We start from the raw sequence: 55,021 nt of genomic DNA on the forward strand, positions 1-55,021 counted from the left end.
CCATGACGACACGACCGACGGGAGGTTCCAATGAGCGAAGCCGTGGACGCAAGACAGGCGCCGCTCGATGTCATCACCATCGGCCGCGCGTCGGTCGACCTCTATGGCCAGCAGATCGGATCGCGGCTGGAGGACATCACCTCCTTCGCCAAGTCGGTCGGCGGCTGCCCGGCCAATATTTCCGTCGGCACGGCGCGGCTCGGGCTGCGCTCGGCTCTGCTGACGCGCGTCGGCGACGAGCAGATGGGCCGCTTCATCCGCGAACAGCTGAAACGCGAAGGCGTCAACACCGACGGGTTGAAGACCGACAAGGAGCGGTTGACCGCGCTGGTTCTGCTTTCGGTCGAGAGCGAAGGCGTTTCGCCGATGATTTTCTACCGATCCGACTGTGCCGACATGGCGCTGGCCGAGGAGGATATCGATGAGGCGTTTATTGCCTCGGCCCGTTCGATCGTCGTCACCGGCACGCATTTTTCCCGCGCCAGCAGCGATGCCGCCCAGCGCAAGGCGATCCGCATCATGAAGGCCAGGGGTGGCAAGGTCGTGTTCGATATCGACTATCGCCCGAATTTGTGGGGCCTTGCCGGCCACGCCGAAGGGTTTGAGCGCTATGTCAAATCCGACCGCGTCTCGGCCCGGTTGAAGACGGTGCTGCCCGATTGCGACCTCATCGTCGGCACCGAGGAAGAGATCATGATCGCGTCCGGCGCCGACGACTGCCTGAGCGCGCTGAAGACGATACGCTCACTGTCCTCGGCCACCATCGTCCTGAAGCGCGGCGCCATGGGCTGCATCGTCTATGACGGACCGATCAGCGACGATCTCGAGGACGGCGTCGTCGGCAAGGGTTTCCCGATCGAGATCTACAATGTGCTTGGCGCCGGTGACGCCTTCATGTCCGGTCTGTTGCGCGGCTGGCTCGGCGGTGAAAGCCTTGCCACGGCGGCGACCTGGGCCAATGCCTGCGGCGCCTTCGCCGTGTCGCGGCTGCTCTGCGCGCCGGAATACCCGACCTTCGAGGAGCTGCAGTTCTTCCTCGAGAACGGCAGCAAGCATCGCGCGCTGCGCAAGGACGAGGCGATCAACCACATCCATTGGGCGACGACACGCCGGCGCGACATCCCCTCGCTGATGGCGCTCGCCTGCGATCACCGTGTGCAGCTCGAGGATGTGGCGGCCAAGACAGGTGCTGATCCGGCGCGCATCCGCGATTTCAAGGTGCTGGCGGTCAAGGCGGCGGCCAAGGTCGCCGCCGGCCGCGACGGCTATGGCATGCTGATCGACGAGAAACATGGCCGCGAGGCGATGTTCGAATTCGCCCGCCATCCCTTCGCCTGGCTCGGACGACCGGTGGAACTGCCTGGCTCGCGGCCGCTGCGCTTCGAATTCTCGCAGGACATCGGCTCGCAGCTTACCGAATGGCCTGTCGACCACTGCATCAAGTGTCTGTGCTTCTATCATCCCGACGATCCGGCGGAACTGAAGGAAGAACAACAGCAGAAGCTGCGCGCGCTGTTCGAGGCCGCGCGCAAAGTTGGCCGCGAACTTCTCATCGAGATCATCGCCGGCAAGCACGGCAAGCTCGACGACACGACGATCCCGCGCGCGCTGGAGGAACTCTATGCGCTCGACATCAAGCCGGACTGGTGGAAACTCGAACCGCAGGCGTCGAGCGGCGCCTGGGCGAAGATCGAGGCGGTGATCCTGAAGCACGACCCCTGGTGCCGCGGCATCGTCCTGCTTGGCCTGGAGGCGCCGCAGGACGAGCTGGAGGCCGCTTTCGCCGCCACGGCCAACGCGCCTATCGTCAAGGGCTTTGCCGTCGGGCGCACCATCTTCGTCCACGCAGCCGAACAATGGCTGGCCGGCAGGATGTCGGATGACGAGGCAGTCGCCGACATGGCGTCGCGTTTCGAACAGTTGACCGAAGCGTGGCTTGCCGCGCGCGGCCGCAAGGCGGCATAACAACACGCAACGGTGTAGCGACTGCGAGGAAAACACCATGAGCAAGACAATCCGCCTGACGATGGCGCAGGCGCTGACCCGCTTCCTGTCCCGCCAGATGACCGAGATCGACGGGAGAAAAACGCCGATCTTCGGCGGCGTCTGGGCTATCTTCGGCCATGGCAATGTCGCCGGCATCGGCGAGGCGCTCTACCAGGTGCGCGACGAATTGCCGACCTTCCGCGCCCACAATGAGCAGGCGATGGCGCATGCGGCGATCGCCTATGGCAAGGCCAATTTCCGCCGCCGCTTCATGGCCGCGACCTCTTCGATCGGCCCCGGCGCGATGAACATGGTGACGGCGGCGGCCCTTGCCCACGTAAACAGGTTGCCCGTCCTGTTTTTGCCGGGCGACGTCTTTGCCAACCGCATTCCCGATCCCGTGCTGCAGCAGGCCGAGGATTTTTCCGACGGCACGGCGACGGTCAACGACTGCTTCCGCCCCGTGTCGCGCTATTTCGATCGCATCACCCGGCCGGAGCAGATCATTCCGGCGCTGAGCCGCGCCATGCAGGTGCTGACCGATCCGGCCGAATGTGGCCCGGTGACTTTGTCGCTCTGCCAGGACGTGCAGGCCGAGGCCCATGACTATCCCGAGAGCTTCTTTGCCGAGCGGATCTGGCGCCAGCGCCGGCCGCGCCCGGACCGTGGTGAACTGGCGGCGGCCGTGGCGGCGCTCAAGGGAGCCAGGAAGCCGCTGATCATCGCCGGCGGCGGCGTGCTCTACTCTCAGGCTTCGGACGAACTGGCCAAATTCGCCCAAGCCGCCGGCATCCCCGTCTGCGAAACGCAAGGCGGCAAGTCCTCGCTGCCGGACGATCACCAGCTCAACATGGCGGCGGTCGGTGTTACCGGCACTTCGGCCGCCAACCGGCTGGCGGAAGAGGCCGATGTCGTGCTCGCCATCGGCACGCGGCTGCAGGATTTCACCACCGGCTCGTGGGCGCTGTTCAAGAATTCCGGCAAGACCATCATCGGGCTCAACGTGCAGCCCTTCGATGCCGGCAAGCACCGGGCGCTGCCGCTGGTCGCGGATGCCTGGGAAGGGCTGGCCGAGTTGGGAACCGCGCTGCAAGGCTGGAAGGCGCCTGCCGCCTGGACCGACAATGCGGCCGCCGGCAAGAAGGCCTGGCAGGCCGATGCGGCCAAGGTGACGGCCTCGACCAACGCTGCTTTCCCCTCGGATGCGCAGGTGATCGGCGCCGTGCAGCGCGCCATGGGCTCAGGCGTGACGCTGCTGCATGCGGCAGGGGGCCTTCCGGGCGAACTGCACAAGCTCTGGCAGGCCGGCGCGCCCGGCTCCTATCACGCAGAATATGGCTTCTCGACCATGGGTTACGAGATCGCCGGCGGGCTCGGCACCAAGATGGCCAAGCCCGACGAGGAGGTCGTGGTCATGATCGGCGACGGCTCCTACCTGATGCTCAACTCCGAAATCGCCACCTCGGTGATGCTCGGCCTGAAGCTGACCGTCGTGCTGCTCGACAACAGGGGTTTTGGCTGCATCAACCGGCTGCAGATGGCGACCGGCGGCGCCAACTTCAACAATCTCTTGCTGGACTCGCGCCACGAAATCCTGCCCGACATCGACTTTGCCGCGCATGCGGCAAGCATGGGCGCGATAGCCGAGAAAGTGCCATCGATCGCCGAGCTGGAAAATGCGCTGCAAAAAGCCAAGAAGAACGATCGCACCACCGTGCTGGTCATCGACACCGATCCGCTGGTTTCGACCGATGCCGGCGGCCATTGGTGGGATGTGGCGGTGCCCGAGGTCTCGGCGCGGCCTCAAGTGAACGCCGCGCGCAAGGCCTATGACGAGAAGCGGCGGATGCAGAACGTCGGCGATTGATATCGACCGCCCAAGCTCCTCCCTTCTCCCCGTCACTATACGGGGAGAAGGTGCCGGCAGGCGGATGAGGGGCGGCGCCAACAGACAAGAAATGAAACTGTTTTTGGGACCGGAGTGACGACTTGAAAGCCAAATTGGGCATGTCCCCCATCGCATGGTGGAACGACGATCTTGCCGAACTGAGCGATGACGTGTCGCTGGAGGAATGTCTGCGCCAGTCGCGCTCGGCCGGCTTCACAGGCATGGAGATGGGCCGGCGCTTTCCCAACGACCCCGCCATCATGCTGCCGATCCTGAAGGCCGCCGACGTGACGCTGTGCGGCGGCTGGTTTTCGGGCACGCTGGTCGATGAGGAGATGGCTGCCAACAAGGATCGCGTCCAGCCGATGATCGACCTGTTCAAGGCGGTCGACGCGCCCTGCATCGTCTATGGCGAGGTCGGCCGCTCGATCCAGGGCGACCGTACCAAGCCGCTCGCCACCAAGCCGAAGCTCACTGGCGACGAGATGAAGGCCTACGCGCGGCGCTTGACCGAATTCGGCGAATGGTGCGCCGGGCAAGGCATGCCGCTGTCCTATCACCATCACATGGCGGCTGTGGTCGAGACCGAGCCGGAGCTCGATGCCTTCATTCGCCATTCGGGCGAAGGCATCCCACTGCTGCTCGATGCCGGACACCTCGCCTTTGCCGGCGGCGACGTGCTGCGCGCCATCGACAACCACCACAAGCGCATCAGCCACGTCCATGTGAAGGATGTGCGCATGGGCGTGATCGAGAAGCTCGACCGCACCAGGCAATCTTTCCTCGATGCGGTGGCGCTCGGCGCCTTCACCGTGCCGGGCGACGGATCGCTCGATTTCGGCGCCATCGTGCAGCGCTTCGCCGACCATGGCTATGAAGGCTGGTTCGTGGTCGAGGCTGAACAGGACCCGAAGAAGAACCCGCCGTTGAAGATGGCGCAGGTTGGCCACAGGGAGCTGATGCGGGTGATGACATCAGCCGGCTACACGGTGGAGACGCAAGGTTTTCCGAATGCCTGAAGACTGGATTCGCCGTGAGGCGCGGTCTATCTGAGGACGGATTGCTGAATTCGGATGGCGCGATGAAAGATTATGAACACCCGTTCTTCCGCCCGCTGTGGCGGCGCATCGCCGTCGTGGCCGTCTGCCTGATCTGGTCGGTGATCGAGTTCGCGTCCGGCACGCCGTTCTGGGGCGTCATCGCGCTCGGTTTTGCCGGCTACGCCATCTGGCAGTTTTTCTATCTCTACAAGCCGGTGGACGAGAGCAAGGCCGCAAGCGAGACCGAACCGAAGGAGTAACCCGATGTCGAAACTGCTCGTCAAAGCCGACAAGGGCCATGGCCGCGTCGCCCATGTGACGCCGAAAAGCGCCGGCTGGACCTATGTCGGTTTCGACCTGCATCGGCTGAAGCCGGGCGAAAACGCGTCGGGAAAGACGGAAGACCGCGAAGTCTGCCTGGTGTTCGTGACCGGCAAGGGTACCGTGAAAGCCGGCGGCAAGGATCTCGGCCTGCTCGGCGAGCGCATGTCGCCCTTCGATGGCAAGCCGTGGTCGGTCTATGTGCCGCAGGGATCGGACTGGTCGGTGACGGCCGATACCGAGCTGGAACTTGGCGTCTGCTCGGCGCCCGGTCTTGGCGGCGGCCTGCCGGTCCGGGTGATCGGACCGGGCGATCTCGGCCAGGAGGTGCGCGGCAAGGGCACCAACACGCGCTACGTCACCAACATCCTGCCGGAAGGCCAGCCGGCCGACTCGTTGCTGGTCGTCGAGGTCATCACGCCCGGCGGTCACACGTCGAGCTACCCGCCGCACAAGCACGACCAGGACAACCTGCCTGCCGAGTCCTATCTCGAGGAAACCTACTACCATCGCCTCAACCCGCCGCAGGGCTTTGCCTTCCAGCGCGTCTACACCGATGCCGACAAAAGCGGACATCGCGCGCTGGACGAAGCCATGGCGATCGAGGATGGCGATGTGGTGCTGGTGCCCAAGGGCTATCACCCCTGTGCCGCCTGCCACGGCTATGACCTCTATTACCTCAACGTGATGGCCGGACCGAAGCGGACGTGGAAATTCCACAATGCTCCCGAGCACGAATGGTTGATGAAGGCCTGACCGTGTCGCCGTCCGGTCGAACTTATTGGTCCAGCTTGGAAAAATCGTCGGCTAAGGACCCGAAGTGTCGATTTGCCTTCTAAAACCCGTCAAAGCTTCGTCAATCCGTCATGGAAATCACCTATGGCAACAGTTCTGACGAGGACTTCCCATGCGTTATGCCATTTATTTCACCCCCCGGCAGGACGAGCCGCTGGCGCGCATCGCCGCGAATTGGCTGGGCCGCGATCCGTTCGGCGCCGCGACAAGGCCGGTTGAGGCCGTTGCCGATCTGTCGGCGGCGGAAGTGGCCTTCCACACCGCTTCGGCGCGCCGCTATGGCTTTCACGCGACGCTGAAGGCGCCCTTCCACCTGGCTGCGACGGAGACCGAAGCCTCGCTCCGCGCGGCGCTGGATCATTTTGCCGAGGTTACGCCTGTCGTCACGATCCCGCGCCTGGTCGTCAGCCAGATCGACAGCTTCTTCGCGCTGGTGCCGGATGGTCCGCTGCCGCCGCTCAACCGCTTCGCCGACGATGTGGTACGCGATTTCGATCGGTTTCGCGCGCCGCTGTCCGAGGCCGAGATCGAGCGGCGCAGCCCGGATTCGCTGAAGCCGGTCGAGTTTCGCAATCTCTGCCAATGGGGCTATCCCTATGTCTTCGAGACCTTCCGCTTCCACATGACCCTGTCCGGGCGGGCCGGCCCACGGGAAAGCCCTCGCCTGCGCGCCGCCATCGACAGCCTTTTCGCCGATGTGTTGCGCCAGCCCGTGCTCGTGGACGCGCTGACATTGTTTATCGAACCCGAGCCCGGTGCGCCGTTCATGGTGCTTTCCCAGCACGCGCTCGGACGCCGCCCGGCCCGAAAAATCGCCTGAACGAAACCCGACTGCAAGACCAAGGACTACCCGCAATGACCGCCGAAACTGTTCTTTCCAACGCCCGCATCGTTCTTGCCGACGAGATCGTCGAAGGCTCACTGGTGCTGCGCGATGGCTTGATCGCGGGCATCGATGCCGGTTCGGCCCGGACCGGCGAGGACATGGGCGGCGACTTCATCATTCCAGGGCTGGTCGAACTCCACACCGACCATCTCGAGGGCCATTATGCGCCGCGGCCGAAAGTGCGCTGGAACCCGATCGCCGCGGTGCTCGCCCATGACGCGCAGGTGGCGACCGCCGGCATCACGACCGTGCTCGATGCCTTGCGCGTCGGCATGGACGAGGACGCCGACCTGACATTGGACGACATACGCAAGCTGGCCGATGCGATCGAGGACAGCGTCGCGCAGGATCGTTTGCGGGCCGATCACTTCCTGCACCTTCGCTGCGAGGTTTCAGCGCCGGATTGCCTCAACGCATTCGCCAATTTCGACGGTGACGAACGAGTCAAGCTGGCGTCGCTGATGGACCACGCACCGGGCCAGCGCCAGTTCGTCAATCTTGAAACCTATGCCTACTACTACCAGCGCAAGCTGAAACTCTCGGATCGCGATTTCCAGAAATTCTGCGAGAAGCGGATGGACGAATCGTCACGCAACTCCGGGCCGAACCGCGTCTTCATCGCCGCCGCCTGCCGGGAGCGCGGCATCGTGCTCGCCAGCCACGACGATGCGACGTCGGCTCATGTCGAGGAGGCCATCGAGCAGGGTGTGCGGGTCGCCGAGTTCCCGACCACCGAGGAAGCGGCGCGTGCCTCGAAGGCCGCCGGGCTTGGGGTGCTGATGGGGGCGCCCAATGTCATGCGCGGCGCCTCGCATTCGGGCAATGTCTCGGCACGCACCTTGGCCAGTGACGGCCTGCTCGACATCCTGTCGTCCGACTACATTCCCTTCAGCCTGATCCAGTCGGCCTTCTTCCTCGGCGACATGGTCGAAGGTATTTCGCTGCCGCGGGCCGTCGCCATGGTTTCGAAGAACCCGGCGCGGGCCGTCGGCCTCGACGACCGCGGCGTCATCGAGCAGGGCCGTCGCGCCGATCTGGTGCGCGTGCGCGTCGACGATCATGTTCCGGTCGTACGCACCGTCTGGCGGCAGGGATGCCGGGTGGCATGATGGTGTCGGCCTCGATCGAGCGCGAACTGTCCGCCGAAACCTTCCCGATCCGCCACGGCGTCTTCGTCGCTGTCGTGGGCCCCAGCGGCGCCGGCAAGGACACGGTCATAGGCTATGCCAAGGCGCTCTTTGCCGACGAGACGCAGCTGGAGTTCGTGCGCCGCGTCATCACCAGGCCGAGCGATACGGCGAGCGAGGACCACGATACGCTGGCCGACGCCGCCTTCGCGGAGGCCGAGGCTGACGGCGCCTTCGCCATCTCCTGGGAAGCGCATGGCCTGCGCTATGGCCTGCCTGCCGATGTCGACTGGTCTGTCACCAATGGACATGTCGCCGTGGCCAACGTGTCGCGCGCGATCATCCCCGCCTTGCGCGAGCGCTATGCCAATCTGGCCGTCGTCGAGATCACCGCTTCGCCCGAGGTGCTGGCGGAGCGGCTGGCGATGCGCGGCCGCGAGTCGCGCGGCGAGGTGCTGGCGCGGCTGGCGCGCAGCGCCAATATGAGCTTGTCCGGCCCTGGCGTCACGTCAATCGACAACAGCGGTCCGCGCGAAGTGGCCGGCGAACGTTTCGCGGAAGTGCTGCGCAAGGCCATGGCCTTTTCCGACATGTCGGGCCTGATCTGATCTGCCTTGTTTCACCCGCCTGCTTGCGCTGCCGCTGGAAACGCTCCGGGCTGCTGGCCGCGTGGGGTGATTCTGGATTACGATCCGCGAACTCGAAATGAGGTCGAGCCAGACAGGAAACTTCATGCAGACACTGACACCCGTCCTCTCGATAATCACGGCGGCATTTCTCGCCTCCCTGGTCGAGGTCGTCGAAGCTTTCACCATCGTACTTGCGGTGGGGGTGACACGCAGCTGGCGCCCGGCATTGACCGGCGCCGCGCTGGCGCTGGCTGTGCTGGCGGCCCTGGTGCTGGCCTTCGGTCCGCTGCTGGCGCTGGTCCCGATCACCACGCTGCAGTTCGTCGTCGGGGTGCTGCTCATCCTGTTCGGCATGCGCTGGCTGCGAAAAGCCATCCTGCGCAGCGTCGGCGTCATTGCCCTGCATGACGAGGAGGCGGCCTTCGCCAAGGAAACCGTGGCCCTGCACCAGCAGGCCGCCGATCGGCGCGCCGATTACCTCGCCGGGCTGGCCTCGTTCAAGGCGGTGCTGCTCGAGGGTGTCGAGGTGGTGTTCATCGTCATCGCCGTCGGCGCCGCGCATGGGCAGACATTTTACGCCAGCATGGGTGCGCTGGCGGCTTTCATCCTGGTGATGCTTGTCGGCTTGGCCGTCCACCGGCCGCTGGCGCGCGTGCCCGAGAATGCGCTCAAATTCGTGGTCGGGCTGATGCTGACCAGTTTTGGCATCTTCTGGACCGGCGAAGGCATCGGCGCCGATTGGCCTGGCGCCGATCTTGCCCTGCTCGCCATCTTCGCCATCGTCGCGCTGGCGTCCTTCGCCATGGTGCGCTGGCTGCGCGGTATCCGTCCAACAGCAGCCGGAGGACTCGCCTGATGAACGTCCTTCGTCTCGTTGCCAGGGAAGTCATCGGCATGTTCGTCGATGACGGCAATCTGGCCCTGCTGGCGCTGGTCCTGGTGGCCGCCGTTACCGCGGCGGTGAAGTTGCTCGCGCTGCCGCCGCTGCTTGGCGGCGCGCTGCTGCTGGTTGGCTGCCTTGCCATCCTGTTGCAAAGCGTTCGCCGCGCCGCACGACAGAGCGGCAGGTAATTTCAGCCAGGCATGGCGGATGACCAGAGGGTGCCGCGAAAGGCACGCCACCCCGTCACCCCTGCACCGGTAAGGCCGGAAGGGACCTATTCCGCGGCGGCGCCGACAGCGCCCTTGCGGGCGGCATCGACCATCCGCCGTCGCGCTCGGAACACGCCCCATTGCTGGTCGACCAGCACGCCGATGAGGATGACGCCACCCATCACGGCGAAGTTGAGGGAGGAGGGAATGCCGAGCAGGTTGACGAGGTTCTGCAGTTCCTGCAGCAGCACCGTGCCGAGGATGACGCCGATCAGCGAGCCCTCGCCGCCGCGCAGCGAGAAGCCGCCCAGCACCGCGGCCGCAATGGCGTAGAGCTCGTAGAACTGACCGTGGCTGGCCGGCGAGATCGAGCGCGTGTACATGGCGAAATAGATCGCCGACAGCGCGGTGAGCACGCCGCAGATGACGTAGGCCGCCATGACGACGCGGCCGGTGCGAATGCCGGAATATTTCGCGGCCTCCTCGTTCTTGCCGATGGCGTAGAGATAGCGCCCGAACACCGAGCGGTGCAGCACCACCCACATGACGACGGCGATGACGATCAGCGCGAAAAAGGAGTTCGGCACGCCCCAGGAGCGGCCGGCGGTCAGGAATTCGAGATCGGGAAAATTCTGCCCGAAGGCAAAACCGGCGGTGCCGTCGGCGGTGTAGAAGCGCGCGACGCCGCGATAGATCAAAAGCCCGCACAAGGTCACGACGAAGGGCTGCAGCTTGAGCCGCGTGATCAGCCAGCCATGCGCCAGGCCGATAATGGCGCCGAGCACCAGGATGAGCACGAAGGCAATCGGCCATCCCATGCCGCGCACGGCGATGAAGTCGATGAACAGCGTGCCCAGCAACGCGACAACGGAGCCGACGGACAGTTCGATGCCGCCGGTGATGATGACGAAGGCCTGGCCGATGGAGAGGATGCCGAACAGGCCGATCAGGTTCGAGGTGTTGGCGAGGTTGATCGGCAAGAGGAAGCGCGGATTGATGATGGCGACGATTGCCCCGACCACCAGGATCAGAATCAGCAGGCCGAGATCTTTCTTTGTCATCGTCGTCTCCGCTTACGGCCTGTTCACCGGTTTGCCCACCGCGAGCAAAAGCACGTTTTCCTGGCTGAACTGATCCTTGTCGAGAATGCCCGAGATCTGGCCCTCATGCATGACGGCGATGCGATCGGAGACGCCGATCACCTCTTCCATGTCGGAAGAGATCATCAGCACGGCGACGCCGGCGTCGGCCAGCGCCCGCATGAGGCCGTAAATCTCGGCCTTGGCGCCGATGTCGATGCCGCGCGTCGGCTCGTCGAGGATCATCACCTTCGGGTTCATGGCCAGCCATTTGCCGAGCACGACCTTCTGCTGGTTGCCGCCCGACAGCGTGCCGGTGCGCGTCTGCACCGAGGGCGCCTTGATGCCGAGGTTTTTCTTCTGCTTCTCGGCGGTGGCGGTCTCGGCACTTGCCGAGACCAGCGAGCGCCTGGCATGCGCCGGCAAATTGGGGAGTGAAATATTCTGCGCGATCGACAGGTCGAGCAGGATGCCGGTCAGCTTGCGGTCTTCCGGCACGAGGAAGATGCCTTGCGCGACGGCGTCCGCCGCGCTGGCCAGCGTTAAGGGCTTGCCGTTGAGCTCCAGCGTGCCGCCAAGGCTGGCTTCGATGCCGAAGAACACCCGCGCCAGTTCGGTTCGGCCGGAGCCGACAAGGCCGGCAAGGCCGAGGATTTCGCCGCGCCTGACCTCGAGATCGACCGGCCGGCTGGGGTAGGTGGGGGTGCGGACGGCCTTGGCTGCAAGCGCCACGGCGCCGGGCGCACGCGCCGCCTCGGAGGCTTTCTCGCGCTCCTTCAGCATGCGGCCGATCATCAGCTTGACCATCTGGTCGTGATTGATGTCGCGCTTGCCGAGCGTCCCGGCCAGCATGCCGTCGCGCAGCACCACGACGCGGTCGGCGACGCGCTCGATCTCGTGCAGGCGGTGCGAGATGAAGATAACGCTGATGCCATCGGCCTTCAGCGCCTTGATGACGTCGAGCAGCTTGTCGGTCTCGGCCAGCGGCAGGCTCGATGTCGGCTCGTCGAGGATCACAAGCCTCGCCTTGATCGACAGCGCCTTGGCGATCTCGACCATCTGCTGCTGCGCCAGCGACAGATCCGCGACCTGCGTGTCGGCGGAGAAATTGGCGCCGACGCGCTTCAGCAGCGGCGCCACCATTTCGCGCAGCTTCGCGCGGTCGACCAGTCTCAGCGGGCCGGCGCGCAACGGCTCGCGGCCGAAGAAGATGTTGGCGGCAACGTCGAGGTTTTCGAAGAGGTTGAGTTCCTGGTGGACGAAGGCGATGCCCGACCCCAGGCTCCCCTCCACGCTCAGGCCTTTGTGGGCGGCGCCGTCGACCGTGATGGCGCCGCTGTCAGGCGTGGTGACGCCGCCGAGGATCTTCATCAGCGTCGATTTGCCGGCGCCATTCTCGCCGACCAGGCCGATGACCTCGCCCGGCCTGACCTCCATCGAGAACCCGTCGAGCGCCACGACCCCCGGATAGGTCTTGCGCACGTTCTCAAGGCTGAGGAACGGAGTGGTCGCAGCTATGGATGTGTCGGAATAATTCATCATGCCTGACAGCAGCCGGTGGGCCGAAATGCCCGTTCTGCAGACTGACGACCCCGGCAGGGTTCGTCAATGCGAACAGCCGGCTCAAGCGAAGTTGAGCCGGCTGGACTGCTTCTGGTCTTAGTTTCCAGCCATCGCCTTGAGATTGGCGGCGTAAGCGTCGACGTCATCCTTGCCGATGATCTTGGTCGGGATGATGATCAAATTGCCGGCCGGAATGCCCGATTTGTCACCCTTGAGATACGCGGCCATCAGCTTCATGCCCTGATAGGCCCATTCGAAGGGCTGCTGCACCACGGTGGCGGCGATCGTGCCTTCCTTGACGCCGCCCAGCGTGATCGGATCGTCATCGAAGCCGACGACGGTGATCGAGCCAAGCTTGCCGGCATCGCGCAGCGCTTCATAGATGCGGGGCGTGTTGTAGGAGTAGAAGCCGACCATGCAGGTGACGTCGGGGCTGGCGACCAGCGCGTCCTCGACATTCTTCTTGGCGCGCGCCTGGTCGATGTCGTCGCCGCGCACGTCGACCAGTTCGATCTTGGTGCCGGCGAGGCCGTCCTTCATGCCCTGGATGCGCTCCTTGGCATTGTCGGCGCCAAGCAGGCCGACGAAGCCCAGGCACTTGCCGCCGTTCGGCATCGCCTTCTTGGCGATTTCGGCCGCCTGCTTGCCGGCGTCGACATTGGAAGAGCCGATATAGGCGACACGCTTGGTCTGCGGGGCATCGCTATCGGTGGTGAACAGCGCCGTTTGCGAAGCGATCTTGTTCAGGCCATCGGTCGAGGTCTTGGGATCGACGGCCGAGACCATGATGCCCTTGACGCCGGCGGTCACCAGATCGTCCATCAGCCGCTGCTGGATGGCGACAGAGGATTGTTCGGGATACTTGAGTTCGAGCGTGTAGTCGGGCAGTTCGCCCTGCGCCTTCTTGACGCCGGCTTCGGCCGCTTTCCAGAAATCGGAAGCGCCGTTGACGACGAAGGCCAGCGTCGGCTTGTCGTCGGCGCGCGCGATTGCCGTCGCCGTCAGGCCGACAGCCAGGGCCGCGGCGGCCACGGATGCATTGCGTATCAAGGATTTCATGTTCAACCTCCCGTTTTGGTCAGTCGTAGGACTGACCGGACTTGCACAGTAAATTGTCTTGCACACTAAATTGTCTTGCTCACCTGAATTGCCGTCCGCGGCGTGGACGCCCTCCTCCTCAAAGGGGTTCCCCGGCATTGAAAAGAATGACGTCGTTTCCAGCCACGGCCACGGACTTTAGACACTCATTCCCCGTTCGTAAATAGTCCGATTTGTCTGACATATCACATATCTGAGACATGGTTCGCGGAAGTTATATCCGCTCTCCGTCGGGCCGTTCACGGACACCTCCGTCACCAACCGGACCAATGTGGCCGGAGGCGAGGATTGACGGTATAGCGCATCCTTGTATTAGTAAATACTATTAGCAAACGACCGGTCCGGTGGCGCTTGGGTGTCATGGCCGAATCGATTTGCCGACGCTGCGATGGGCGATCGTACGCACCCAAAGCCTTTACGACCTCTGGTTTTGCGAGGGCTCGAGCCTTTGGGACGGGGATGAGCCTCAAGGATGGTAATAATTATCAGTAAGATCGATGCCGGTATGAATCGGAAGCGTCGCCTCATCTTGTCGGCCCGGCGAGCTGAAGCTAGACAGGCTGGGGATTTGGGGGGGATATGAGCGAGACGACGGACCGGGCCATCAGGAAGCGCCGCAAGGCGGCGGCAAAGCCCAAGGGCCGCGTCACCATGACCGATATTGCGAGGGCCGCCGGCTGCTCGCAGGCGACGGTTTCCTTCGTGCTCAACAATTCGCCTGGCATTCGCCTGTCGCGGCAGACGCGGGAGCGGGTGATCGAGGCGGCGCGCGCGCTCGGCTACAGCGCCCCCGCCTTCTCCGCGCTGAAGCCCGTTGCGGCTTTCGAGGGGGCTTTTGATGGCTCGGCCTTCGAGGAAATCGACGGCGTGATCGGCTTCGCCGTCGACCAGCTCGCCACCAGCCCGGAAGCCGTGGTCGCCATCGAAGGCGCGCGCCAGGCCTCGTGGAACGCCGGCAACGTGCTTCTGGTGGCACAGACCATGGGCGACGCCGTGATGGAGCCGCGCGCCATCTCGGCGCTGACCAGGCGCGGCATTTCGGCACTGATCTACATGACCATCTTCACCCGCGAAATCACGGCGCCCGATTTCCTCTACGGCCTCGAGATCCCAGTTATCCTGCTCAACTGCTATACCGCGGACTATGCCTTCCCCGCCGTGGTGCCCTCCGAGATCGCCGGAGGCCAGAGCTCGACCCGACACCTGATCAGCCATGGCCACCGTCGCATCGCCACCATCACGGGCGAACCCTGGATGCAGGCAGCACAGGACCGGCTGAAAGGCTACCGCCGCGCGCTCGCCACCGCCGACATCCCCTTCGACCCGGAACTGGTGGTCGAGGGCGACTGGTCGGCCAGCGCCGGCTACGCCGCGACCGTGAAGCTACTGACGCTAAAGGACCGCCCGACCGCGATCTTCTGCCAGAACGACCGCACCGCGATCGGCTGCTACGAAGCCCTTAAGGAAGCCGGACTGCACATTCCCGCCGACATCTCGGTCGTCGGCTATGACGACGAGGAAATCGCCCGGCATTTGTTCCCGCCGCTGACGACGTCGATCCTTCCGCACATGGCCATGGGCCAATGGGCGATCGAGCAGCTGGAAGCGCCTGCGATAGTGGGGCGGGGGCGATATCCAATCACCAAGCTGGAATGCCCGCTGGTGGAGCGCGAGAGCGTGGCGACATTCAAGGGCGTCGCATAAAACACCGGCCCTTCCCCTGTCCTGGGATGCTGGCATCAACCGTACCCCCCTATCTTGGCTTCATCCTGATAGAGGTCTAGCCTGTACCCACAGCCAGGGAGGCGCATATGACGTCGAGTTTCACCGTTCATGACGCATCCGGCTATGAGCAGCTCATGGGCCGCTGGAGCCGAAAGCTCGCGCCCAGCTTCATCGGCTTCGCCGGGCTCGCCCCCGGCGAAAAGATCCTCGATGTCGGCTGCGGCACCGGCAGTCTGACGTTCGAACTGGCGAAATCCGCCGAACTCGCGGCGATCGCGGCGATCGACTTTTCGCCTGTCTTCGTCGAGGCGGCAAAGCGGCGCAACACCGATCCGCGCATCGAGATCCAGCAGGCGGACGCCACCGCCTTGCCATTCGCCGACAATGCGTTCGACCGCGCGCTGGCGCTGCTGGTGCTTCACTTTGTGCCGGAAGCCGGCAAGGCGGTTGCCGAAATGCGCCGGGTGACGCGGCCGGGCGGGGTGGTCGCGGCCGTGGTGTGGGACCATCTCGGCGGCATGGCGGGCATGCGCATGATGATCGACACGGTCGCCGCGCTCAGCGAGAGCGGTCGCCAACTGCGCGGCCGCTATTGCTTCCAGCCGATGATGCAGCCCGGCGAAATGAAGCGGACCTTCATCGAGCAGGGCCTGGCCGATGTTACCGAAACCGAGCTGATGATCCGTATGGATTACCAGGACTTCGCCGATTATTGGGCGCCGATTTCAGCCGGCGAGGGCCCGCTCGGCAAATACATGACCACGCTCGAGGCAGCCGAGCGCGAACGCACCGAGGCTGCCGTCCGCGATGCCTATCAGGCCGGGCGACCGGACGGCCCGAGGTCGTTCGCCAATGTCGCCTGGGCGTGCAGAGGCGTGGCGCCATGACCGCCCAGAGGGCGAAGCGCCTTTGAACCGCGATCAGGCCTGCCGAGCAACCAGATCGGCATAGCGCTGCAGGTAAAGCGGCCAGCCCTGATCGCCGGCGACGCTGTCGCGCACACCTTCCCAGCCCTGGCCATGGCGCTCCAGGTTGCGGTGCTCGATCTCGACGCGGGTACGCTCAGCCGTTTCGGCGGTGAACCGCACTTCCCACTCGCTGGTCTTGGCCGGGTCGGTCTCGATGCGCCATTGCGGGCTGATGTCCCAGCTCAAGAGCACGCGGTTCGGCGGCTCATAGGCCAGCACGCGCGCCCAGCGGCACTCGCTGCCATCGACGCCGCGGTCATAGACGTGACCGCCGACGCGAGGCTCGAACACCGTCTCGGCGATCTGGGCTGCGAGCAGGTTGTGCTCTGGCGGTTTGAAACTGCCGAAATCCTCGGTGAAGACCTTGAAGGCGCGCTCGATCGGCGCCTCGACGACGACGGATTGTTTCACGGAGGCGATGGGAATCTGGGTGTTCATGGTCACTCCTCTGGTGGGGTCTCGACGGCTAGCTTGTAGGTCGCGAGCGTCTTGCTCCAGAACCGGTCGAGCCAGGCGCGCATCTGGCCAAGCCCGTGCGGATCGATATGGTAGACGTTGCTGGCGCCCTTCGGCTCCGCGCGCACCAGCCGCGAATCGCGAAGCACCTTCAGATGCTGCGACACCGCGGACTGCGATACGCTGACCTGCCGCGTGACCTCCGCCACCGAGCGCGGCCGCTCCGCTATCAGCTCAAAAATCTGCCTTCGCGTCGGATCGCCCAGGGCGGCAAGCTGTGCGCTATCAACAGTCATGACTTATGATTAGTGTAGGCTGATGATTTAGTCAAGCGACTGTGGCTGGCGGCCCGGTGCGGCGGCGAGAAATTTCACCCGAGATAGGGATCGCAGTTCATTCCGGTGGAAGGAGTTGCGCCGAAGGTCGAAATCCACACGGGCATAAAACCGGCCGCGCCCTCTATCCCTTGCGCTCTTCAAGGCTGTTGCCGCCATCGACCACCAGCAAGGCGCCGTTTATATAGCTGGCGCTCTCGGAGGCCAGGAACACGACCGCCGCCGCCACCTCACCGGGCCGGCCGGCGCGGCCCGGCGGCGCATGCAGGGCCGCTATCCGTTCCGCCTCGCTCGACGCGCCGGTCTCGATCCAGCCGGGCGCCACTGCATTGGCGGTGACCCCGTGGCGCGCCACTTCCAGCGCCAATGTCCGGGTCAGGCCGACCATGCCGGCCTTCGCCGCGGAATAGGCGGCGGTGCCCTGGTAGGAGACCAGCGGCCCGGTCACCGACGCGACGTTGACGATGCGCCCATACCCCGTTTCGACCATCGCCGGCAGAAACACCCTGGTGACGAGAAACGCCGTCTTCAGGCTGGTCTCGATGCCCCGGTCCCACTCGGCCTCGCTCATCGTTAGGAACGCCTTGTCGACGGACGGCGAGGCCAGCGAGCCCATGCCGGCATTGTTGACCAGGATATCGATAGCGCCGACCTCGGCCCGCAGCCGCCCCACCTCCGCGGCGATGGTGAGATCGGCGACCGCGGCCGTGGCATCGACGCCATCGCCGCGAAGCTCGCCAGCGCGCTCCAGCACCCGCGCGCTGGCGCCGGTCAGGAAAACCGCATGCCCGGCTTAGCCAAACTGCCGCGCAATGGCAAAGCCGATGCCGGCAGCCGCGCCGGCGCCGGTGATCAGGACACGCCTGGTGATGGTTGTGGCCAAGTCTGGCTCCTAGGGATGGGCGCTGACGCGGTGGGCGGCTCTAAAGGCGTCAATAGGCCCAAACATCCTCGGCTGTTCAGCTTTGATTTTGGCCCTCTCTATCGACCTGGTTCGGCTTTCGCAACGCCTTCAGCAGAGGTCCGCGACGACGGCATCGCCGCGGCCGCGGTGAGAGCCTGCTTGGCAGGCAGCTCCAATTCCGACACAGCTCCGCCCCCATGGCGCGTTCTCGCGTTTAGCATTAGCTATTCCTGCTCAGATGCATTCAGGGACAAGGAACACATTCCTTGCCAGTCAAGTGAATTAGCTGAAACTAATCTCCGTCCCTTGCGTTCTTGCCGTCTCGTCTAGTGGGCAGGGTGGTGCTTGGCAGGATTCAGAAAATTCCAGTGTCGGCGGTGTCTCGGCGCCGGGAAGGTATTCGACTGCGGAAAATGGTTGGCCTCGAACGGCACTTGTTGCCCGCATGGGGCTCACCGACCGGGCTGCAAAGGTTCTACTATCAGATGCCCGGTATGTCGCGGCAGCGGTCTGCAGGGCCCGGAACTTACACCTCCAACAGATCGGTAGGGACTGCGGCGAGAGAAGGGCGGCAGCCATGTTTCATGGTTCACCATTAACATAGGTGATTTCACCCAAGCAGCCTTCGGTCTTTCCTTGAAAGAGGGCAGAGCGGGCGTGCATCGGGGAGCGCAAAAATGATAGCATTCGTTGGCCGAGCCGGAGGAAGTTTTGAAGCCGCGATGATCGTAGTCATGGTCTTGGCTGCAATAGGAATAATCCTAGTCATAACCACTGAGATTTTCTGAGGCGGTCAAGGTTCGCGGGCTCGTCTCTCCTCCTCTCGGCGATCGAGCAGCCTCGAGTGGCGCGGCTTGTCTTCGCCTTCAGGACCTTCACACGCGCGACGGCTAGAGCCATTCGGCCTTATCATTCTTGAGGCCCTTCGGGGCTCGACCCAAAAGCCCGCCACCTTCGCGGCAGCGGGGCCAGTCCAAACAGAGATGAAAACAGTGCACGGCCGAAACGCCGCGCTTGAACTCTACGGGCCGGAGCTACTCTCAAGACCGAGGCGCTCGCCCACCAACCCCTGGGGCGGATATCCCGCCCCATCGGCTGCCGGAACCAAAACCGAGATGGGAGATTTCCGGAGACAAAACCCGGAGCAACCATCATGCTGATCGGAGACTTCGACACCGAAACTGTGAAGCACAGTGCGTTGTACAGAGACGCCAAGCTCGCAATGCTCACCCACCAGGTGCTGTATCGCATGGAGCTTACAGGAACCGCGGCTGGCGGAGTCGAGCACGCGCTGGCAGAGTTTGCTCAAGCCAACCAGGCCGCCTTCGATGCTTCAAGCAGCTCGCTCGCAGCTTTCCTTCATTTGGAACCCAATCAGACCTTGGGAATGTGAACAGCACCTGGCTTGTCGGCGGGCGGTATAGCAGCTTCCGGCTTTCCAGATGCTCCTCAAGCAACCGCTTGCGGAAAGTTGCCTTGGGGCAAGCGAGCCTCGTCTGCCATCACCACTGATAACCAGAAGGCGGTTCCAATACAGAGCAGAAGTACACGCAGCGAAGGGAAGTCGGCTGCGTTTGCCCCAACTTGGCTTCGTCAGGCTGTTCCCCCCCGGGGAAAGATGAGAGCCCGCCACCTTCGGCAGCGGGCTCCTGCGATAGCGGTGCTGTCAGCCGGACGTGGTTGGCCGAATGAGAGCGAAAGGTCCCGGACCTGCCGTGACCTTGGACAGCCGCTGGCGTTTGATGAGAACGGGTTGTTCGTATGTCTTCTTCATCCCTGCTCCTTTGGTGCGGACCTGACTTGCCAATCGCTGTGGGCCCGCCTCACTGGCGGCGAAGCGGGCCCGGCCAAGTCTTGCGAGACCTGACCAGCAGCGAGGGAGGCTGCCGGCATTCGAACCAGCCGAGGAACAGCAGGTTCCCGAATGTCGCATAAAAAGGCCGCCCGCCGGAGCCAGCGCACAGGTCGTGGAAAGGAGGCAATCGGAGTAAGTGGCCGACATGCAGGCTCGAACCACTCCAAAACCCCTTCGGGCCAAAAGTGTTAGCCATGTCTCCGGTATGAACCGTAACCCATGTGTCCGGGTCGGACCTACGGAATTTGGCGCACCCGACAGGATTCGAACCTGTGACCTCTGCCTTCGGAGGGCAGCGCTCTATCCAACTGAGCTACGGGTGCTTTCAGGACGAAGAGCCCGGAAAACGAACCAGCCGGCGAACCAGCAAGTCACGGCTTCTTAGCGGAAGCGGGCGCGGGCTTCAACGGGCAATTGGCAGCGTTGCGAAACTTGGCTTGGGGAGCAGAGCGTTCGCCCGCTGCGCGGGCACCACCCCTCACTGCTCTACCGGGCTCTTCACCGGCCGCCGCCCCCGCACCGCCCGCTTTGCCTTCTTCGCGCTCGCCAGTTCGTGCATTGCATCCAGCTGCATCTGCTGCATCTCGGCCAGTCGCGTCCATTGCCGCGAGATGAGGTAATCGAGCTTTTCGTGCAGGTGGCGGACTTCCAACTCGGCCTTGAGGTTCACCCGGTAGTCGTTGAAGGAGCGCAGCCGGTCCTTGGCCTCCGTCCGTCTCTGGCTCATCATGATGATCGGCGCCTGAACCGCGGCGATGCAGGAGAGCAGCAGGTTGAGCAGGATGAAGGGGTAGGGATCGAAGGCGCCCGCCATGCCCGCGATCAGGTTGATGCCGATCCACACCAGGAGCACACTGGCGAACGAGATCAGGAACCACCAGCTGCCGCCGAAGGCGGCCATGTTGTCGGAAACCCGGTCGGCGAAAGAGCGGTGCTCCTCGAATTCTTCTTCGCTGTTTTCCGAAATCGTGTCCTGCCGGGCGATCGATTCCACCACCTGGCGGTCGAGCTCGGAGAATTCGCCGTGCTCCTGCTGTAAGAGCTCCTCCATGTAGCGCATGCGGTAGCGGCCGAGCTCCTCGCGGCTGATGCGCGCGCCCTTGGGCAGGTCGGGGTGGTCCGAATGAATGCGGTCGGCGAGGCTCGGGCGCAGCGTGTCGATACGCACAAGGTCGCGCTTGCGGAATTTGCGGCCCGAGATCGCCGACGGCTTCTTCTTCGGCTTCAGCCGCGATGCGCCCGGGCCTGATGGCTCGGAATCCGGCACTTCGGGCGTGTCGAAATGCTCGTCGGAAACCTCGTGCAAATCCTCTTGCGTGGTCGGCGCCTCGAAATACTCGCCGCCGCTGTCGTTCTCATTGTCGGCCGACTTCTGCTCGGATGCCTTGGGTACGGTGCTCATGATGGGCTCCTGCGCTGTAAGTTAGGATACGCTGAGGCGACGGCGCTTATCCACTGTCGGATTCGCAAGCCTATGCCACGTCTTCCGCACGATTGCGTGACAGTCGCAAGATGGTAGCCGGCTGCGAAGTTTCGCGGGCACCAAGGCACGACTTGGGACGGCGGCCGGCCCTTCGCAGGCTCCCTGCCCCTTGGGCGTTCAGACCCTTCAAAAGGTCCACTGGACCTTTTGATCCGCTCAAGGGCGGACCGTGTCTGCACCGTTCGTCGTTCCAAAAGCCAGGCAATTGGCTTTTTGTCCGGTGCGCGGATCACGCCTCACCTCACTGCTGTTCGGCGAACATCAGCCTGGTCTTGGTGTCGGCCATGCTGGGCGACAGGCTGCGCTGGATCAGCGCTTCGACATGGTCGTTGCGCTGGCGCGCGCTGTCGGCGCCCATCACCACCACGATCAGCTGGCGGCCGTCGGCGTCGTAGGAGGTGACGATGTTGAAGCCGGAAGCCCTGATATAGCCTGTCTTGATGCCGTTCACGCCGCGCACGCGGCCGAGCATGTCGTTATGGCCGCGCACCAGCCGGCCGCGAAACATGAAGTCGCTTTCGGAGAAATAATGGAAGTGCTGCGGGAAGCGCCGCTGCAACGACATGCCGAGCACCGCCATGTCGTGGGCGGTCGTCATCTGGCCGTCATCGGGCAGGCCCGATGCGTTGCGGAAGGTGGTGCTGCTCATGCCGAGCTGGCGCGCCTTGGATGTCATCATGGCGGCGAACTGGTCTTCCGAGCCGCCGAGATATTCGCCCACCGCCACGGCCACGTCATTGGCCGATTTGACGACGATGGCGCGGATGGCGGAATCGACGTCGATCGTCTCCCCGCGCCGGAAACGCATCTTGGTCGGCGGCTGCGAGGCGGCGTGGTCCGAAACCGGGATCTGCGTTTCCTTGGTGACGCGGCCGGTCTCCATCGCCTCGAACAGCAGATAGAGCGTCATCATCTTGGTCAGCGAGGCCGGATAACGCTGCGCCGTCGAATTGACCTCGAACAGCTGCTTGCCACTCTTTCCATCGACGACGATGGCCGCGTATTTTTGCGGTGGCGCCGGCACGGCCAGAACGCTGTCGGGCGGGGCCGTGGTCGAGCAGCCGGCCATCAGGGCCGCCAGGGCCAGGACAGCGAGGATTTTCTGGAAGAGCGGAAAGAGACGCGGCAAGGACAAGGGCTGGACTGTTCTGGCGATGCTGTTGCTGAGATAAGGCGAAGCTAACGTAACCCGGCGGGTGCGTCCATTTGGTTAATGCCGGTTAGCCCAGGGAATGTCGAGTGCCGGCGGCCTGTTTCCCCACTCGCCAAGGCGGGGAGAGGAACCAAGCCTTGCCACCGCCCCGAAATCGCCCGTTTCCTGTCTTTCCTTGCCAAAGCTGCGCCTGCCGTGGGAAGGAGCGTGGCATCCGGCGGCTAGGGGGGCTCGCAAAATGGCTGACATTGGGGCTGGCGCCGCGCCGTCATTGATCAGGGCGTCGCTCAGCCGCACCGGCAAATGGGCCGGCAGCATCGCCTTCATCGGCGGCGCCGTTTCCGACATCCTCAACCCGCTGGCGCCGTTCGCCGCCTATATCGCGCTGGCTGCCTCGATCGCGGCCGTCATCATCGCCATTGCCATCGTGCTCAGGCTCGTGCTGGCGGCCAGGGCACTGCCGGCGCTGGTGTTCGCCACCAGTGCGGCGGCGGTTGCCGGCGGCGTCTACGCCGTGCAGAAGGAGACCAATTCGCAGAACGGCATCATCGCCAGCCTGGTGCCGGCGATCGCGCAACTGCAGCAGTCGACGGGCATCGTCGCCGAAAAGGTGGCTAGGATCGAGCAAACGGTCACGCAAACGCAGAAGACCGTCGAAGAGGTCAAGAAATCGACCGACACGGTTGCCCAGAGAACCGATCAGATCGCCTCCGCCCAGCAGCAGCAAGCTGCCCAAGGCGCCGAGACGCAAAGGACCGTCGAAGCGGTCAAGCAAACGACCGAGACACTCGTAGGCGGCCAGCAGCAGCAAGTGGTCCAGGCCGAAAAGCTTCAGGCGACGACAGAGCAGATCGCCGCCTCGATCGACACGATCGCCAAGGGGTTTGCCACCTTGGCCGCGCAAGGCGGCGCCATCGCCGAGCCGAAGCGGCCGGACGAATTCTACCACAATGCCCGCGTCTACGAGCTCTCGGGCGACATGCTCAACGCGCGGCGCTCCTATCTCGCCTTTGCCGGCTTCGATGTCGACGCCATCGATCCCTATACGCGCTTTGCCACGCTTCTGCGGGTCCAGGACGGCAAGGCCGGCGCCCGCGAGGTGTTCGGCCAACTCGCGGAGAAAGCCAAGGCGCCATCGATTAAGCTCGTCCACCTGCTGCAGTTCGACGATACCCAGCGGCTCGACAAGCTCAACGCCTTCATTGCGACCAATCCGGACTATGCACCGGCCTATTTCATGTTGGCGCAGGAGTTCTCGGAGGATCGGCTCGGCAGCCAGACGCTGGCCGACAAGCGCAGCGAAGCCCAGGCGCTGACCAAATTCGTCTCTTACGAGAAGGATGGCGGGCTGCTCGGATATTTCGTCGACCAGACCCAGCTTGCCGACTGGCTGGGCCGCGGCCGCGGCCGGCTGGCGGCCCTTGGCGACGTGCTCGACCCCGCCCGCTTCGCGCCGTCGCTGACGCCGATGCGTTCCAACCAGGGCTGGTCGATGACCATTTCGCTGCCCGAGCCGGCGACCGCGATATCTTGGCGTCTTGGCGGCGCCGGCCCCTTCACCGACACCGGCCTGCTGGCGCTCAACGACCAGCGGACTGGCAAGCCGATGCCCAATCCGAGCTTCGAATTGCCCGACAGCACGGCGCAGACCACGATCGCGATCAAATATCTCGACATCAGGGGGCGCGAGACCGGCCCGTTCGACATAAGCTTCGACCCGGATGCCGCCCTGCAACAGGGCAACAAGCAGATCCTCGACCAGTTCTGGACGTCATGGATCGCCTTCGACGCCAGCGGCAACCATGGGTTGGTCTATTTCACCCAGATGCTGTCCTACCGCTGCGCCATCAAGGAGGTGCATTACAGCCTGAACGGTGCCACGCTCGACAAGACCCTTCCAATGCCGCCCTGCAATGCCAGGGATCCCTACGCCATCCCCGATGATTTCGAGCCCTATTTCAAGGTCACCGAAAGCGTGACCTCGATGTCGGTGCAGGTGACCTATACCGACGGGACGAAATCCCCGGTGCGCGACTACAAGCGGCAATAGGGCTCGCACTTTCCGACGAAGGCGAGCGCAAAACCAATGCAAAATACGCGCCCACGCGCTTGCGCGGTGCGCCGAACCGGTTCTTCTTGGCACCCGTCAGATTCGGGTGAGAGAGCCATGGATACAGTCACGATCAACGCCAAGGGCATTTCGGTTTCGCTGGACCTCACGGTTGGCCACATCGCCGACATGGTCGTCGAGAGCGGCGCGCGCCGGTTGAAGCCGCTACACCGTGCACCCTGGGTCGACGCGGGCGAGACGCTGCCTCCAGACCTGTCGCGGGGCACCGTCCGGCTCTCCGGCGACTTTCTCTGCGCGCCGTTTTCGCGCAGCGATGTCGAGGAGGCACCGCTGCATGGCTGGCCGGCCAACAGCGCCTGGGATGTGGTCGACAGTGGCGCGACGGATAGTGGCTGGCGCGCGGTCTTCCGGCTGCGCCACAAGGTGATGGGCGCCAGCGTCGACAAGATTTTCACGCTGCGCGACGACCATCCTTTCCTCTACCAGGAACATGTGTTTTCCGGCGGGTCCGGCGCGATCTCTGTCGCCCATCACCCGATGACGGCAATGAAAGGTGGCGGCAGGCTGGCTTTCTCGCCGAAGCGGTTTGCCGCCACGCCAGCCGATCCGCTGGAGCCGGACCCCGCGCGCGGCCGCTTCATGCTGGCCTACCCCGGTCGGTCGTCGGACCTCGAGCATTTCCCTGCTGCCGGCGGCGGCACGCTCGATCTGACGGATTACCGTATGGATGACCGGCGCGAGGATTTCCTCACCTTGGTCGAGACCGACCATGGCGGTCCAGGCTGGACCGCGCTGGCTCGCGAGGCCGAGGACGATCTGGTGCTGGTGCTGAAGAACCCGGCCGAACTGCCGGTTACCATGTTGTGGTTCAGCAATGGCGGGCGCGACTACGCGCCGTGGAGCGGCCGCCATCTCGGCGTGCTCGGCATCGAGGATGGGCGCACCGCGGTCGGCCACGCCGCCTCGCTTGGCGACAACTGGCTGAAGCGCGAGGGCGTGGCGACCGCATTCGCGCTTGGCGAGGATCGCGGCGTCTCGTTCCGCCATGTCATCGGTGCGTTGCCCCTGTCGGATGGCGAGCCCCCGCGCGCGATCACCACCGCGGATGGCAGCCTCGGGTTGGCTGGCGCCGCGGCATCGGAAGTCCCGTTCGATAGTGAATTTCTTCGTATCGGCCAGCCAGCGGCACGCTGAAGACGAAGCCGTAAGGGACTAATCGCGGTCGCCAGTGCTGACTCCACGACCGGTCGCTCTAAATCGTGCAAATCGCGGTTTGAAATTCAAGCGACCGCCGACAAGATGAGTCAAAAATCTTCGGAAGGAGCCGAAAAATGTCCGAAATCGCCCACCTCGCCGCTACCATCTTCAAGCGCGCCGGCAAGGCAAATCGCTTCATCGTCGCCATTGCCGGGCCGCCGGGCGCCGGCAAATCGACACTGTCGGCAAGCCTGCATGACCTTTTGCCGGAAGGCGCGGTGGAGGTCGTGCCCATGGACGGCTTCCACTATGACGACATCGTGCTCGAGCGGCGCGGTCTGCGGGCGCGAAAGGGCGCGCCCGACACATTCGACTTTGGCGGCTTTGAGACGCTTTTGAAGCGCATCCGCGCCGGCGAGGCCGAGATCGCCATTCCGGTGTTCGACCGCGGCATGGAATTGTCGCGCGCCGCCGCGGCGATTGTCGGCGCTGAGACCAAGTTCATCCTGGTGGAAGGCAATTACCTGCTGCTCGACGAGGAGCCGTGGTCGCGGCTGGCGCCGCTGTTCGATTTCTCGATCTTCGTCGACGTGCCGCGCAAGGAGCTCGAACGCCGCCTGATGGAACGCTGGCACGAACATGGAGATTCCGAGGCGGATGCGCGCGCCTGGATCGCCTCCAACGACATGCCCAACATCGAACGCGTGCTTGCGCGGCGCCGGGCGGCCGACCTGGTCTTTGGTTAAGCCGTTATCCAGATCAACCTTGGTTGATCTGGATTTAACCGTTTAATTTTCAATATTTTTCGACGGGAACCTTAAGACTTACAACGCGTTATCCCGATCAGGCAATCATGCCAGAAGAGGGATTCCGTCCCATGGCAACAAACGCGAAGAAGCCCACCAGGGGTAAGTCGGCGCAACCGAAGGCGCCGCAGTCGACGGCTGGGGCCGGCCCGGCGATCGCCCAGCGCTCCAAGGATGCGAAGGCCTTCGGCAAGGCAGCCCCGAAAAAAGTCGTGCCGGGCTCGAAAGTGACCGCGCCGAAAGCGGCCGCCAAGCCCGCCCAAGCGAAGAAGCCGGCCATGGCCGGCGGCTCGAAAGCAAGCGGCGGCTCGAAGGTTCGCTCCGCGGCCAATGTCGCCGCCGGCGCGGTCGTGGCCACGGCGCGGGGCGTGGCATCCCTTGCCGCCTCCGTGGTCGGCAGGGGCGGACCCAAGGCGAAAGCAAAGTAGGTTGCTCCTTCCCGAGGGCTGATGGGTTCAGCCTCGCGCCGGAATGGTCAGGCCTTTCTGCACCGCCGGCCGCGCCAGGCCGCGCTCCAGCCACGCTGCCAGATTGGCGAAATCGTCGAAGCCGACCAGATCGCGCGCTTCGTAGAAGCCGATCAGGTTGCGCACCCAGCCGAGCAGCGAGATGTCGGCGATGGTGTAGTCATTGTCCATGATCCACTTGCGGCCCTTCAGCCTGACGTCGAGAACGCCGAGCAGGCGCCGTGATTCGTCGCGGTAGCGCTCCAGCGGTCGCTTGTCGGCGATCTCCCGGCCGGCGAATTTGTGGAAGAAGCCGACCTGGCCAAACATCGGCCCAACAGCCGCCATCTGGAAAAAGACCCACTGGATGGTCTCGTAGCGCCGCGCCGCGTCGACAGGCATGAGCAGGCCGGTCTTTTCCGCCAGGTAGAGCAGTATCGCGCCGGATTCGAACAGGCCGATTGGCGCGCCGCCCGGTCCGTCGGGATCAATGATCGCCGGGATCTTGCCATTGGGATTGAGCGACAGGAATTCTGGGGTCCAGCTCTCGTTCTTGCCGATGTTGATCAGATGCGGCTCATAGGGCAGGCCGATTTCCTCCAGCGCGATCGATATCTTCACGCCGTTCGGCGTCGTTGCCGAATAGAGCTGGAGCTGGTCGGGATGCTTGGCCGGCCAACGGCTTGCGATCGGAAAGGCGGACAGGTCTGCCATCGGGAACTCCTGAGCGGGGGATTCGCACCAAGCGGCGCGATATTGGCGGGTCGGCCAAGAACTAGGGCCGCGGCGAGGCCGGATCAATATGGCGGTGACGCTTTCACCATGCACGGACAGTCACCCGATTCGGACCGCGCGAACGGTGGGGATAGCGCGGCCAGGTGGTAACCGCCCGGAGGTCAGATTGCCTTGAAGGCCAGCACCGCGTTGGTGCCGCCAAAGGCAAAGCCGTTGCTGATGGCGGCGCGCACCTTGCGCTCGCGCGCGACATTCGGCGTCACGTCGAGATCGCAGTCGGGATCGGCCTCGCGGTAATTCGCCGTCGGCGGCACGACGCCTTCGCGGATCGCCATGACGCAGGCGATCATCTCCAGCCCGCCCGAGGCGCCGAGGCAATGCGCGTGCATCGACTTGGTCGAGGAGACGGATAGCGCGCGCGCATGGTCGCCGAAGACGCGCTTGATCGCGAGGGTTTCGATCTGGTCGTTGGCCTTGGTGCCGGTGCCGTGTGCGTTTAGGTAGTCGATATCCTCGGGATTGAGCCCGGCATCCGCCAGGCAGAAGCGCATCGCCGCTTCCGGCCCCTCGACGGTCGGCGCGACGATATCGGAAGCATCGGCCGAAAGGCCGGCGCCGGCGATTTCAGCCAAAATGGTGGCGCCGCGTGCCATCGCATGGTCGTAGCTTTCCAGAACCGCCATGCCGGCGCCTTCGCCCAGCACCAGCCCCTGGCGGTCGGCCGAGAACGGCCTGCATGTGTCGGGCGAAAGCACACGCAGCGCCTCCCAGCCCTTCAGCACACCCCACACCAGCGGCGCATCGGTGCCGCCGGCCACCATCACGTCGGCGCGGCCGAGCCTGATCTGGTCGACCGCCGATGCGATGGCATGATTGGCCGACGAACAGGCCGAAGTGACGCCGAACACCGGTCCGCGCAAACCCAGATGCATGCTGACCTGACCGGCGGCGGCGCCCGGCATGACTCTTGGAACGGTGAAGATGCCGGCGCGATTCTTGCCCTCGATCAGGATGGCGCGATAATTCTCCTCGACGGTCTCGAAGCCGCAGACGCCAACACCGACAATGGTTCCCATCCGATAGGTGTTGTCCGCATGCGGGACCAATCCGGACTGCCGCATGGCTTCTTTCGCCGCGAGCACCGCCAGCAGGCTGAAGCGATCCATTGACACCAGTTGCTTGCGCTCGATGCCGTGATCCGGCAGTGCTTTGATCTCGCAGCCGGTCTTGACCTTCAGGTCGTGCAGGAAGGGATTGTCGATCGGGCCGATCGCCGACCGGCCGGCCCGCATCTCGGCCCAGATTGCCTGCGCATCGGTGCCCAATCCGCACAGTCCACCGATGCCGGTAATGACGACGCGCTTCAGCATTCGGTCAGGCTTTTTTCGCGATCAGAGCGCGAACGGCCTCGACCATGTCGCCGACGTTCTTCAGATTGCTCCAGGCATCGACCGTGTTCATCTCGATCTCGATGCCATATTGCTCTTCGAGGTCGAAGATGATCTCGGTCAGCTCCAGCGAATGGATCCCGAGCGCCGTCAATTCGGTTGTGGTGGTGATTTCCTCGCCGCCCGGCTCGGCATGGGCCTTGATCTTCTCGATGATGTCCGCTGCCAGCTGGTCAGCCATTCGGTTTCTTCCCCACTGTGTCGTTTCCCGACGCCAACTGAACGGCGCCTTCTTGTCCTCGATATCAGGCCGCGATCTTCGCCTTATCCCTCCGCCAAGCGTCGCCTGACCGTACCAAGGTGGCTCCCTCTATAGAAACGGAAACGTCATCAAGCAACAAGCTATATGTCGACAAAAGCGCCGCAGTGCTTAACCTGACGGCGTGGATACGATCGAAAATAGCAAGTTTTCAGGTCAGCTGGCCCAGCGCGCGGCTGGCAAGGCGCAGCTTGGTTGCGCCAGCATCGACGGCCGCACGCGGCTGCGGCGCCTCTATCAGGACGGCTCCGCCAAGATAAGGCTGCCATACGTTTCGGCCGGCCCGCTGGAGGCCGTCCTGATCAACACCGCCGGCGGACTGACCGGCGGCGACCGCCTCGGCTGGGAGGTCGATGTCGGCCCGCATGCCAGCGCTGGGATAACGACCCAGGCCTGCGAAAAAGTCTATCGCGCCGCATCGGACCATGCCGAAGTCCGGGTCAGACTGACCGTCGGAGAGAACGGCAGCATCGCCTGGTTGCCGCAGGAAACCATCGTCTTCGATCGCGCCGCCTTTGTCCGTACGTTGGACGTCGAGCTTGCCGCATGGGCCGAGGCGCTGGTGCTGGAAGCGACCGTCTTCGGCCGCCAGGCCATGGGCGAACGTGCCGCACAGGGTACTTTTCGCGACCGCTGGCGTATCCGCAGGGAAGGAACCCTCATCCACGCCGAGGATTTCCGCATCGGACCTGATATCGCCGAGATCATGGCCCGTCCGGCGATATCAAATGGCGCGATCGCCGTGGCCACGCTGCTGCTGGTGTCGCCGCGAGCGGAAGCCTTGCTCGATCAGGCTAGGGAGATCATTGGCGATCGGGGTGGTGCCAGCGTCTGGACGGTGAAGACATCTGGCAAGCTTCTTGCGAGGCTTTACGCCGAGGACGGCTACCAGCTGCGCCAGCGGCTGGTCCCGCTCGTTGGATTGCTCAATGGAAAAGCGGGGCTGCCCAAATTATGGTCACTGTGACTGTATCCGCATCATTTCAGGATGACGCATGAACCTGACGCCAAGGGAAAAGGACAAGCTGCTGATCGCCATGGCGGCGATCGTGGCGCGCAAGCGGCTGGAGCGCGGCGTCAAGCTCAATCATCCGGAAGCGATCGCGCTGATCACCGATTTCGTCGTCGAGGGCGCCCGCGATGGCCGCCCGGTGGCCGATCTCATGGAGGCCGGCGCCCATGTCGTCAGCCGCGCCCAGGTGATGGAAGGCATCGCCGAGATGATCCACGACGTACAGGTGGAAGCGACGTTTCCCGACGGCACCAAGCTGGTGACCGTGCACGAACCGATCCGGTGAGGAGAGACAGACATGCTTGAACTGCGCCCGAACTGTGAGTGCTGCGACAAGGATCTGCCGCCGGAAGCGACGGATGCGCGGATATGCACCTTCGAGTGCACCTTCTGCGCCGGCTGCGTCGAAAACGTGCTTGGTGGCGTCTGCCCGAACTGCGGCGGCAATTTTACGGCGCGGCCGATCCGCCCCGCCGCGATGCTGAAGAAATATCCGGCTTCGACCAAACGCGTGCTCAAGGCCGAGGGCTGCGGCCCCCGCAAGGCCGCGTGACACCGCAAAACGAAAGGCAAGTAAAATGATCCCTGTCAAACGCCTGTGCCTCTCGGCCATCCTGCTCGTGGCGGCGGCGATCCCTGCCTACGCCCATGTCGGCATCGGCACCACCTCCTCCGCAATGGCCGGCTTCACGCATCCGTTGTCGGGCCTAGACCATATGACGGTGATGCTCGCCGTCGGCCTGTGGGCGGCCCTCAAGGGCGGCAAGGCGATCTGGGTCTGGCCGGCGGCGTTCGTCGGCGTCATGTTGGGCGGCGCGGCTCTTGGCATGGCCCATGTGCCGCTGCCCTTCGTCGAGCCGGGTATACTGGCCTCCGTCGTGGCGCTCGGCCTGCTGGTGGCGCTGGCGGTCGATCTGCCCGTTTCGGCCGGTGTCGCCATCATCGGCCTGTTCGCGCTGTTTCACGGCCATGCCCATGGCACGGAAGTGCCCGAAAATGCCGGCGGCCTCGAATATATGGTCGGTTTTGCCGTAGCCACCGTGCTGCTCCATGCCATCGGCATCGCCGTCGGGCTTGGCCTCGGCATGAGGTCACGCGGCGTGGCCCGCATCACGGGCGCCGCCTGCGCGGCGATCGGCGTCGGCCTCGCCTTCGGCATCGTGTGAGATCCCATGATCCCAGGCGAAATCATCCCCGTTCAAGGCGACATAGAGCTCAACAAGGGTCTGCCGACCGTCATCCTGAAAGTGGCCAACGGTGGCGACCGGCCGGTCCAGGTCGGCAGCCACTACCATTTCTACGAAACCAATGAGGCGCTGAAATTCGATCGTGAACGGGCGCGCGGCATGCGCCTCGACATAGCCGCCGGCACCGCCACGCGTTTCGAGCCGGGGCAGGAACGGGATGTCACGCTGGTGCCGCTTGGCGGCAAGCGTGAAATCCATGGCTTCCAGCAGAAGGTGATGGGCAAGCTGTGAGGGCTTTTTATGCGTGGCGCGCAGGGCCAGTGGGCGGCTTCAGGGCATGCATGAACGCAAGCTCCGCGCGCGGCTCAGCCCGATGGCTTGGCGGCCGCATAGATGACGATCTTTCCGGGATCATCGAACTCCACGGCGAGAACGTCCTGCGCAAGCACGCGCCGAGAATCGAGAGCATTGAAAAGCAGGGCGTTCGCCTCGATCTCCTTGCGCAACTCGCTGAGATCGTCCAGATGCTGCCGAACCTTGTTCTCGATGGCTGGCGGCGGGCCGCCTTCGCTGCGCGCCGCGTCGGTGAGGAACACGATATCGACCTTGTCGAGTTTGGACGTCTTGCGGACCGTGCTGATGTTTTCGCGTGTGCGGTCGATCGCCGAACTGACTTTTCCGATTTCAGCTGTCGCCTTGGCCTCTTCCTGGTTGACTTGCGATCCGACGATGCGGTCGACGGTCTCAGGACTCTTCAGGCCCTGCGCGTTGAGCGCCGCCTGTGGTACACTCGCCGCCAGAAACGCTGCCGCGGCAATGACATGCAACCATCGCGCATCGCATCTGGCATCGGGCAGGGCGTCGAGGGTCATCGTTCGCTTTCGCAGTTTGCTTCAAGACCTTTGAAACCAAACGTCCCCAGCCCTGTCACGGTTCCCTGTCGGGTTCGGTGGGCGGACCGGATACCGGTCCGCCGCGCCGGTTGGTCAGCCGGCTTTCTTGGTGATCAGGGTCAGCGCGCCGTTCGGCTCCATGCTGGCCGCGACCACCTGGGCCGACGTCATTCCCTTGGCCTGGAGGGCGGATTTCACCTTGGGGGTGGCATCGATCGAACTGCGCAATTTCTGCAGGCCGGCATCGCCACGCTGCGCGATGACCTGGTTGACCTGCGTCTGGGTGTCCTTCGGCAACTCGCTGATGTCGATCACGTTGACGCTCTGGATCGCCGGCGCGGCCTGCTGACCCCCGGGCGCGGCTGGAGCCGGCGTAGAGGGAGCGGGCTGTTGCGCGGGCTGTTGCTGGGCGCTGGCGGCACCCGCCAGCATCAGGCTGGCGGCGGCTGCAAGAATTGTCGTTTTGCGCATGGATTTTCCTTCCATCGATTTGGCAAACGGTCGTTTTGGGGTGACCCTTCAACCTCAACCGCCAAATGGGTTCAGAAGGTGTCGCCTAGCGGGTCATTGCGTGACCATTGGAGGGCGGCAATGTGCAGCCCGGCTTCAATCACACCGCATTTCGGGAGCAACCGCTGATGGCCAGACTAACGCGTGCCGCCTACGCCCAGATGTATGGCCCGACGGTCGGCGACAGGGTGCGGCTCGCGGACACCGAACTCTTCATCGAGGTCGAGAAGGATTTCACCATCCATGGCGAGGAGGTGAAATTCGGCGGCGGCAAGGTCATTCGCGACGGCATGGGTCAGAGCCAGGTTTCCCGTGCCCAAGGTGCGGTCGACACCGTCATCACCAATGCGCTGGTGATCGATGCCAGCGCCGGCATCTTCAAGGCCGATATAGGCTTGAGGGATGGCCGCATCGCGGCCATCGGCAAGGCCGGCAATCCGGATACGCAGGATGGCGTCACCATCATCATCGGCCCCGGCACGGAAATCATCGCGGGCGAGGGCAAGATCCTGACCCCGGGCGGCTTCGACGCGCATATCCACTTCATCTGCCCGCAGCAGATCGAGGAAGCGCTGATGTCGGGCATCACCACCATGCTCGGCGGCGGGACCGGCCCAGCGCACGGCACGCTGGCCACGACCTGCACACCGGGGCCGTGGCACATGGCACGCATGATCCAGTCCTTCGACGCCTTCCCGATGAACATTGGCCTGTCGGGCAAGGGCAATGCCTCGCTGCCAGCCGCTCTCGAGGAGATGGTGCTGGGCGGCGCCTGCTCGCTCAAGCTGCACGAGGACTGGGGCACGACGCCGGCAGCGATCGACTGCTGCCTGTCGGTCGCAGACGATTACGATGTGCAGGTGATGATCCACACCGACACGCTCAACGAGAGCGGCTTTGTCGAGAACACGGTGGCGGCCATCAAGGGCCGCACCATCCATGCCTTCCACACCGAGGGCGCCGGTGGCGGCCATGCGCCTGATATCATCAAGGTCTGCGGCCTGCCCAACGTCATCCCGTCCTCGACAAACCCGACGAGGCCCTACACGGTCAACACATTGGCCGAGCATCTCGATATGCTTATGGTCTGCCACCATCTGTCGCCGTCGATCCCCGAGGACATCGCCTTCGCCGAAAGCCGCATCCGCAAGGAGACCATCGCGGCCGAGGACATCCTGCACGACATCGGCGCCTTCTCGATCATCTCGTCGGACAGCCAGGCCATGGGTCGCGTCGGCGAGGTGGCGATCCGCACCTGGCAGACGGCCGACAAGATGAAGCGCCAGCGCGGGTCATTGCCGCAGGAGACGGGCGACAACGACAATTTCCGCGTCCGCCGCTACATCGCCAAATACACCATCAATCCGGCCATCGCGCATGGCCTGTCGAAGGACATCGGCTCGATCGCGATCGGCAAACGCGCCGATCTGGTGCTGTGGAACCCGGCCTTCTTCGGCGTCAAGCCGGACATGGTGCTGATCGGCGGCATGATCGCGGCCGCCCCGATGGGCGACCCCAATGCCTCGATCCCGACGCCGCAGCCGATGCACTACCGGCCGATGTTCGGCGCCTATGGCAAAGCCCGCACCAATTCGTCGGTGACCTTCGTTTCGAAGGCCGCACTCGAGTCCGGTTTGCACGGCCGGCTCGGTGTCGACAAGCAGTTCGTCGCCGTCGAAAACACGCGCGGCGGCATCGGCAAGCACTCGATGGTGCTCAACGACGCCACGCCGCAAATCGAGGTCGATCCGGAAACCTACGAAGTTCGCGCCGATGGCGAACTCTTGACCTGCGAGCCGGCGACCGTGCTGCCGATGGCGCAAAGGTACTTTCTGTTTTGATCGGAGCGATATGCAGCCCTGAGTGATTCGTTGCGATTTTCGCAAACTGGGGCATGATGTTCCCATGAATAAGATTGATCGCCTTCGAGCATCAACACCGTACGAAACGGACTTCGTGCAATGGTGCGCTGAGCAAAGCCCACTGCTGCGCGAGGGGCGCTTTGCCGAGCTTGGATCGAGAGAATCTGGCTGAGGAGATCGAGAGCTTGGGGAGGGGCGACAGACGGGAAATCCGCAGCAGGACGGAGGTATTGATTGCGCACCTCCTGAAATGGGAATTCCAACCAGCCCACAGATGCCACGGTTGGCAAGCATCGATAACGGAACAGCGTATCTGGATTGGTAATATCATCAAGGACAGCCCAAGCCTTCGCCGCTATGCTTCGCAGGTTTTGGACGAGGCATACCGCGACGCTTTACCTGTGGCGGTAAGAGAGACGGGCTTAAGAAAACCCCATCTTCCGAGCGAACCGCCATATACAGCCAAACAGGCGCTTGATGGCGATTTTAGCCGGTCGCCCCGCTTTCAATGGACAGCTTTCTGCGAGTTTAAGCTCGCCGCATTTCTTGTTAAGGCCGATGGCAAGCGAAATAGCCTCCCCCCACGACATCTTCCCACATATCCGCATCGTCATGGGCATGGTGATCGGGCTCGGCGTCGCGCGCCTGCTGTCGGGGGTAGCGCGCATCGTCCAGCATCCCGCCCAATACCGGCTCTATACGGTGCATCTGGCCTGGGTCGCTTCGGTGCTGCTGATGCTGGTCCATATCTGGTGGTGGGAGTTCGGCCTCTATGCCATCGAAACCTGGACCTTCGGCAAGTACCTGTTCATCATTTTCTACGCGATCACCCTGTTCCTGCTCTGCGCGTTGCTGTTTCCGGATTCGATGCTCGACTACACCAGCTACGAGGATTTCTTCTATTCGCGCCGCGCCTGGTTCTTCGGACTGCTGGCGGCAACCTATCTGCTCGACGTGATCGACACGCTATTGAAAGGTCCGGAGCATTTCGCCCGCTTCGGCAACGAATATCCACTGTGCATCGTCGCGATCCTGGTGCGTGACCGCCGTTTCCACATCGCCTTCGTCGCGGCCGCTCTGATCTACCAGATATCGTTCATCCCGCGGCTGTTCGACACGATCGTATGACATCAGCCGATGGTCTAGAGTTCCCGGGGAAAGGCAGGGTTCAACGATGTACAAGGCCATTGGATCGCGCGGATCCCGGGTCAGCCGCGTCCTCTGGATGCTCGAGGAACTCGGGCAGCCCTACGCATTCGTCGAGGTCAAGCTGCGCTCTCCGGAAGCCTATGCGCTCAATCCGTCGGGCAAGGTGCCTGTCCTCACCGACGACGAGCTGACGGTGACGGATTCGGCGGCGATCTGTGTCTATCTCGCCGACAAGCACGCAGACAAAGGGATGGGCGCCAATCCCGGTCTCGCTGGCCGCGCCGAAATGGATTCCTGGATGCATTTTGCCCAGAGCGAGTTCGAGGCGCCGCTGTGGAACAAATTGCGACACCGTTTCCTCCTGCCCAGGGACGTGCGGGTCGATGTCGGTCCTGCCGCGGCCTTTGACTTCGCCACGGAGGTCAAGGCGCTGGAGCGCCGGCTCGGCGACAAGCCCTTCGCCCTCGGTGACCGCTTTTCCGCCGTCGACGTGCTGCTCGGTGACATGGGCGGCTGGGCCCGCGCCGGAAAATTCCCGATCGAGTCCGAGCGCGTCAACGCTTATCTCGACCGCGTGCTGGCGCGGCCCGCCCGTGCGCGGGCGCAGGCCGATGCATCGGCCCCAAAATCGGAATCGATTTTGGGAAAGCACGATGCATAGATTCAAAAGTATTAGAGCGTCCTTTGCGCGTCCAAGAGGACGCGCGGCGCTCTAACGGAGGCTCGACGAAATGAAGCTCAACCTCAACACCGACTTCACTAAATTCCCGCGCGCCGTCTCGGTGCTGACCGCTGGCAGTGCGGGGGCCACGGTACCATCCGGCCGTGCGGTTCTGGCCCATGACGAGCGGCATCTGCGCCGCCGGGCCATCGAACTTGCCGACGGCGGCAAGGTGCTGGTCGACCTGCCCGAACCTGTTGCCCTCAACGATGGCGACCGCCTGGTGCTGGAGGATGGCGGCCATATCGAGATCATCGCGGCGCCCGAAGAGATCTATGACATCCGCGCCCGCGACGCCGTGCATCTCGCCGAACTCGCCTGGCATATCGGCAACCGCCATCTCGCCGCCGGCATCGAGGCGGACCGCATCGTCATCCTGCGCGACCATGTCATCAAGGCCATGCTAGAGGGGCTTGGCGCCACGGTGGACGAGGTTTCCGAACCGTTCAAGCCGGTGCGCGGCGCCTATTCCGGCCATGGTGGTGGACATGGACATGATCACGGCCACGATCACAGCCATGCCGAGGCGCATGCCCATAGCCACGGTGAGGCACACTCCCATTCACACAGCGAATCGCATTCCCATTCGCATAGTCATGCCGGCCACCATGATCATGACTGACCAGCCGTCCGGCATCGCCGTGCTGCGGCTGATGGCGTGGCTGTCGCCGGCCTTTCCGGTCGGCGGCTTTGCCTACAGCCATGGCCTCGAGCGCGCGGTGCACGATGGAATGGTGACCGATGCCGCCGGCCTTGCCGGCTGGCTGGAGACGCTGGTCGAGATGGGCTCGGGCTGGAACGATGCCGTGCTGTTCGCCGAAAGCTGGCGCCGCGCTAGCGAAGGGGGCGATCTGGCTGAGGTTGTGGCACTGGCCGAGGCGCTGGCCGGCTCGCGCGAGCGCCACGCCGAGACCATGCTGCAAGGCGCGGCCTTCCTCAAAGCAGCCGCCGCCTGGCCCAATGCCGTGCTGGAGCGCTTGCCGGCGCAATGCGCCTACTGCATCGCAGTCGGGGCTGTCGCCGGCGGCAATGGCATTGCGCTGCACGACGCGCTGTCCGCCTTCCTGCAAGCCTTCTTCTCCAACCTCGTCCAGGCCGCGATCCGGCTCGGCATGATCGGTCAGAACGAGGCGACGACGCTGCTCGCGGGTTTCGAGCCGCTGGCGCTCTCGACCGCTGCCCGCGTGTCCCGCTCGACATTGGACGACCTTGGCGGCTGCGCCTTCGTCTCCGACGTCATGGCGATGAAGCACGAAACCCAGTATTCGCGACTGTTCCGCTCATGATCCTCCTCGCCTTCGTCCTCTCCTTCGTCCTGCTGCTGATCACGGCACTGCATGTCTATTGGGGCATCGGCGGCGTCTGGCCAGGCAGGGACACGGCGTCCTGCGCCCACGCTGTCCTCGGGTTTCGCGGCGTCGACGAAATGCCGACGCCGTTCGCCAGTTTCGCCGTTGCCGCGTGCCTCGGCCTGGCAACGCTGTGGCCGCTGGCGCTCATCGGTTTCTTTGCCTCGCCGTTTCCCAAGCAGGGCCTCGCAGCCACCGCGATGCTGATCGGGCTGGTGTTCCTGGGGCGCGGCACTGCCGGTTTCACGCCCTGGTGGCGCCGGCTGGCGCCGCAACAGCCTTTCGCGCGGCTCGATACCAGTCTCTATTCGCCGCTGTGCCTGTTGATCGGGCTCGGCTTCGCCGTTCTTGCCATCATGGAGTTCCCGATATGACACAACCCAACGGCCCACTTCGTGTTGGCATTGGCGGCCCCGTCGGCTCCGGCAAGACGACGCTCACCGAAAAACTCTGCAAGGCGCTGCGCGACGAGTTTTCCATCGCCGTCGTCACCAACGATATCTACACCAGGGAGGACGCCATGATGCTGGCCCGGCTGCAGGCGCTGCCGGAGGACCGCATCGTCGGTGTCGAGACCGGGGGCTGCCCGCACACCGCCATCCGCGAGGATGCCTCGATCAATCTGCAGGCGATCGCCGAGCTCAACCGCAAATTTCCCGACCTCGACATCATCTTCATCGAATCCGGTGGCGACAACCTTGCAGCCACTTTCTCGCCGGATCTTGCGGATCTCACGCTCTACGTCATCTCGGTCTGCCAAGGCGAAGAAATCCCGCGCAAAGGAGGCCCGGCGATCACGCGGTCCGATTTCCTGGTTATCAACAAGAGCGACCTAGCGCCCTATGTGAACGTCAATCTCGATGTCATGGAGAGCGACGCCGGCCGCATGCGCGGCAAGCGACCGTTCGGCTTCACCGATCTTTCGCGCGGCAAGGGCCTGCGGGAGGTGATCGATTTCATCGTCGAGCACGGCGGACTGCGAACCGTTGGCGCCGCAAGCACGGCGGCATAACCGACTTTCTGCACCAAGCGAAAGCGGTTGCGGGCACCAGCGGCGCGCGGCATTCTGGATCAAACCGGAGGATCTTTTACGATGAGCATCGCCCGCCTGCAGAAGGAAACGCTGACCAACCTGCCCTTCTACGAGGAGCGCGTCGATCTCGCCTGCGCCTTCCGCTGGACGGCGCGGCTCAACATGCACGAAGCGGTGGCCAACCATTTCTCGCTGGCGGTTAACGACGACGGCACCAGGTTCCTGATGAACCCGAACCAGGTGCATTTCTCGCGTATCAAGGCGAGTGACCTGATCGAAATCGACGCCAACGACCCCGAGACGCTTTCTGGGCCGAATGCGCCAGACCCGACGGCATGGGGTCTGCACGGCGCCGTCCATCGCAATGTGCCGCACGCGCGCTGCGTCATGCACGTCCACTCGATCCACGCCACCGTGCTGGCCTCGCTTGCCGACTCGACGCTGCCGCCAATCGACCAGAATTCGGCGATGTTCTTCAAGCGTCACGTCGTCGACGCGCATTATGGCGGGCTGGCCTTCGAGGAAGAGGGCGAGCGCTGCTCGCAGCTTCTCGCCGACCCTAAGGTCAAGGTGATGGTGATGGGCAACCATGGCGTGCTGGTCATCGGCGACACCGTCGCCGACGCCTTCAACCGCATGTTTTATTTCGAGCGTGCCGCCGAGACCTATATCAAGGCGCTGTGGACCGGCCGGCCGCTGCGCACCCTGTCCGACGCGATCGCCGAGAAGGCGGCGAGCGAGATGGACGACTATCCCGGTCAGGCCGAACGTCATCTCGCCGAGTTGAAAGCGATCCTCGACGAGCAGGAGCCGGTGTACCGGAACTGAAGGCTACAGTCCGAGCTGAGCCCGCAATTCCCCGGCGCTGTTGATGACAATGGCGCCGGGCGGTCCTTCCATCGGCTTTTCAGGCCAGAAGATCGTCGTCATTCCCGCCGCCAGGCCCGCCATGGCGCCCGGCCAGCTGTCGTCGACCGCGACGGCGTGCGCGGGATCGACGTCGGCCAGATAGGCGGCGCGAAGGAAAGGCTCTGCGTGCGGCTTGCCTTCCCGCACATCGTTGCGGCTGATCGTCTTCATGCCGGGGTAGGTCAGCCCGACCATATGCAGATTGGCGTCGACGATCATCCGATCCGAGTTTGAGACCACTGCCTGCTGCACGCCGAGCGCGCGCAACTCCTTGAAGACCTCGATGGCGCCTGGGCGCGGCTTCAGCCCTTCGACTAGCGGCAGGTAATGCTCATATTTGTGAACGATCCATTCGTCGAAGGGCAGTCGCAGGCCGAACTCGTCGCGCATCATTTCGTAGACCGGCCAGGCAGCGACGCCGAGCACGCGCTCATGCAGATCAGCCGGTGGCGTGAGGCCGGCGTTGCGCATCGCTGCGATGAGGGCTGCCTCGTGCAGCGGTTCGCTGTCGACCAGCGTGCCGTCCATGTCCCAGAAAACCGCCTTCGGTGTCATGAAGCGCTCCTTTTTGCGATCCCTTAAAGGGTTTGCGCCATGAGATAAACCTTTGGCTGCAATTGAACATGCTTCCAGATGGTAAAACGGACCCGCCGCGCTTTCTCCGATAGGAATGCTGGCGGAGAACCACCGCCGCTTCGGCGCAAGCATTTGCTCTTGAGATTGACAATTGCGCAGGCGATCATTCCCTGCGAAACTGATACGACCGCCTGATGATCGGCGGTTTCGGGAGGCAGGACGTGAATACCCGGCAGGACAGCGGCAGCAACAGGCTGGACGACGCCGCGCGCGCCGGCTGGCTGTATTATGTTGCCGGCAACACACAGGACCAGATAGCCGCCACGCTCGGCATCTCGAGGCAGACGGCGCAGCGGCTGGTGTCGCTGGCGGTGTCGGAAGGCCTGATCAAGGTCCGCGTCGATCATCCGATCGCCAACTGCCTGGATCTTGCCGCGCGGCTGAAATCGCGCTTTGCGCTCGACCTGGTCGAGGTGGTGCCGAGCGATCCCAATTCATCCTCCACCACCATCGGCATCGCCGAAGCGGCGGCCGCCGAGATCGAGCGGCGGTTGCGGTCGCCAACGCCGATCGTCATGGGCATCGGCACTGGACGCACGCTGAAGGCGGCGATCGAACAATTGCCGCCGATGGAATGCCCGCAGCACAAGGTGGTGTCCTTGACCGGCAACATCTCGCCCGATGGCTCGGCCGCTTTCTACAACGTCATTTTCACCATGGCCGACAGGGTCAAGGCGCGGTCCTTCCCAATGCCGCTGCCGGTCATCGCCTCCTCGCCGCAGGAGCGCGAGATGCTGCTCGCCCAGCCGATGATCCAGCCGACACTGGTGCTTGCGGCGGAGGCCGACGTCACCTTCATCGGTATCGGCGACCTTGGCCCGAAGGCGCCGCTCTACGAGGATGGCTTCATTTCCGAAAGCGAACTGAAAGCCTTGCAGAAGGCCGGCGGCGTCGCTGAAATCGTTGGCTGGGTGTTCGATCGCGAGGGCCGTATGATCGACGGCATTACCAATGACCGGGTGTCGTCGGCGGCGCTGCCGTCGCGCGAGAAGTCGCTGGTGATCGCGCTCGCCATGGGCGAGCGCAAGCTGCCCGGCATCATGGCGGCGGTCAACCGACGGCTGGTCAACGGGCTCATCACCGACGAGCGGACGGCGGCCGCCCTGCTGGCCAGCATTTGACGGCTTCGCGATAAAGCCAGCAAGGCTATTGGTGCCGGCCGAAAGGATCGTTGCCATCGAGGAAACCGAGGTCGCGCTGCAGATGCGGCGACAGGTCCCTGATGTCGAGATGCGCCCTTTTTCTGGTCGCGAACCAGCCAAATCCGTCCGCAAGCCACGAAATCCAGCGATGATCGGGAGCGGGAGTGCATTTTTGCTGCGCCATGGTCATGATCGTCAACCTTCGTTATCCTGAACCCGAATGACGGGTTGAGGATGAATGTCGGCCTTGCCGGCCGCTTTTGCCAATCGAACGTCGATAACGACCCATAAGGAGGTTTTATGCCTGACCTCAGCGCGCCACAGGTTTCGCAGCTGCCGCCATTGCAGGCGATCCGGGTGTTCGAGGCTGTGGCGCGGCATCTTTCCTTCACCAAGGCCGCCGGGGAGCTCGCCATGACGCAGGCGGCGGTCAGCTATCAGATCAAGGTGCTGGAGGATCGCGTCGGCGCTCCGCTGTTCCTGCGCCGGCCGCGACAGATCGAACTGACCGAAGCCGGCCAGCGCCTGGCGCCGGCGGTCAGCGAGGCCTTTGCCATTCTTAGCCAAGCCTACGCCGCCGCGCGCGGTGGCGCCGACGGGTTGTTGTGCGTCACCACGGTGCTGACCTTTGCCTCGAACTGGCTGGCGCACCATCTGGGCGCATTCCAGATCGCGCATCCGTCCCTTGCCGTGCGGCTCGACACGTCGAGCCGGCTGACCGATTTCGCCCGCGAGGATGTCGACCTCGCCATCCGTTCGGGCGGCGGCAAATGGCCGGGGCTGGAAGCCCACAAGCTGCTCGACGCGGATTTTACGCCGATGCTGAGCCCGAAGCTCGCGGCGAGCATCGGCGGCATCAACGAGCCGGCCGATCTGCTCAAGCTGCCGATCCTCGACCCAAGCGACATCTGGTGGACGCAGTGGTTCGAGGCCGCCGGCGTGCACAGCCACGACCTTGCCAAGCGGCCCGGCAGCAGCATGGGCGCGCAGGCCTACGAAGCCAACGCGGCCATATCGGGCCATGGCGTGGCGATCCTGACCCGGGCGCTGTTCAAGGCCGAACTCGCCGACGGCCGGCTGATCCAGCCATTCGACCTGGTCGGCGACGACGGGCACGCCTACTGGCTGGTCTACCCCGAGGCGCGCCGCAACGTGCCCAAGATCCGCGCCTTCCGCGACTGGCTGCTGGCTGAGATCGCCTGCTGACCGGCACATAAGCTGACGTCAGACCGGGGCAACAAACGATAGCCGTTCGAGAGGCTTTGACCCCGCTGCCTGGACGCCAGCCGCAGCAATCCGAGCGCTGTCGCCGAACCTCCGCCCATTCCCGGCCGTGTGCTGCGCTGCAGCATCGAATCCGGCTTGACATAATTAAGACTAAGTGAGTAATTGCTCACAACCAAGGCAAATGCTCAACTTGGTTTATGGGAGGAATTTGATGAAACTTCGCACGCTCACCCTGGGCTTGTTGTCGGCCAGCACGCTTGCATTCGCCGCACACGCCGAATCCATCACCATCGCCACCGTTAATAATGGCGATATGGTCCGCATGCAGAAGCTGACCGACGACTTCACCAAGGCTAACCCGGACATCCAGCTCAACTGGGTCACGCTCGAAGAGAACGTGCTGCGCGAGCGCGTCACCACCGACATCGCCACCAAGGGTGGCCAGTATGACGTGATGACCATCGGCACCTACGAGGTTCCGATCTGGGCCAAGCAGAGCTGGCTCCTGCCGCTCGACAAGCTCGGCGACGACTATGATGCCAAGGACATCATTCCGGCCATTGCCGGTGGCCTCTCGGTCGATGGCAAGCTCTACGCCGCGCCTTTCTATGGTGAGAGCTCCTTCGTCATGTACCGCAAGGACCTGATGGAAAAGGCCGGCCTCAAAATGCCTGATGCCCCGACCTGGGACTTCATCAAGCAGGCGGCCGACAAGATGACCGATCGCGCCAGTGGCGTGAACGGCGTCTGCCTGCGCGGCAAGGCCGGCTGGGGCGAGAACATGGCCTTCCTGACGGCCATGTCGAACTCCTTCGGCGCCCGCTGGTTCGACGAGAACTGGAAGCCGCAGTTCGATCAGCCGGAATGGAAGAAGACGCTGCAGTTCTATGTCGACCTGATGAAGGCCGACGGTCCCGAGGGCGCCTCGTCCAACGGCTTCAACGAAAACCTGGCGCTCTTCCAGCAGGGCAAGTGCGGCATGTGGATCGACGCCACCGTCGCCGCCTCCTTCGTCTCGGACCCGAAGAACTCTACTGTCGCCGACAAGGTCGGCTATGCACTGGCGCCGGATAATGGCTTGGGCAAGCGCGGCAACTGGCTGTGGGCGTGGTCGCTGGCGATCCCGGCCGGCACGCAGAAGGCAGATGCCGCCGAGAAGTTCGTGTCCTGGGCGACCAGCAAGCACTATGCCGAGCTCGTCGCGTCGAAGGAAGGCTGGGCGAACGTGCCTCCAGGCACACGCTCCTCGCTCTATGCCAATCCCGAGTACCAGAAGGCGGCTCCGTTCGCCAAGATGACGCTGGACTCCATCAATGCCGCCGACCCGACGCATCCGACCGTCAAGCCGGTGCCCTATGTCGGCGTGCAGTTTGTCGCCATCCCTGAATTCCAGGGCCTTGGCACCACCGTCGGCCAGCTCTTCTCGGCGGCTCTTGCCGGCCAGTCGAGCGTCGACGATGCGCTGAAGCAGGCCCAGGACGCCGCCACCGCGTCGATGACCGAGGGCGGTTACATCAAGTAAGGCTCCTCCCGGTGCCGAACGCCGGTCACCTCCTTGACCGGCAACGGCCGCCCGAAACCCAGTTCGGGCGGCCGCCTTTCCAGAGCCTGTGAAAATTCAGCCTGATCCTTGAAGGGTGACCGTCATGGCTACTCAGCAGACCCGTTCGCTTGCCCGATTCATGATGGCGCCTTCCGTGGTGCTGCTGTTCGTCTGGATGATCGTGCCGCTGGTCATCACGATCTGGTTCTCCTTCCAGCAGTACAATCCGCTCAACCCGATGCGCGACGGGTTCGTCGGCTTATCCAACTACGCGCTGTTCTATTCCAATCCGGCCTTCCTGCAGTCGATCCTCAACACGCTTGTCCTAGTGGTCAGCGTGCTGCTGATCACGGTGATCGGCGGCATCCTGCTGGCGCTGCTCATCGATCAGCCAATGTGGGGCCAGGGGATCGTGCGCATCCTCGTCATCTCGCCGTTCTTTGTCATGCCGCCGGTGGCCGCATTGGTCTGGAAGAACATGATCATGCATCCGCAATATGGCGTGTTCGCCGACATAGCGCGCTTCTTCGGGGGACAGCCGATCGACTGGTTCGGCCAGCATCCGATGACAGCGATCATCATCATCGTCGCCTGGCAGTGGCTGCCTTTCGCGACATTGATCCTCTTGACCGCGTTGCAGTCGCTCGACGGCGAGCAGAAGGAAGCCGCTGAGATGGACGGGGCCGGCTTCATCAGCCGCTTCATCTATCTGACGCTGCCGCACATGTCGCGGGCGATTACCGTTGTCATCCTGATCCAAACGATTTTCCTGCTGTCGGTCTACGCCGAGATCCTGGTCACCACCAATGGCGGTCCTGGATACGCCTCCACCAACCTGCCCTTCCTCGTCTACCAGAAGGCGTTGCTGGAATTCAAAATCGGCCAGGCATCCGCGGGCGGCGTGATCGCCGTCATTCTCGCCAACATCGTCGCCTTCTTCGCCATGCGCGCCGTCGGCAAGAATCTGGACAAATAAGGGAGGATACGATGGCACGCTCAGTCACCACCCAGCACAAGACAATCGCGACAATTGCCGCCTGGGCCGTCGCGCTGCTGATCTTCTTCCCGATCCTCTATACGATCATCACCTCGTTCAAGTCGGAACAGGAAGCGATCCAGGGCTTCAACCTGATCCCCTCCGGGACCTTCGAGAGCTATGCCGAAGTCCAGGCGCAGAGCGGCTACTTCAAGTTCTTCCTGAACTCGGTGCTGCTTTCGGTCGGCTCGACCATCCTGGCGCTGTTGGTCGCCATTCCGGCGGCCTGGTCGATGGCGTTTTCGCCGACCAAGCGGACCAAGGACATATTGATGTGGATGCTGTCCACCAAGATGATGCCGGCGGTTGCCGTGCTGTTCCCGATCTACTTGATCTTCCGCAATCTCGGCCTGCTGGACTCGCGCATCGGCCTGATGATCATGCTGATGCTGATCAACCTGCCGATCGTGGTCTGGATGCTCTACACCTACTTCCGAGAAATCCCGGGCGAAATCCTGGAAGCCTCGCGTATGGACGGCGCATCCTTATGGGGTGAAATCTGGTACGTGCTGACGCCGATGGCGGTGCCGGGCATCGCCTCGACCATGCTGCTCAACATCATCCTGGCCTGGAACGAGGCGTTCTGGACGATCCGGCTGACCACCACGGAAGCCGCACCGCTCACCGCCTTCATCAGTTCCTTCTCCAGCCCGCAAGGCTTGTTCTGGGCCAAGCTTTCGGCCGCCTCGACGCTGGCCATCGCGCCGATCCTGATCATGGGCTGGTTCAGCCAGAAGCAGCTGGTGCGCGGCCTGACATTTGGCGCGGTGAAGTGACGGAAATTGCCTGAAGCAATCGGCGAAAAACAGCCCTCGGGGAGGAAACCATGGGAAACATCACGCTCAAGAACGTCTCCAAGTCCTTTGGTTCGACGTCCATCATCCCCGGCCTCGACCTGGTGATCGAAAACGGCGAGTTCGTCGTTTTCGTCGGCCCGTCGGGTTGCGGCAAGTCCACGCTACTCAGGCTGATCGCCGGCCTTGAGGACACCAGCGGCGGCACCATCAATATCGATGGCCGCGACGTCACCGGCGAGGCGCCAGCCAAGCGCAAGCTTGCCATGGTGTTCCAGTCCTATGCGCTCTACCCGCATATGACGGTGGCCAAGAACATCGCCTTCCCGCTGAAGATGGCGGGCGAGGACCAGGCGACCATCGACAGGAAGGTGAAGGACGCGGCGCGCGTGCTCAACCTCACCAATTACCTCGAACGCCGTCCCGGCCAGCTCTCCGGCGGCCAGCGCCAGCGCGTCGCCATCGGCCGCGCCATTGTGCGCCAACCCTCGGCCTTCCTGTTCGATGAGCCGCTGTCCAACCTCGACGCGGCACTGCGCGGCACCATGCGGCTGGAGATCAGCGAACTGCACCATCAGCTCAAGACCACGATGATCTACGTGACCCACGACCAGGTCGAGGCCATGACCATGGCCGACAAGATCGTCGTGCTCAACGCCGGCAACATCGAGCAGGTCGGCTCGCCGATGGAGCTCTACAAGACGCCGAAGAACCTGTTCGTCGCCGGCTTCATAGGCTCGCCCAAGATGAACCTGATCGAAGGCGCGCCGGCTGGCAAATATACCGCCAAGACCATCGGCATCCGGCCCGAACATATGCAGATCTCGACCACGGCGGGCGACTGGAAGGCGACGGTCGGCGTTGCCGAGCATCTGGGCTCCGACACGTTCCTGCACGTTCAAGCCGACGGCGTCGGGCCGCTGACGGTGCGTGCCGACGGCGAACTGGCGGTTCGCCATGGCGACACCATCTATCTCACCCCTGACCAAGCCAAGTTGCATCGCTTCGGCGCTGACGGCAAGGCGATGGCCCAGTGAGGATGGGCCAATGAGGATGGGCCGGTGAGGATAGGACAGTGAGGCTGCAAGGCAAATCGGCGCTGATCACGGGATCGGCGCGAGGCATCGGCAGGGCTTTCGCCGAAGCCTATGTGCGCGAGGGCGCCACTGTCGCGATCGCCGATATCAACCTTGAAGCCGCGCAGAAGACGGCCGCCGCGATCGGCGACAATGCCTATCCCGTGAAACTCGACGTCACCGATCAGGCATCCATCGATGCCGCGGTGAAGGCGGTGGAGGACAAGGCGGGCGGTCTCGACATCCTGATCAACAACGCCGCTCTGTTCGACCTAGCGCCGATCGTGGAGATATCTCGGGCGAGCTATGAAAAGCTTTTCTCCGTCAATGTCGCTGGCACGCTGTTCATGCTGCAGGCAGCCGCCCGGTCGATGATCGCGCGGGGCAAGGGCGGCAGGATCATCAATATGGCAAGCCAGGCCGGGCGTCGCGGCGAGCCGCTGGTCGCAGTCTATTGTGCCACCAAGGCCGCGGTCATCTCCCTGACCCAGTCGGCCGGGCTCGATCTGATCAAGCACCGCATCAACGTCAACGGCATCGCGCCCGGCGTCGTCGACAGCGATATGTGGGACGAGGTCGATGCCTTGTTCGCCAAATACGAGAACCGGCCGAAGGGCGAGAAAAAGCGGCTGGTCGGCGAAGGCGTGCCTTACGGCCGCATGGGCAAGCCGGAAGACCTGGCCGGCATGGCCGTGTTCCTCGCCAGTGACGAGGCCGAATACATCGTTGCCCAGACCTACAATGTCGATGGCGGCCAATGGATGAGTTGAAAAGAACGATTTGAGGGGGACGGCGCCTCTTTCTTTCCTCCGGAGAAGGCGCCGCGGGGGCGGGTGAGGGGCCGCATGCTGGAACACCAGGTGCGGCCCCTCACCCTCGCCCTCCCGAAGGAGGCGAAACAGTCGGGCTGCAAATCGGCCAAAGGGTAAAGCAGATGACCGTGAAACTTTCTTCCTCGAGCCTCGCCGGGCTTCCGCCCAAGGTCGCAGGTCCGAACTATGACCGCTCGGCGCTGAAAGCCGGCATCGTGCATTTCGGTGTCGGCAATTTTCACCGCTCGCACCAGGCCGTCTATCTCGACGACCTGTTCGGTCAGGGCATCGGTCATGATTGGGCGCTGGTCGGCGCCGGCGTGTTCGACGGCGAGAAGATCGGCCGCGGCAAGCTTGAAGAGCAGGACTGGCTGACCACCGTGGTCGAGCAGGACGAGGGCCATATGAGCGCCCGCGTCACCGGCGCGATGATCGATTTCCTGATGCCGGGCGATGCCGGCGCCATCATCGATCGGCTGGCCGACCCGGCGATCAGGATCGTTTCGCTGACCATCACCGAAGGCGGCTATTTCATCGACCCGGCTTCCGGCGTCTTCAACCCGACCCATCCCGACATCGTCGCGGACGCGCAGCCGGGCGCCACACCAAAGACTGTGTTCGGCATCATCCTGGCCGGGCTGGTGCGACGCCGCGAGGATGGTATCGTGCCGTTCACCGTGATGTCCTGCGACAACATTCCCCACAACGGCCATGTCACGTCGGATGGCGTGATCGGCCTTGCCCGCCTGATCGACGAGGATCTGGCGAACTGGGTCAGCGACAAGGTCGCCTTCCCGAACGCCATGGTCGACCGCATTACGCCGGCAACCAGCGACCGCGAGCGCAAGATCCTCGCCGACGATTTCGGCCTCGAGGACAATTGGCCGGTGTTCTGCGAGCCGTTCCGGCAATGGGTGCTGGAAGACCATTTCACCGATGGCCGCCCGGCGTTGGAAAAGGTCGGCGTGCAGTTCGTCAAGGACGTCGCCCCTTATGAGCTGATGAAGATCCGCATCCTCAATGGCGGCCATGCCACCATCGCCTATCCGGCCGGGCTGATGGACATCCACTTCGTCCATGAAGCGATGCAGGAGCCGCTGGTGCGCGGGTTCCTCGACAAGCTCGAGCACGACGAGATTATCCCGACCGTGCCGCCGGTGCCGGACACGGTGCTGGAAGACTATTACCAGCTTATCGAGAAGCGCTTCTCCAATCCCAAGATCGGCGACACGGTGCGCCGGCTCTGCCTCGACGGGTCCAATCGCCAGCCGAAATTCATCATCCCGACCATCGCCGACCGCCTGAAGGCCGGCAAAGGCGTTGCCGGACTGGCGCTGGAATCGGCCCTTTGGTGCCGTTACTGCTTCGGCACGACGGACAGCGGCGCCGTCATCGAGCCCAACGACCCCAGATGGGACCGGCTGAAGGCAACGGCGAAGGCGGCAAAGGACGCGCCCGCCGCGTGGCTTGCGATGGACGATATCTATGGCGATGTCGGCCGCGCCGCCGCCTTCGTCGAGGCCTTCGCCCACGCGCTCAACGTGCTCTGGGCCAATGGCACGCGCACCACGCTGACGCGCTATCTCGCTAGCAAGCTCTGAGAGCCAGCCGGCATCATGACGCCTGAACTGGTCATCTTCGACTGCGACGGCGTGCTGGTCGACAGCGAGGCGCTCTCCGTTTCGGCGCTGCTCGGCATGATCGAACTCGCGGGCGGCAGTCTCGGCGAGGACGCTGCCTACGAGCATTTCCTAGGCAAGAGCATGAAAAGCGTGCGCGAGATCCTCAGCCGCGACTTCGGCCTGGAGATCACCGATCAGCATCTCACCGCCATGCGTGTCGACCTCATGCGAAAGTTTCGCGAGGAGCTGAAGCCGATCCCCGGCGTCAAGGAGATGCTGTCGAACCTCGGCCTGCCGTACTGCGTCGCCTCTTCCGGCACGCTGGAACGCATTCGTTACGCGCTCGATGTCACCGGTCTGCTGACGCTGATGGAGCCGCATCTGTTCAGCGCGGCCATGGTTGCCAAGGGAAAGCCGGCGCCCGACCTGTTCCTCCACGCCGCCGCGACCATGCGAGCCCATCCGCGCGGATGTCTCGTCATCGAGGACAGCCCGGCCGGTGTCGCCGCCGCACGCGCGGCAGGCATGCGCGTCCTTGCCTTTACCGGCGGCGCGCACGCCGGCAATCCGGGATTGAAAGCGCGGCTTGCGTCGACCGAACCGGACTTTATATTCGCTGACATGCTGCAATTGCCCGATCTGATTGCAGGCCTGGGAGCGAGAGTTAGAGCATCTTGACGAAACAGTTTGTCTGCGCGGTCGATGTCGGCACCGGGAGCGCTCGCGCGGGCATTCTCGACGCCAGTGGCGCCTTGCTCGGCCGTGCCGAGCGGCCGATCGCCATGAACCAGCCGAAGCCCGATCATGCCGAGCACGATTCGCGCGATATCTGGACCGCTGTCTGCACCGCCGTGCGTGCAGCGCGGGAAAAAGCCGGCGTCGCAGCCGGGGATATTGCCGGTATTTCCTTCGATGCCACCTGTTCTCTGGTCGTGCGGGACAGGCAAGGCGGCCAGCTCAGTGTGTCGACGAGCGGCGATAAGCGCTGGGACACCATTGTCTGGCTCGACCACCGCGCCATCGCCGAGGCCGACGAATGCACGGCGAGCGGCCACGAGGTGCTGAACTATATCGGCGGCGTCATGTCGCCCGAGATGGCGACGCCGAAGCTGATGTGGCTGAAGCGAAATCTACCGAAGACATGGAATGAAGCCGGCTATCTGTTCGACCTGGCCGATTTCCTGACCTGGCAGGCAACGGGCTCGCTGGCCCGCTCGCAATGCACGCTGACAGCGAAGTGGACTTATCTGGCGCACCAGGACATCGCATGGCAGCGCGACTTCTTCGAACTCGTCGGCCTCGACGATCTTTTTGACCATGGCAATCTGCCCGAAAAGGCAAGCCCGGTTGGCGTCGATATCGGCCCGTTGACAGCGCAGGCAGCGGCGGAACTCGGCCTGACCGAGAACTGCCGCGTCGGCGCAGGCGTCATCGACGCCTATGCCGGGGCGCTTGGCGTGCTCGGCGGCTTTGCCGGCGACGACCAGAATATTGGCCGCCATCTGGCGCTGATCGCAGGCACATCCTCCTGCGTCATGGCGATGTCGCCCGACCCGCAGCCTTTCGCCGGCGTATGGGGCCCTTACTACGGCGCCGCGCTGCCGAAGCTGTGGTTGTCGGAGGGTGGCCAGTCGGCGACCGGGGCGCTGCTCGACCATATCATCCGCTGGCACGGCGCCGGCGGCGAGCCGAACGCGGCCATGCATGCCAGGATCGCCGCGCGCGTCGCCGAACTGCGCGCCGCCGAGGGCGAGAACCTTGCCCCCCGATTACACGTGCTCCCGGATTTCCACGGCAACCGCTCGCCTCTCGCCGACCCGCACGCCGTCGGCGTCGTCAGCGGGCTGACGCTGGATTCGTCTTTCGACAGCCTGTGCAAGCTCTACTGGCGCACCGCCGTCGGCATCGCGCTCGGCGTGCGCCATGTGCTGGAGGCGCTGAACGAGAACGGCTACCTGATCGACACGCTGCACGTCACCGGCGGCCACACCAAGAACCCGCTCTTGATGGAGCTCTATGCCGACGCCACCGGCTGTACGGTCGTCGAGCCGCTGGCCGACGAGGCAGTGCTGCTCGGCACCGGCATGGTGGCGGCGACCGCCGCCGGGCTGTTCCCCGATCTCAACGCCGCCTGCCTTGCCATGCAGCAGGGCGGCAAGACACGCGCCGCCAACCCGGCGGCCGGCGCCCGCTTCGATCGCGACTACCGCATTTTCCTGGAAATGCACCGGCAGCGGCAGGTGCTCGACGCCATCCGGTAGGTTTTGGCGCTCTATTGCTTGCGCAGGGACGCGCCCGATGTCGCGTCGAACAGGTGGATCGCTTCCTCCTCGAACGCATAGCGGACGGGAGCATGCAGCACAGGGCATTCGCGTGCCGGAACCAGAGCGCTGATCTCCTTGCCGCCGGAGCCGAAGGTCACCAGCGCGTCATTGCCATGGAATTCGATGAGATCGGCAGTGCCTTGCAATATGCCGGCGGCGCCGGCGCCGGCCGTCTTCAGGTCCGGCGGGCGGATGCCCAGCACGGCGCGACCGCCCGGCTGGAGATGAAAGCCCGCCCCGTCTATCGAAAGCACCGTTCCAGCGCCGGTCAACGTCCAGCCGTTGCCGGCCCGGGCGGCCGTCACATCGACAAAATTCATGTTCGGCGTGCCGATGAAGCCGGCCACGAAAATATTGCCCGGCCGCCGGTAGATTTCCGCTGGCGAGCCGATCTGCTCGATGACGCCGTCCTTGAGCAGCACGATGCGGTCGGCGAGCGTCATCGCCTCCAGCTGGTCATGGGTGACATAGACGGTGGTGGTCTTCAGCGACTGGTGCAGCCGCGCGATCTCGACGCGCATATGGTTGCGCAATTTGGCGTCGAGATTGGACAAGGGCTCGTCGAACAGGAACACCTTGGGCGTCTTGATCATGGCCCGGGCGATCGCCACGCGCTGCTGCTGGCCGCCGGAAAGTTCGGCCGGCTTGCGGCCGAGATAGGGATCGAGCCCCAGCGTCCTCGAAACCGCTTCGACCCGCTTGCGGATCTCGGCCGCCGGCACCTTCTGGCGCCGCAGCCCGAAGGCGATGTTGTCGAAGATCGTCATGTGCGGATAGAGCGCGTAGTTCTGGAACACCATGGCGATGCCGCGATCCCCCGGATCGAGGTCGTTGACCACCTTGCCTCCGATCGAAACCTCGCCGCCGCTGATGTCCTCCAGACCCGCCAGCATCCTGAGCAAGGTCGACTTGCCGCAGCCGGACGGGCCGAGGAAGACGACGAATTCGTGCTCTTCAATGCTGAGGTTGAGATCGCGGATGACCGTGGTGGCGCCATAGGCCTTGTCGACATGGGAGCAAACGATCGCGGACATTGTCAGCCCTTTTCGCCTGTAAGCAGGATCTGCAGCTTGACGTCCTGCGGGTTGCCTTCGGCGGCCCGTTCGAACGCCTGGATGCTGTCGGCGAAATCATAGGTGCCGGTGATCAGGGGCTTGAGGTCGACCTTGCCGGAGGCGATGAGTTGCAGGGCGCGGTCGAAGATGTTGGCATAGCGGAACACCGTCTCGATGCGCACTTCCTTCGAGATCGCCGCCGGCACGTTGAGGGTCACCGGCTCTACCGGCAGCCCGACCAGCACCACCGCGCCACCTGGCCTCACGACATCGAACAGGTCGGTGAAAGCCTTGGGGCTGCCGCTCGCCTCGAAGACGATGTCGGCGCCCCAATTGTCGGTCGCGGCCGCGACGGCATCGACCAGCGACTGCTCGCCGATGTTGACCGGCACGATGCCGGCATATTGCGCTGCGATCTTCAGCTTGGGCGCGGAAAAATCGGAAATCAGCACTTTCGAACAGCCGCCGGCAAGGGCGGCAAGCGCGATCATGATGCCAATCGGGCCGCAGCCGACGACGACGGCGACATCGCCCGGAACGATCCGGGCGCGGCTTGCAGCCTGCATGCCGATGGCGAAGGGCTCGACCATGGCGCCCTCGGCGAAGGAGACATTGTCGGGCAGCCTGTAGGTGAAAGCCGCCGGGTGCACCGCATAGGGAGCAAGAATGCCATGCACCGGCGGCGTCGCCCAGAAGGTAACGTCAGGGTCGACATTGTAGATGCCGAGTTTTGTCGCGCGCGACGACAGGTTCGGCACGCCGGGCTCCATGCAGACCCGGTCGCCGACCTTCAGACTCCTGACATTGGGGCCGACCTCGACGATTGTGCCGGCGGCCTCGTGGCCGAGCACCATCGGCGCCCGCACGACATAACTGCCGATGGCGCCATGCGTGTAATAGTGCACGTCGCTGCCGCAGACGCCGACCGTGTGGATGGCGATCCTGACATCGTCGGGTCCGACATCGAGTGGCAACGCGATCTCGCGCAGCGACAGTTCGCCTTTTTTCTCAAGTACCAAAGCCCGCATCGGGTCGTCCTCACTTCAAGTCTTTTTTTGCCGGAAAACGGAATTCAGGAAACCGCTGAGCACGCCGAGGAAAAGCAGCGGCGGCAGCGACAGGAGCACGACCGAGGCGTTCAAGATTCCCCACGGCACGTTCATGCCTTGCTGGGAGAGTTCGGACGCGACGATCGGCAAGGTCTTTGCGTTGGAACTCGACAGCATCAGCGCGATCAGGAACTCGTTCCAGACCAGCACGAAGCTGAAGGCAACCGCGCCGATCAGCGAACGGGCAGCCACGGGTAGCGCGATCCGCCAGAACACCGCGTAAGCGCCGTAACCATCGACGAAGGCGGCTTCCTCGATTTCTTTCGGCACAACCTGAAAGGCCGGAATGGCCAGCCACATGATCACCGAGACGGTGAGCAGGGAATAGGTGACGATCAAAGCCGGCAAAGTGTCGTAGAGGCCGATTTGCAGCCAGATCACCATCAGCGGGATCGCCACCGCCACCGGCGGCAGGAAACGCAGCGACAGCACGAAGAACTGGATGTCGCCGGCCCAGCGGTTGGGATAGCGCGCTACGGCGTAGGCCGCGGGCAGGCCAAGCACGACGCCGATCAGCACGGCCGTGCCGCAAGCGATGACCGAATTGTAGAGGCCGGTGATGACGCTGTCGCGGCCAAGGATGTAGCTGATATTGGCAAGCGTCGGCGTGAACACCAGGCGGGGAACGCGGGTGATGATGTCGACGCTGTTCTTCAGTGAATTGAGCGCCGTCCA

General features: G+C 63.8%; 57 protein-coding genes, 1 tRNA gene and 2 pseudogenes (1 of these 60 cut by a window edge). 41 read left to right on the forward strand and 19 right to left on the reverse strand.

Annotated features, from left to right (window positions below):
• Positions 1-30: 30 nt before the first annotated feature.
• The 10 genes from AC3CB8_RS05105 (at position 31) to AC3CB8_RS05150 (ending at position 9,743) form a co-directional block, all read left to right on the forward strand.
• Entirely contained in the window at positions 31-1,965 is a 1,935-nt protein-coding gene (locus tag AC3CB8_RS05105; protein WP_352563338.1) for a bifunctional 5-dehydro-2-deoxygluconokinase/5-dehydro-2-deoxyphosphogluconate aldolase, read from the forward strand.
• A 37-nt stretch (positions 1,966-2,002) separates the two neighbouring features.
• Positions 2,003-3,853, forward strand: coding sequence for a 3D-(3,5/4)-trihydroxycyclohexane-1,2-dione acylhydrolase (decyclizing) (gene iolD / locus AC3CB8_RS05110; protein ID WP_352563337.1), 1,851 nt, complete (start codon positions 2,003-2,005; stop codon positions 3,851-3,853).
• 122 nt (positions 3,854-3,975) lie between these two features.
• A complete protein-coding gene (gene iolE / locus AC3CB8_RS05115; RefSeq protein ID WP_352563336.1) occupies positions 3,976-4,893 on the forward strand; it encodes a myo-inosose-2 dehydratase in 918 nt (305 codons plus the stop codon).
• 62 nt (positions 4,894-4,955) lie between these two features.
• A complete protein-coding gene (locus AC3CB8_RS05120) occupies positions 4,956-5,174 on the forward strand; it encodes a DUF3329 domain-containing protein (protein WP_023772172.1) in 219 nt (72 codons plus the stop codon).
• A 4-nt stretch (positions 5,175-5,178) separates the two neighbouring features.
• Positions 5,179-5,991, forward strand: coding sequence for a 5-deoxy-glucuronate isomerase (gene iolB, locus AC3CB8_RS05125; RefSeq protein ID WP_023772173.1), 813 nt, complete (start codon positions 5,179-5,181; stop codon positions 5,989-5,991).
• A 151-nt stretch (positions 5,992-6,142) separates the two neighbouring features.
• Positions 6,143-6,850 carry a DUF1045 domain-containing protein gene (locus AC3CB8_RS05130; protein ID WP_352563335.1) on the forward strand — a complete coding sequence of 236 codons (708 nt, stop codon included), beginning with the start codon at positions 6,143-6,145 and terminating at the stop codon, positions 6,848-6,850.
• A 35-nt stretch (positions 6,851-6,885) separates the two neighbouring features.
• The gene (locus AC3CB8_RS05135) at positions 6,886-8,025 is read left to right on the forward strand and encodes an alpha-D-ribose 1-methylphosphonate 5-triphosphate diphosphatase (RefSeq protein ID WP_023772175.1); all 1,140 of its coding nucleotides are present in this window, start codon (positions 6,886-6,888) and stop codon (positions 8,023-8,025) included.
• Entirely contained in the window at positions 8,022-8,651 is a 630-nt protein-coding gene (phnN, locus tag AC3CB8_RS05140) for a phosphonate metabolism protein/1,5-bisphosphokinase (PRPP-forming) PhnN (protein ID WP_023772176.1), read from the forward strand. Before AC3CB8_RS05135 ends, phnN begins: the two co-directional genes overlap by 4 nt.
• Positions 8,652-8,775: 124 nt before the next feature.
• Entirely contained in the window at positions 8,776-9,528 is a 753-nt protein-coding gene (locus AC3CB8_RS05145; protein ID WP_023772177.1) for a COG4280 domain-containing protein, read from the forward strand.
• Positions 9,528-9,743 carry a hypothetical protein gene (locus AC3CB8_RS05150; RefSeq protein ID WP_023772178.1) on the forward strand — a complete coding sequence of 72 codons (216 nt, stop codon included), beginning with the start codon at positions 9,528-9,530 and terminating at the stop codon, positions 9,741-9,743. The genes AC3CB8_RS05145 and AC3CB8_RS05150 overlap by 1 nt, the downstream gene beginning before the upstream one ends.
• Positions 9,744-9,829: 86 nt before the next feature.
• Here the strand turns inward: AC3CB8_RS05150 and AC3CB8_RS05155 are convergent, their stop codons facing one another.
• The 3 genes from AC3CB8_RS05155 to AC3CB8_RS05165 all read right to left on the reverse strand — a co-directional run bounded on the left by AC3CB8_RS05155 (position 9,830) and on the right by AC3CB8_RS05165 (position 13,465).
• The gene (locus AC3CB8_RS05155; protein WP_023772179.1) at positions 9,830-10,825 is read right to left on the reverse strand and encodes an ABC transporter permease; all 996 of its coding nucleotides are present in this window, start codon (positions 10,823-10,825) and stop codon (positions 9,830-9,832) included.
• Between the two features lie 12 nt (positions 10,826-10,837).
• Positions 10,838-12,382, reverse strand: coding sequence for a sugar ABC transporter ATP-binding protein (locus AC3CB8_RS05160; RefSeq protein WP_023781874.1), 1,545 nt, complete (start codon positions 12,380-12,382; stop codon positions 10,838-10,840).
• A 120-nt stretch (positions 12,383-12,502) separates the two neighbouring features.
• Positions 12,503-13,465: a sugar-binding protein gene (locus tag AC3CB8_RS05165; RefSeq protein ID WP_023772181.1), complete on the reverse strand. Its 963-nt coding sequence runs from the start codon at positions 13,463-13,465 to the stop codon at positions 12,503-12,505.
• Positions 13,466-14,083: 618 nt separating this feature from the next.
• On the opposite strand from AC3CB8_RS05165, the gene AC3CB8_RS05170 reads away from it, so the two are divergent.
• Both AC3CB8_RS05170 and AC3CB8_RS05175 read left to right on the forward strand, forming a co-directional pair.
• The gene (locus AC3CB8_RS05170; RefSeq protein WP_488377266.1) at positions 14,084-15,208 is read left to right on the forward strand and encodes a LacI family DNA-binding transcriptional regulator; all 1,125 of its coding nucleotides are present in this window, start codon (positions 14,084-14,086) and stop codon (positions 15,206-15,208) included.
• Positions 15,209-15,315: 107 nt separating this feature from the next.
• On the forward strand, positions 15,316-16,116 hold the full coding sequence (locus AC3CB8_RS05175) for a class I SAM-dependent methyltransferase (protein ID WP_023772183.1): 801 nt from the start codon (positions 15,316-15,318) through the stop codon (positions 16,114-16,116).
• A 33-nt stretch (positions 16,117-16,149) separates the two neighbouring features.
• Here the strand turns inward: AC3CB8_RS05175 and AC3CB8_RS05180 are convergent, their stop codons facing one another.
• The 3 genes and pseudogenes from AC3CB8_RS05180 to AC3CB8_RS05190 form a co-directional block, all read right to left on the reverse strand.
• Entirely contained in the window at positions 16,150-16,635 is a 486-nt protein-coding gene (locus AC3CB8_RS05180; RefSeq protein WP_352563333.1) for an SRPBCC family protein, read from the reverse strand.
• A gap of 2 nt (positions 16,636-16,637) precedes the next feature.
• Entirely contained in the window at positions 16,638-16,949 is a 312-nt protein-coding gene (locus AC3CB8_RS05185) for an ArsR/SmtB family transcription factor (RefSeq protein ID WP_023772185.1), read from the reverse strand.
• A gap of 163 nt (positions 16,950-17,112) precedes the next feature.
• Positions 17,113-17,766 (reverse strand): annotated as a pseudogene (locus AC3CB8_RS05190) (SDR family oxidoreductase); the annotation flags it as partial.
• 1,279 nt (positions 17,767-19,045) lie between these two features.
• Here AC3CB8_RS05190 and AC3CB8_RS05195 point away from each other — a divergent pair.
• Positions 19,046-19,285 carry a hypothetical protein gene (locus tag AC3CB8_RS05195; protein ID WP_023781870.1) on the forward strand — a complete coding sequence of 80 codons (240 nt, stop codon included), beginning with the start codon at positions 19,046-19,048 and terminating at the stop codon, positions 19,283-19,285.
• A 708-nt stretch (positions 19,286-19,993) separates the two neighbouring features.
• Here the strand turns inward: AC3CB8_RS05195 and AC3CB8_RS05200 are convergent.
• From AC3CB8_RS05200 to AC3CB8_RS05210, 3 genes are all read right to left on the reverse strand, one after another.
• Positions 19,994-20,070 (reverse strand) — tRNA-Arg (locus AC3CB8_RS05200).
• A gap of 155 nt (positions 20,071-20,225) precedes the next feature.
• Positions 20,226-21,149, reverse strand: coding sequence for a DUF1003 domain-containing protein (locus tag AC3CB8_RS05205; RefSeq protein ID WP_015314520.1), 924 nt, complete (start codon positions 21,147-21,149; stop codon positions 20,226-20,228).
• A 322-nt stretch (positions 21,150-21,471) separates the two neighbouring features.
• Positions 21,472-22,365 carry a D-alanyl-D-alanine carboxypeptidase family protein gene (locus tag AC3CB8_RS05210; protein WP_352563332.1) on the reverse strand — a complete coding sequence of 298 codons (894 nt, stop codon included), beginning with the start codon at positions 22,363-22,365 and terminating at the stop codon, positions 21,472-21,474.
• Between the two features lie 256 nt (positions 22,366-22,621).
• Here AC3CB8_RS05210 and AC3CB8_RS05215 point away from each other — a divergent pair, with 256 nt between their 5' ends.
• The 4 genes from AC3CB8_RS05215 (at position 22,622) to AC3CB8_RS05230 (ending at position 26,885) form a co-directional block, all read left to right on the forward strand.
• Positions 22,622-24,433, forward strand: coding sequence for a methyl-accepting chemotaxis protein (locus AC3CB8_RS05215; protein ID WP_352563331.1), 1,812 nt, complete (start codon positions 22,622-22,624; stop codon positions 24,431-24,433).
• Between the two features lie 117 nt (positions 24,434-24,550).
• On the forward strand, positions 24,551-25,648 hold the full coding sequence (locus AC3CB8_RS05220) for a hypothetical protein (protein WP_352563330.1): 1,098 nt from the start codon (positions 24,551-24,553) through the stop codon (positions 25,646-25,648).
• A 137-nt stretch (positions 25,649-25,785) separates the two neighbouring features.
• Positions 25,786-26,397, forward strand: coding sequence for a nucleoside triphosphate hydrolase (locus tag AC3CB8_RS05225; protein ID WP_023772191.1), 612 nt, complete (start codon positions 25,786-25,788; stop codon positions 26,395-26,397).
• A gap of 131 nt (positions 26,398-26,528) precedes the next feature.
• Complete coding sequence (locus tag AC3CB8_RS05230) at positions 26,529-26,885, forward strand: hypothetical protein (RefSeq protein WP_352563329.1); 357 nt, start codon at positions 26,529-26,531, stop codon at positions 26,883-26,885.
• Positions 26,886-26,912: 27 nt separating this feature from the next.
• On the opposite strand, the gene AC3CB8_RS05235 is transcribed toward AC3CB8_RS05230, so the two are convergent.
• From AC3CB8_RS05235 to AC3CB8_RS05245, 3 genes are all read right to left on the reverse strand, one after another.
• Positions 26,913-27,617 carry a glutathione S-transferase family protein gene (locus AC3CB8_RS05235; protein WP_023772193.1) on the reverse strand — a complete coding sequence of 235 codons (705 nt, stop codon included), beginning with the start codon at positions 27,615-27,617 and terminating at the stop codon, positions 26,913-26,915.
• A gap of 182 nt (positions 27,618-27,799) precedes the next feature.
• Entirely contained in the window at positions 27,800-29,008 is a 1,209-nt protein-coding gene (locus tag AC3CB8_RS05240; RefSeq protein ID WP_023772194.1) for a beta-ketoacyl-[acyl-carrier-protein] synthase family protein, read from the reverse strand.
• 4 nt (positions 29,009-29,012) lie between these two features.
• Positions 29,013-29,267: an acyl carrier protein gene (locus AC3CB8_RS05245; RefSeq protein ID WP_015314512.1), complete on the reverse strand. Its 255-nt coding sequence runs from the start codon at positions 29,265-29,267 to the stop codon at positions 29,013-29,015.
• A 202-nt stretch (positions 29,268-29,469) separates the two neighbouring features.
• Between AC3CB8_RS05245 and AC3CB8_RS05250 the strand changes: the two genes are divergently transcribed.
• The 5 genes from AC3CB8_RS05250 to AC3CB8_RS05270 are packed head-to-tail and all read left to right on the forward strand — an operon-like array spanning position 29,470 to position 31,835.
• Positions 29,470-30,312, forward strand: a complete 843-nt coding sequence (locus tag AC3CB8_RS05250; RefSeq protein ID WP_352563328.1) for an urease accessory protein UreD — start codon at positions 29,470-29,472, stop codon at positions 30,310-30,312.
• A 28-nt stretch (positions 30,313-30,340) separates the two neighbouring features.
• Positions 30,341-30,643 (forward strand): urease subunit gamma, encoded by a 303-nt coding sequence (locus AC3CB8_RS05255; RefSeq protein WP_023772196.1) that lies wholly within the window; start codon positions 30,341-30,343, stop codon positions 30,641-30,643.
• A 12-nt stretch (positions 30,644-30,655) separates the two neighbouring features.
• Complete coding sequence (locus AC3CB8_RS05260; RefSeq protein ID WP_023781864.1) at positions 30,656-30,910, forward strand: DUF1272 domain-containing protein; 255 nt, start codon at positions 30,656-30,658, stop codon at positions 30,908-30,910.
• Positions 30,911-30,935: 25 nt separating this feature from the next.
• On the forward strand, positions 30,936-31,523 hold the full coding sequence (locus AC3CB8_RS05265; protein WP_023781863.1) for a HupE/UreJ family protein: 588 nt from the start codon (positions 30,936-30,938) through the stop codon (positions 31,521-31,523).
• 6 nt (positions 31,524-31,529) lie between these two features.
• Positions 31,530-31,835, forward strand: coding sequence for an urease subunit beta (locus AC3CB8_RS05270; RefSeq protein ID WP_352563327.1), 306 nt, complete (start codon positions 31,530-31,532; stop codon positions 31,833-31,835).
• 74 nt (positions 31,836-31,909) lie between these two features.
• Here AC3CB8_RS05270 and AC3CB8_RS05275 read toward each other — a convergent pair whose 3' ends face one another.
• Both AC3CB8_RS05275 and AC3CB8_RS05280 read right to left on the reverse strand, forming a co-directional pair.
• Positions 31,910-32,416 carry a hypothetical protein gene (locus AC3CB8_RS05275; protein WP_352563326.1) on the reverse strand — a complete coding sequence of 169 codons (507 nt, stop codon included), beginning with the start codon at positions 32,414-32,416 and terminating at the stop codon, positions 31,910-31,912.
• Positions 32,417-32,530: 114 nt separating this feature from the next.
• The gene (locus tag AC3CB8_RS05280) at positions 32,531-32,908 is read right to left on the reverse strand and encodes a hypothetical protein (protein WP_023772201.1); all 378 of its coding nucleotides are present in this window, start codon (positions 32,906-32,908) and stop codon (positions 32,531-32,533) included.
• A 167-nt stretch (positions 32,909-33,075) separates the two neighbouring features.
• Between AC3CB8_RS05280 and ureC the strand changes: the two genes are divergently transcribed.
• From ureC to AC3CB8_RS05325, 9 genes and pseudogenes are all read left to right on the forward strand, one after another.
• On the forward strand, positions 33,076-34,788 hold the full coding sequence (gene ureC, locus AC3CB8_RS05285; RefSeq protein ID WP_031240284.1) for an urease subunit alpha: 1,713 nt from the start codon (positions 33,076-33,078) through the stop codon (positions 34,786-34,788).
• A 206-nt stretch (positions 34,789-34,994) separates the two neighbouring features.
• A pseudogene (locus AC3CB8_RS05290) lies at positions 34,995-35,237 on the forward strand (DUF29 domain-containing protein); the annotation flags it as partial.
• 130 nt (positions 35,238-35,367) lie between these two features.
• Complete coding sequence (locus AC3CB8_RS05295; RefSeq protein WP_023781861.1) at positions 35,368-35,937, forward strand: hypothetical protein; 570 nt, start codon at positions 35,368-35,370, stop codon at positions 35,935-35,937.
• Between the two features lie 46 nt (positions 35,938-35,983).
• Positions 35,984-36,619 (forward strand): glutathione S-transferase family protein, encoded by a 636-nt coding sequence (locus AC3CB8_RS05300; RefSeq protein ID WP_352594882.1) that lies wholly within the window; start codon positions 35,984-35,986, stop codon positions 36,617-36,619.
• A 70-nt stretch (positions 36,620-36,689) separates the two neighbouring features.
• The gene (locus AC3CB8_RS05305; protein ID WP_023781859.1) at positions 36,690-37,301 is read left to right on the forward strand and encodes an urease accessory protein UreE; all 612 of its coding nucleotides are present in this window, start codon (positions 36,690-36,692) and stop codon (positions 37,299-37,301) included.
• A complete protein-coding gene (locus AC3CB8_RS05310; RefSeq protein WP_352552955.1) occupies positions 37,294-37,965 on the forward strand; it encodes an urease accessory protein UreF in 672 nt (223 codons plus the stop codon). Before AC3CB8_RS05305 ends, AC3CB8_RS05310 begins: the two co-directional genes overlap by 8 nt.
• The gene (locus AC3CB8_RS05315) at positions 37,962-38,402 is read left to right on the forward strand and encodes a DUF3995 domain-containing protein (RefSeq protein ID WP_352563324.1); all 441 of its coding nucleotides are present in this window, start codon (positions 37,962-37,964) and stop codon (positions 38,400-38,402) included. Before AC3CB8_RS05310 ends, AC3CB8_RS05315 begins: the two co-directional genes overlap by 4 nt.
• Positions 38,399-39,040 (forward strand): urease accessory protein UreG, encoded by a 642-nt coding sequence (gene ureG / locus AC3CB8_RS05320; RefSeq protein ID WP_023781856.1) that lies wholly within the window; start codon positions 38,399-38,401, stop codon positions 39,038-39,040. The genes AC3CB8_RS05315 and ureG overlap by 4 nt, the downstream gene beginning before the upstream one ends.
• A gap of 81 nt (positions 39,041-39,121) precedes the next feature.
• The gene (locus AC3CB8_RS05325) at positions 39,122-39,889 is read left to right on the forward strand and encodes a class II aldolase and adducin N-terminal domain-containing protein (protein WP_023781855.1); all 768 of its coding nucleotides are present in this window, start codon (positions 39,122-39,124) and stop codon (positions 39,887-39,889) included.
• Between the two features lie 3 nt (positions 39,890-39,892).
• On the opposite strand, the gene AC3CB8_RS05330 is transcribed toward AC3CB8_RS05325, so the two are convergent.
• Complete coding sequence (locus tag AC3CB8_RS05330) at positions 39,893-40,525, reverse strand: HAD family hydrolase (RefSeq protein WP_352563323.1); 633 nt, start codon at positions 40,523-40,525, stop codon at positions 39,893-39,895.
• Positions 40,526-40,767: 242 nt separating this feature from the next.
• On the opposite strand from AC3CB8_RS05330, the gene AC3CB8_RS05335 reads away from it, so the two are divergent.
• Complete coding sequence (locus tag AC3CB8_RS05335; protein WP_023772211.1) at positions 40,768-41,727, forward strand: sugar-binding transcriptional regulator; 960 nt, start codon at positions 40,768-40,770, stop codon at positions 41,725-41,727.
• Positions 41,728-41,752: 25 nt separating this feature from the next.
• Here the strand turns inward: AC3CB8_RS05335 and AC3CB8_RS05340 are convergent, their stop codons facing one another.
• On the reverse strand, positions 41,753-41,938 hold the full coding sequence (locus tag AC3CB8_RS05340) for a hypothetical protein (protein WP_023772212.1): 186 nt from the start codon (positions 41,936-41,938) through the stop codon (positions 41,753-41,755).
• 110 nt (positions 41,939-42,048) lie between these two features.
• Here AC3CB8_RS05340 and gcvA point away from each other — a divergent pair, with 110 nt between their 5' ends.
• The 9 genes from gcvA to AC3CB8_RS05385 all read left to right on the forward strand — a co-directional run bounded on the left by gcvA (position 42,049) and on the right by AC3CB8_RS05385 (position 52,119).
• Positions 42,049-42,954 (forward strand): transcriptional regulator GcvA, encoded by a 906-nt coding sequence (gene gcvA, locus AC3CB8_RS05345; RefSeq protein ID WP_023781853.1) that lies wholly within the window; start codon positions 42,049-42,051, stop codon positions 42,952-42,954.
• Positions 42,955-43,186: 232 nt separating this feature from the next.
• On the forward strand, positions 43,187-44,497 hold the full coding sequence (locus tag AC3CB8_RS05350) for an ABC transporter substrate-binding protein (protein WP_023772214.1): 1,311 nt from the start codon (positions 43,187-43,189) through the stop codon (positions 44,495-44,497).
• A gap of 124 nt (positions 44,498-44,621) precedes the next feature.
• Positions 44,622-45,494, forward strand: coding sequence for a carbohydrate ABC transporter permease (locus tag AC3CB8_RS05355; RefSeq protein ID WP_023772215.1), 873 nt, complete (start codon positions 44,622-44,624; stop codon positions 45,492-45,494).
• An 11-nt stretch (positions 45,495-45,505) separates the two neighbouring features.
• Complete coding sequence (locus tag AC3CB8_RS05360) at positions 45,506-46,330, forward strand: carbohydrate ABC transporter permease (RefSeq protein ID WP_023772216.1); 825 nt, start codon at positions 45,506-45,508, stop codon at positions 46,328-46,330.
• Positions 46,331-46,380: 50 nt separating this feature from the next.
• Positions 46,381-47,385: an ABC transporter ATP-binding protein gene (locus AC3CB8_RS05365; RefSeq protein ID WP_023772217.1), complete on the forward strand. Its 1,005-nt coding sequence runs from the start codon at positions 46,381-46,383 to the stop codon at positions 47,383-47,385.
• A 38-nt stretch (positions 47,386-47,423) separates the two neighbouring features.
• The gene (locus AC3CB8_RS05370; protein ID WP_352563322.1) at positions 47,424-48,194 is read left to right on the forward strand and encodes an L-iditol 2-dehydrogenase; all 771 of its coding nucleotides are present in this window, start codon (positions 47,424-47,426) and stop codon (positions 48,192-48,194) included.
• Between the two features lie 164 nt (positions 48,195-48,358).
• A complete protein-coding gene (locus AC3CB8_RS05375; RefSeq protein WP_352564473.1) occupies positions 48,359-49,837 on the forward strand; it encodes a mannitol dehydrogenase family protein in 1,479 nt (492 codons plus the stop codon).
• Between the two features lie 15 nt (positions 49,838-49,852).
• Entirely contained in the window at positions 49,853-50,536 is a 684-nt protein-coding gene (locus AC3CB8_RS05380) for an HAD family hydrolase (protein WP_023772220.1), read from the forward strand.
• Positions 50,533-52,119: an FGGY-family carbohydrate kinase gene (locus tag AC3CB8_RS05385; protein ID WP_352564471.1), complete on the forward strand. Its 1,587-nt coding sequence runs from the start codon at positions 50,533-50,535 to the stop codon at positions 52,117-52,119. The genes AC3CB8_RS05380 and AC3CB8_RS05385 overlap by 4 nt, the downstream gene beginning before the upstream one ends.
• Positions 52,120-52,130: 11 nt before the next feature.
• Here the strand turns inward: AC3CB8_RS05385 and AC3CB8_RS05390 are convergent, their stop codons facing one another.
• The 3 genes in view from AC3CB8_RS05390 to AC3CB8_RS05400 are tightly spaced (at most 15 nt apart) and all read right to left on the reverse strand, a layout consistent with a single transcriptional unit that may run on beyond the window.
• Positions 52,131-53,216: an ABC transporter ATP-binding protein gene (locus tag AC3CB8_RS05390; protein ID WP_023793144.1), complete on the reverse strand. Its 1,086-nt coding sequence runs from the start codon at positions 53,214-53,216 to the stop codon at positions 52,131-52,133.
• 2 nt (positions 53,217-53,218) lie between these two features.
• Positions 53,219-54,265 carry an NAD(P)-dependent alcohol dehydrogenase gene (locus AC3CB8_RS05395; protein ID WP_352564468.1) on the reverse strand — a complete coding sequence of 349 codons (1,047 nt, stop codon included), beginning with the start codon at positions 54,263-54,265 and terminating at the stop codon, positions 53,219-53,221.
• A 15-nt stretch (positions 54,266-54,280) separates the two neighbouring features.
• On the reverse strand, positions 54,281-55,021 hold the 3' portion of the coding sequence (locus tag AC3CB8_RS05400; RefSeq protein ID WP_352564466.1) for a carbohydrate ABC transporter permease. The gene runs 72 nt beyond the window's last position; the window shows 741 of its 813 coding nt (coding positions 73-813); its start codon lies beyond the right edge, outside the window; it ends in the stop codon at positions 54,281-54,283.

It is taken from the genome of Mesorhizobium sp. P160927 (assembly GCF_057766385.1).

Coding starts and splice junctions, on each gene's coding strand:
- AC3CB8_RS05365 (WP_023772217.1), top strand. CDS start 46,381: ATGGGAAACATCACGCTCAAGAACGTCTCCAAGTCCTTTGGTTCGACG.
- AC3CB8_RS05360 (WP_023772216.1), top strand. CDS start 45,506: ATGGCACGCTCAGTCACCACCCAGCACAAGACAATCGCGACAATTGCC.
- AC3CB8_RS05380 (WP_023772220.1), top strand. CDS start 49,853: ATGACGCCTGAACTGGTCATCTTCGACTGCGACGGCGTGCTGGTCGAC.
- AC3CB8_RS05325 (WP_023781855.1), top strand. CDS start 39,122: ATGAGCATCGCCCGCCTGCAGAAGGAAACGCTGACCAACCTGCCCTTC.
- AC3CB8_RS05225 (WP_023772191.1), top strand. CDS start 25,786: ATGTCCGAAATCGCCCACCTCGCCGCTACCATCTTCAAGCGCGCCGGC.
- AC3CB8_RS05120 (WP_023772172.1), top strand. CDS start 4,956: ATGAAAGATTATGAACACCCGTTCTTCCGCCCGCTGTGGCGGCGCATC.
- AC3CB8_RS05300 (WP_352594882.1), top strand. CDS start 35,984: ATGTACAAGGCCATTGGATCGCGCGGATCCCGGGTCAGCCGCGTCCTC.
- AC3CB8_RS05355 (WP_023772215.1), top strand. CDS start 44,622: ATGGCTACTCAGCAGACCCGTTCGCTTGCCCGATTCATGATGGCGCCT.
- AC3CB8_RS05180 (WP_352563333.1), bottom strand. CDS start 16,635: ATGAACACCCAGATTCCCATCGCCTCCGTGAAACAATCCGTCGTCGTC.
- iolD (WP_352563337.1), top strand. CDS start 2,003: ATGAGCAAGACAATCCGCCTGACGATGGCGCAGGCGCTGACCCGCTTC.
- AC3CB8_RS05375 (WP_352564473.1), top strand. CDS start 48,359: ATGACCGTGAAACTTTCTTCCTCGAGCCTCGCCGGGCTTCCGCCCAAG.
- AC3CB8_RS05275 (WP_352563326.1), bottom strand. CDS start 32,416: ATGACCCTCGACGCCCTGCCCGATGCCAGATGCGATGCGCGATGGTTG.
- AC3CB8_RS05130 (WP_352563335.1), top strand. CDS start 6,143: ATGCGTTATGCCATTTATTTCACCCCCCGGCAGGACGAGCCGCTGGCG.
- AC3CB8_RS05340 (WP_023772212.1), bottom strand. CDS start 41,938: ATGACCATGGCGCAGCAAAAATGCACTCCCGCTCCCGATCATCGCTGG.
- AC3CB8_RS05395 (WP_352564468.1), bottom strand. CDS start 54,265: ATGCGGGCTTTGGTACTTGAGAAAAAAGGCGAACTGTCGCTGCGCGAG.
- AC3CB8_RS05135 (WP_023772175.1), top strand. CDS start 6,886: ATGACCGCCGAAACTGTTCTTTCCAACGCCCGCATCGTTCTTGCCGAC.
- ureC (WP_031240284.1), top strand. CDS start 33,076: ATGGCCAGACTAACGCGTGCCGCCTACGCCCAGATGTATGGCCCGACG.
- ureG (WP_023781856.1), top strand. CDS start 38,399: ATGACACAACCCAACGGCCCACTTCGTGTTGGCATTGGCGGCCCCGTC.
- AC3CB8_RS05310 (WP_352552955.1), top strand. CDS start 37,294: ATGACTGACCAGCCGTCCGGCATCGCCGTGCTGCGGCTGATGGCGTGG.
- AC3CB8_RS05255 (WP_023772196.1), top strand. CDS start 30,341: ATGAACCTGACGCCAAGGGAAAAGGACAAGCTGCTGATCGCCATGGCG.
- AC3CB8_RS05185 (WP_023772185.1), bottom strand. CDS start 16,949: ATGACTGTTGATAGCGCACAGCTTGCCGCCCTGGGCGATCCGACGCGA.
- AC3CB8_RS05205 (WP_015314520.1), bottom strand. CDS start 21,149: ATGAGCACCGTACCCAAGGCATCCGAGCAGAAGTCGGCCGACAATGAG.
- AC3CB8_RS05330 (WP_352563323.1), bottom strand. CDS start 40,525: ATGACACCGAAGGCGGTTTTCTGGGACATGGACGGCACGCTGGTCGAC.
- AC3CB8_RS05215 (WP_352563331.1), top strand. CDS start 22,622: ATGGCTGACATTGGGGCTGGCGCCGCGCCGTCATTGATCAGGGCGTCG.
- AC3CB8_RS05220 (WP_352563330.1), top strand. CDS start 24,551: ATGGATACAGTCACGATCAACGCCAAGGGCATTTCGGTTTCGCTGGAC.
- iolB (WP_023772173.1), top strand. CDS start 5,179: ATGTCGAAACTGCTCGTCAAAGCCGACAAGGGCCATGGCCGCGTCGCC.
- AC3CB8_RS05105 (WP_352563338.1), top strand. CDS start 31: ATGAGCGAAGCCGTGGACGCAAGACAGGCGCCGCTCGATGTCATCACC.
- AC3CB8_RS05240 (WP_023772194.1), bottom strand. CDS start 29,008: ATGCTGAAGCGCGTCGTCATTACCGGCATCGGTGGACTGTGCGGATTG.
- AC3CB8_RS05280 (WP_023772201.1), bottom strand. CDS start 32,908: ATGCGCAAAACGACAATTCTTGCAGCCGCCGCCAGCCTGATGCTGGCG.
- AC3CB8_RS05160 (WP_023781874.1), bottom strand. CDS start 12,382: ATGAATTATTCCGACACATCCATAGCTGCGACCACTCCGTTCCTCAGC.
- AC3CB8_RS05170 (WP_488377266.1), top strand. CDS start 14,084: ATGAGCGAGACGACGGACCGGGCCATCAGGAAGCGCCGCAAGGCGGCG.
- AC3CB8_RS05350 (WP_023772214.1), top strand. CDS start 43,187: ATGAAACTTCGCACGCTCACCCTGGGCTTGTTGTCGGCCAGCACGCTT.
- phnN (WP_023772176.1), top strand. CDS start 8,022: ATGATGGTGTCGGCCTCGATCGAGCGCGAACTGTCCGCCGAAACCTTC.
- AC3CB8_RS05165 (WP_023772181.1), bottom strand. CDS start 13,465: ATGAAATCCTTGATACGCAATGCATCCGTGGCCGCCGCGGCCCTGGCT.
- gcvA (WP_023781853.1), top strand. CDS start 42,049: ATGCCTGACCTCAGCGCGCCACAGGTTTCGCAGCTGCCGCCATTGCAG.
- AC3CB8_RS05390 (WP_023793144.1), bottom strand. CDS start 53,216: ATGTCCGCGATCGTTTGCTCCCATGTCGACAAGGCCTATGGCGCCACC.
- AC3CB8_RS05175 (WP_023772183.1), top strand. CDS start 15,316: ATGACGTCGAGTTTCACCGTTCATGACGCATCCGGCTATGAGCAGCTC.
- AC3CB8_RS05235 (WP_023772193.1), bottom strand. CDS start 27,617: ATGGCAGACCTGTCCGCCTTTCCGATCGCAAGCCGTTGGCCGGCCAAG.
- AC3CB8_RS05295 (WP_023781861.1), top strand. CDS start 35,368: ATGGCAAGCGAAATAGCCTCCCCCCACGACATCTTCCCACATATCCGC.
- AC3CB8_RS05155 (WP_023772179.1), bottom strand. CDS start 10,825: ATGACAAAGAAAGATCTCGGCCTGCTGATTCTGATCCTGGTGGTCGGG.
- AC3CB8_RS05265 (WP_023781863.1), top strand. CDS start 30,936: ATGATCCCTGTCAAACGCCTGTGCCTCTCGGCCATCCTGCTCGTGGCG.
- AC3CB8_RS05195 (WP_023781870.1), top strand. CDS start 19,046: ATGCTGATCGGAGACTTCGACACCGAAACTGTGAAGCACAGTGCGTTG.
- AC3CB8_RS05305 (WP_023781859.1), top strand. CDS start 36,690: ATGAAGCTCAACCTCAACACCGACTTCACTAAATTCCCGCGCGCCGTC.
- AC3CB8_RS05270 (WP_352563327.1), top strand. CDS start 31,530: ATGATCCCAGGCGAAATCATCCCCGTTCAAGGCGACATAGAGCTCAAC.
- AC3CB8_RS05260 (WP_023781864.1), top strand. CDS start 30,656: ATGCTTGAACTGCGCCCGAACTGTGAGTGCTGCGACAAGGATCTGCCG.
- AC3CB8_RS05145 (WP_023772177.1), top strand. CDS start 8,776: ATGCAGACACTGACACCCGTCCTCTCGATAATCACGGCGGCATTTCTC.
- AC3CB8_RS05150 (WP_023772178.1), top strand. CDS start 9,528: ATGAACGTCCTTCGTCTCGTTGCCAGGGAAGTCATCGGCATGTTCGTC.
- AC3CB8_RS05230 (WP_352563329.1), top strand. CDS start 26,529: ATGGCAACAAACGCGAAGAAGCCCACCAGGGGTAAGTCGGCGCAACCG.
- AC3CB8_RS05315 (WP_352563324.1), top strand. CDS start 37,962: ATGATCCTCCTCGCCTTCGTCCTCTCCTTCGTCCTGCTGCTGATCACG.
- AC3CB8_RS05245 (WP_015314512.1), bottom strand. CDS start 29,267: ATGGCTGACCAGCTGGCAGCGGACATCATCGAGAAGATCAAGGCCCAT.